General features: G+C 64.9%; 62 protein-coding genes, 2 pseudogenes and 3 riboswitches (1 of these 67 only partly in view). Of the genes and pseudogenes, 20 read left to right on the top strand and 44 right to left on the bottom strand.

Going from position 1 to position 55,855, the window contains the following annotated elements; translation table 11 throughout:
- The 12 genes from A3K89_RS03775 to A3K89_RS03725 form a co-directional block, all read right to left on the bottom strand.
- Positions 1-67, bottom strand: the 5' end (the start) of a protein-coding gene (locus A3K89_RS03775; RefSeq protein WP_068422264.1) for an ABC transporter substrate-binding protein. It extends 1,550 nt beyond the left edge of the window; the window shows 67 of its 1,617 coding nt (coding positions 1-67); the start codon lies at positions 65-67; its stop codon lies off the left edge, out of view.
- Positions 68-162: 95 nt separating this feature from the next.
- Positions 163-243: a putative leader peptide gene (locus A3K89_RS26645; RefSeq protein WP_367946694.1), complete on the bottom strand. Its 81-nt coding sequence runs from the start codon at positions 241-243 to the stop codon at positions 163-165.
- Between the two features lie 4 nt (positions 244-247).
- Positions 248-343: riboswitch (SAM riboswitch) on the bottom strand.
- Between the two features lie 53 nt (positions 344-396).
- The gene (locus tag A3K89_RS03770) at positions 397-1,530 is read right to left on the bottom strand and encodes an LLM class flavin-dependent oxidoreductase (protein WP_254303398.1); all 1,134 of its coding nucleotides are present in this window, start codon (positions 1,528-1,530) and stop codon (positions 397-399) included.
- Positions 1,530-2,951, bottom strand: coding sequence for an MFS transporter (locus tag A3K89_RS03765; RefSeq protein ID WP_068421985.1), 1,422 nt, complete (start codon positions 2,949-2,951; stop codon positions 1,530-1,532). The genes A3K89_RS03770 and A3K89_RS03765 overlap by 1 nt, the downstream gene beginning before the upstream one ends.
- Positions 2,923-4,269, bottom strand: a complete 1,347-nt coding sequence (locus A3K89_RS03760; RefSeq protein ID WP_068421984.1) for an NtaA/DmoA family FMN-dependent monooxygenase — start codon at positions 4,267-4,269, stop codon at positions 2,923-2,925. The genes A3K89_RS03765 and A3K89_RS03760 overlap by 29 nt, the downstream gene beginning before the upstream one ends.
- 2 nt (positions 4,270-4,271) lie before the next feature.
- The gene (locus tag A3K89_RS03755) at positions 4,272-5,300 is read right to left on the bottom strand and encodes an LLM class flavin-dependent oxidoreductase (protein WP_068421982.1); all 1,029 of its coding nucleotides are present in this window, start codon (positions 5,298-5,300) and stop codon (positions 4,272-4,274) included.
- On the bottom strand, positions 5,297-6,367 hold the full coding sequence (locus tag A3K89_RS03750) for an LLM class flavin-dependent oxidoreductase (RefSeq protein ID WP_068421979.1): 1,071 nt from the start codon (positions 6,365-6,367) through the stop codon (positions 5,297-5,299). Before A3K89_RS03750 ends, A3K89_RS03755 begins: the two co-directional genes overlap by 4 nt.
- On the bottom strand, positions 6,364-6,876 hold the full coding sequence (locus A3K89_RS03745) for a GNAT family N-acetyltransferase (protein ID WP_068421976.1): 513 nt from the start codon (positions 6,874-6,876) through the stop codon (positions 6,364-6,366). Before A3K89_RS03745 ends, A3K89_RS03750 begins: the two co-directional genes overlap by 4 nt.
- Before the next feature lie 9 nt (positions 6,877-6,885).
- Positions 6,886-6,981: riboswitch (SAM riboswitch) on the bottom strand.
- Between the two features lie 46 nt (positions 6,982-7,027).
- Complete coding sequence (locus A3K89_RS03740) at positions 7,028-8,110, bottom strand: FAD-dependent oxidoreductase (RefSeq protein WP_068421973.1); 1,083 nt, start codon at positions 8,108-8,110, stop codon at positions 7,028-7,030.
- 8 nt (positions 8,111-8,118) lie between these two features.
- Positions 8,119-9,093 (bottom strand): ABC transporter substrate-binding protein, encoded by a 975-nt coding sequence (locus A3K89_RS03735; protein ID WP_068421970.1) that lies wholly within the window; start codon positions 9,091-9,093, stop codon positions 8,119-8,121.
- A gap of 15 nt (positions 9,094-9,108) precedes the next feature.
- Positions 9,109-9,891 (bottom strand): amino acid ABC transporter ATP-binding protein, encoded by a 783-nt coding sequence (locus A3K89_RS03730; protein ID WP_068421967.1) that lies wholly within the window; start codon positions 9,889-9,891, stop codon positions 9,109-9,111.
- On the bottom strand, positions 9,888-10,841 hold the full coding sequence (locus tag A3K89_RS03725; RefSeq protein WP_068421966.1) for an amino acid ABC transporter permease: 954 nt from the start codon (positions 10,839-10,841) through the stop codon (positions 9,888-9,890). Before A3K89_RS03725 ends, A3K89_RS03730 begins: the two co-directional genes overlap by 4 nt.
- A gap of 139 nt (positions 10,842-10,980) precedes the next feature.
- Positions 10,981-11,077: riboswitch (SAM riboswitch) on the bottom strand.
- Between the two features lie 244 nt (positions 11,078-11,321).
- Between A3K89_RS03725 and A3K89_RS03720 the strand changes: the two genes are divergently transcribed.
- A complete protein-coding gene (locus A3K89_RS03720) occupies positions 11,322-13,451 on the top strand; it encodes an HNH endonuclease signature motif containing protein (RefSeq protein ID WP_068421964.1) in 2,130 nt (709 codons plus the stop codon).
- Here the strand turns inward: A3K89_RS03720 and A3K89_RS03715 are convergent.
- Positions 13,430-14,593, bottom strand: coding sequence for a hypothetical protein (locus tag A3K89_RS03715; RefSeq protein ID WP_157105211.1), 1,164 nt, complete (start codon positions 14,591-14,593; stop codon positions 13,430-13,432). The genes A3K89_RS03720 and A3K89_RS03715 overlap by 22 nt on opposite strands.
- 66 nt (positions 14,594-14,659) lie before the next feature.
- On the opposite strand from A3K89_RS03715, the gene A3K89_RS03710 reads away from it, so the two are divergent.
- From A3K89_RS03710 to A3K89_RS03700, 3 genes are read left to right on the top strand one after another with little or no spacing between them, the layout of a single operon-like run.
- Positions 14,660-14,926, top strand: a complete 267-nt coding sequence (locus A3K89_RS03710; RefSeq protein ID WP_068422261.1) for a WhiB family transcriptional regulator — start codon at positions 14,660-14,662, stop codon at positions 14,924-14,926.
- A gap of 53 nt (positions 14,927-14,979) precedes the next feature.
- On the top strand, positions 14,980-15,738 hold the full coding sequence (locus A3K89_RS03705) for an HAD-IIA family hydrolase (protein WP_206031296.1): 759 nt from the start codon (positions 14,980-14,982) through the stop codon (positions 15,736-15,738).
- The gene (locus tag A3K89_RS03700) at positions 15,738-16,817 is read left to right on the top strand and encodes an isochorismate synthase (protein ID WP_068421955.1); all 1,080 of its coding nucleotides are present in this window, start codon (positions 15,738-15,740) and stop codon (positions 16,815-16,817) included. The genes A3K89_RS03705 and A3K89_RS03700 overlap by 1 nt, the downstream gene beginning before the upstream one ends.
- A 3-nt stretch (positions 16,818-16,820) precedes the next feature.
- Here A3K89_RS03700 and A3K89_RS03695 read toward each other — a convergent pair whose 3' ends face one another.
- The 7 genes from A3K89_RS03695 to A3K89_RS03665 are packed head-to-tail and all read right to left on the bottom strand — an operon-like array spanning position 16,821 to position 22,604.
- Positions 16,821-18,041, bottom strand: a complete 1,221-nt coding sequence (locus A3K89_RS03695; protein ID WP_068421953.1) for an O-succinylhomoserine sulfhydrylase — start codon at positions 18,039-18,041, stop codon at positions 16,821-16,823.
- The gene (locus A3K89_RS03690) at positions 18,038-18,451 is read right to left on the bottom strand and encodes a rhodanese-like domain-containing protein (protein ID WP_068421951.1); all 414 of its coding nucleotides are present in this window, start codon (positions 18,449-18,451) and stop codon (positions 18,038-18,040) included. Before A3K89_RS03690 ends, A3K89_RS03695 begins: the two co-directional genes overlap by 4 nt.
- 20 nt (positions 18,452-18,471) lie before the next feature.
- The gene (locus A3K89_RS03685) at positions 18,472-19,008 is read right to left on the bottom strand and encodes an Rv0361 family membrane protein (RefSeq protein WP_068421948.1); all 537 of its coding nucleotides are present in this window, start codon (positions 19,006-19,008) and stop codon (positions 18,472-18,474) included.
- Positions 19,009-19,039: 31 nt separating this feature from the next.
- Positions 19,040-19,903, bottom strand: coding sequence for a TauD/TfdA dioxygenase family protein (locus A3K89_RS03680; RefSeq protein ID WP_068421946.1), 864 nt, complete (start codon positions 19,901-19,903; stop codon positions 19,040-19,042).
- A 13-nt stretch (positions 19,904-19,916) separates the two neighbouring features.
- Positions 19,917-20,729, bottom strand: coding sequence for an ABC transporter ATP-binding protein (locus A3K89_RS03675; protein WP_157105210.1), 813 nt, complete (start codon positions 20,727-20,729; stop codon positions 19,917-19,919).
- On the bottom strand, positions 20,713-21,741 hold the full coding sequence (locus tag A3K89_RS03670) for a taurine ABC transporter substrate-binding protein (RefSeq protein WP_068421944.1): 1,029 nt from the start codon (positions 21,739-21,741) through the stop codon (positions 20,713-20,715). The genes A3K89_RS03675 and A3K89_RS03670 overlap by 17 nt, the downstream gene beginning before the upstream one ends.
- Positions 21,738-22,604, bottom strand: a complete 867-nt coding sequence (locus A3K89_RS03665; protein WP_068421942.1) for an ABC transporter permease — start codon at positions 22,602-22,604, stop codon at positions 21,738-21,740. Before A3K89_RS03665 ends, A3K89_RS03670 begins: the two co-directional genes overlap by 4 nt.
- A 344-nt stretch (positions 22,605-22,948) precedes the next feature.
- Between A3K89_RS03665 and A3K89_RS26820 the strand changes: the two are divergent.
- Together A3K89_RS26820 and A3K89_RS26815 are read left to right on the top strand one after the other, a co-directional pair.
- Positions 22,949-23,938: pseudogene (locus A3K89_RS26820) on the top strand (FAD-dependent oxidoreductase); the annotation flags it as partial.
- A 150-nt stretch (positions 23,939-24,088) separates the two neighbouring features.
- Positions 24,089-24,610 (top strand): annotated as a pseudogene (locus A3K89_RS26815) (pyridine nucleotide-disulfide oxidoreductase); the annotation flags it as partial.
- A gap of 58 nt (positions 24,611-24,668) precedes the next feature.
- On the opposite strand, the gene A3K89_RS03655 reads toward A3K89_RS26815, so the two are convergent.
- Together A3K89_RS03655 and A3K89_RS03650 are read right to left on the bottom strand one after the other, a co-directional pair.
- Complete coding sequence (locus A3K89_RS03655; protein WP_068421940.1) at positions 24,669-25,277, bottom strand: endonuclease; 609 nt, start codon at positions 25,275-25,277, stop codon at positions 24,669-24,671.
- 30 nt (positions 25,278-25,307) lie between these two features.
- Positions 25,308-26,177 carry an SMP-30/gluconolactonase/LRE family protein gene (locus A3K89_RS03650; RefSeq protein WP_371828783.1) on the bottom strand — a complete coding sequence of 290 codons (870 nt, stop codon included), beginning with the start codon at positions 26,175-26,177 and terminating at the stop codon, positions 25,308-25,310.
- A 66-nt stretch (positions 26,178-26,243) separates the two neighbouring features.
- Between A3K89_RS03650 and A3K89_RS03645 the strand changes: the two genes are divergently transcribed.
- Entirely contained in the window at positions 26,244-26,978 is a 735-nt protein-coding gene (locus A3K89_RS03645; RefSeq protein ID WP_068421935.1) for an amidohydrolase family protein, read from the top strand.
- Between the two features lie 6 nt (positions 26,979-26,984).
- Here the strand turns inward: A3K89_RS03645 and A3K89_RS03640 are convergent, their stop codons facing one another.
- Positions 26,985-27,461 (bottom strand): DUF456 domain-containing protein, encoded by a 477-nt coding sequence (locus A3K89_RS03640; RefSeq protein WP_068421933.1) that lies wholly within the window; start codon positions 27,459-27,461, stop codon positions 26,985-26,987.
- Positions 27,458-28,672 (bottom strand): formate-dependent phosphoribosylglycinamide formyltransferase, encoded by a 1,215-nt coding sequence (gene purT, locus A3K89_RS03635; RefSeq protein ID WP_068421932.1) that lies wholly within the window; start codon positions 28,670-28,672, stop codon positions 27,458-27,460. Before purT ends, A3K89_RS03640 begins: the two co-directional genes overlap by 4 nt.
- Before the next feature lie 74 nt (positions 28,673-28,746).
- Here purT and A3K89_RS03630 point away from each other — a divergent pair, with 74 nt between their 5' ends.
- A complete protein-coding gene (locus A3K89_RS03630) occupies positions 28,747-29,835 on the top strand; it encodes a CaiB/BaiF CoA transferase family protein (protein WP_068421930.1) in 1,089 nt (362 codons plus the stop codon).
- 48 nt (positions 29,836-29,883) lie between these two features.
- Here A3K89_RS03630 and yczR read toward each other — a convergent pair whose 3' ends face one another.
- Positions 29,884-31,362 (bottom strand): MocR-like transcription factor YczR, encoded by a 1,479-nt coding sequence (gene yczR / locus A3K89_RS03625; RefSeq protein WP_068421928.1) that lies wholly within the window; start codon positions 31,360-31,362, stop codon positions 29,884-29,886.
- Between the two features lie 62 nt (positions 31,363-31,424).
- Between yczR and A3K89_RS03620 the strand changes: the two genes are divergently transcribed.
- Positions 31,425-31,943 carry a methylated-DNA--[protein]-cysteine S-methyltransferase gene (locus A3K89_RS03620; RefSeq protein ID WP_068421925.1) on the top strand — a complete coding sequence of 173 codons (519 nt, stop codon included), beginning with the start codon at positions 31,425-31,427 and terminating at the stop codon, positions 31,941-31,943.
- Between the two features lie 127 nt (positions 31,944-32,070).
- Here the strand turns inward: A3K89_RS03620 and A3K89_RS03615 are convergent, their stop codons facing one another.
- The 8 genes from A3K89_RS03615 to A3K89_RS03580 all read right to left on the bottom strand — a co-directional run bounded on the left by A3K89_RS03615 (position 32,071) and on the right by A3K89_RS03580 (position 38,628).
- A complete protein-coding gene (locus A3K89_RS03615) occupies positions 32,071-32,508 on the bottom strand; it encodes an LGFP repeat-containing protein (RefSeq protein WP_084423555.1) in 438 nt (145 codons plus the stop codon).
- 95 nt (positions 32,509-32,603) lie between these two features.
- Positions 32,604-34,118, bottom strand: a complete 1,515-nt coding sequence (locus tag A3K89_RS03610) for a signal peptidase I (protein ID WP_068421922.1) — start codon at positions 34,116-34,118, stop codon at positions 32,604-32,606.
- Positions 34,119-34,718 carry a SipW-dependent-type signal peptide-containing protein gene (locus A3K89_RS03605; protein WP_068421919.1) on the bottom strand — a complete coding sequence of 200 codons (600 nt, stop codon included), beginning with the start codon at positions 34,716-34,718 and terminating at the stop codon, positions 34,119-34,121.
- A complete protein-coding gene (locus A3K89_RS03600; RefSeq protein ID WP_068421916.1) occupies positions 34,718-35,221 on the bottom strand; it encodes a hypothetical protein in 504 nt (167 codons plus the stop codon). Before A3K89_RS03600 ends, A3K89_RS03605 begins: the two co-directional genes overlap by 1 nt.
- Complete coding sequence (locus A3K89_RS03595; RefSeq protein ID WP_068421913.1) at positions 35,218-35,814, bottom strand: signal peptidase I; 597 nt, start codon at positions 35,812-35,814, stop codon at positions 35,218-35,220. The genes A3K89_RS03600 and A3K89_RS03595 overlap by 4 nt, the downstream gene beginning before the upstream one ends.
- The gene (locus A3K89_RS03590) at positions 35,811-36,368 is read right to left on the bottom strand and encodes a hypothetical protein (RefSeq protein WP_068421911.1); all 558 of its coding nucleotides are present in this window, start codon (positions 36,366-36,368) and stop codon (positions 35,811-35,813) included. The genes A3K89_RS03595 and A3K89_RS03590 overlap by 4 nt, the downstream gene beginning before the upstream one ends.
- A gap of 10 nt (positions 36,369-36,378) precedes the next feature.
- Complete coding sequence (locus A3K89_RS03585) at positions 36,379-36,927, bottom strand: alternate-type signal peptide domain-containing protein (RefSeq protein ID WP_068421908.1); 549 nt, start codon at positions 36,925-36,927, stop codon at positions 36,379-36,381.
- A 408-nt stretch (positions 36,928-37,335) separates the two neighbouring features.
- On the bottom strand, positions 37,336-38,628 hold the full coding sequence (locus A3K89_RS03580) for an adenylosuccinate synthase (RefSeq protein ID WP_068421905.1): 1,293 nt from the start codon (positions 38,626-38,628) through the stop codon (positions 37,336-37,338).
- 233 nt (positions 38,629-38,861) lie between these two features.
- Between A3K89_RS03580 and A3K89_RS03575 the strand changes: the two genes are divergently transcribed.
- Both A3K89_RS03575 and A3K89_RS03570 read left to right on the top strand, forming a co-directional pair.
- The gene (locus A3K89_RS03575; protein WP_174551355.1) at positions 38,862-39,524 is read left to right on the top strand and encodes a hypothetical protein; all 663 of its coding nucleotides are present in this window, start codon (positions 38,862-38,864) and stop codon (positions 39,522-39,524) included.
- Complete coding sequence (locus tag A3K89_RS03570; protein ID WP_254303397.1) at positions 39,521-40,294, top strand: site-2 protease family protein; 774 nt, start codon at positions 39,521-39,523, stop codon at positions 40,292-40,294. The genes A3K89_RS03575 and A3K89_RS03570 overlap by 4 nt, the downstream gene beginning before the upstream one ends.
- A gap of 2 nt (positions 40,295-40,296) precedes the next feature.
- Here A3K89_RS03570 and A3K89_RS03565 read toward each other — a convergent pair whose 3' ends face one another.
- Positions 40,297-41,241 carry a helix-turn-helix transcriptional regulator gene (locus A3K89_RS03565; protein WP_068422255.1) on the bottom strand — a complete coding sequence of 315 codons (945 nt, stop codon included), beginning with the start codon at positions 41,239-41,241 and terminating at the stop codon, positions 40,297-40,299.
- A gap of 53 nt (positions 41,242-41,294) precedes the next feature.
- Here A3K89_RS03565 and A3K89_RS03560 point away from each other — a divergent pair, with 53 nt between their 5' ends.
- Positions 41,295-41,759, top strand: a complete 465-nt coding sequence (locus tag A3K89_RS03560) for a pyridoxamine 5'-phosphate oxidase family protein (RefSeq protein WP_068422252.1) — start codon at positions 41,295-41,297, stop codon at positions 41,757-41,759.
- Here A3K89_RS03560 and A3K89_RS03555 read toward each other — a convergent pair.
- The 3 genes from A3K89_RS03555 to A3K89_RS03545 form a co-directional block, all read right to left on the bottom strand.
- On the bottom strand, positions 41,749-42,675 hold the full coding sequence (locus A3K89_RS03555; RefSeq protein WP_068421897.1) for a cation diffusion facilitator family transporter: 927 nt from the start codon (positions 42,673-42,675) through the stop codon (positions 41,749-41,751). The two genes, A3K89_RS03560 and A3K89_RS03555, sit on opposite strands and share 11 nt — an antisense overlap.
- A gap of 71 nt (positions 42,676-42,746) precedes the next feature.
- Positions 42,747-43,817: an FUSC family protein gene (locus A3K89_RS03550; protein ID WP_174551359.1), complete on the bottom strand. Its 1,071-nt coding sequence runs from the start codon at positions 43,815-43,817 to the stop codon at positions 42,747-42,749.
- A 64-nt stretch (positions 43,818-43,881) separates the two neighbouring features.
- Complete coding sequence (locus A3K89_RS03545) at positions 43,882-44,298, bottom strand: DUF3151 domain-containing protein (RefSeq protein ID WP_068421891.1); 417 nt, start codon at positions 44,296-44,298, stop codon at positions 43,882-43,884.
- Between the two features lie 101 nt (positions 44,299-44,399).
- Between A3K89_RS03545 and A3K89_RS03540 the strand changes: the two genes are divergently transcribed.
- On the top strand, positions 44,400-45,011 hold the full coding sequence (locus tag A3K89_RS03540; RefSeq protein ID WP_174551354.1) for an Rv0361 family membrane protein: 612 nt from the start codon (positions 44,400-44,402) through the stop codon (positions 45,009-45,011).
- Positions 45,012-45,066: 55 nt separating this feature from the next.
- Here the strand turns inward: A3K89_RS03540 and fbaA are convergent, their stop codons facing one another.
- Positions 45,067-46,107 (bottom strand): class II fructose-bisphosphate aldolase, encoded by a 1,041-nt coding sequence (gene fbaA, locus A3K89_RS03535; protein WP_068421889.1) that lies wholly within the window; start codon positions 46,105-46,107, stop codon positions 45,067-45,069.
- 184 nt (positions 46,108-46,291) lie between these two features.
- Here fbaA and A3K89_RS03530 point away from each other — a divergent pair, with 184 nt between their 5' ends.
- Together A3K89_RS03530 and A3K89_RS03525 are read left to right on the top strand one after the other, a co-directional pair.
- A complete protein-coding gene (locus A3K89_RS03530; protein WP_068422247.1) occupies positions 46,292-47,023 on the top strand; it encodes a VTT domain-containing protein in 732 nt (243 codons plus the stop codon).
- A 30-nt stretch (positions 47,024-47,053) separates the two neighbouring features.
- On the top strand, positions 47,054-47,704 hold the full coding sequence (locus tag A3K89_RS03525; RefSeq protein ID WP_068422244.1) for a DedA family protein: 651 nt from the start codon (positions 47,054-47,056) through the stop codon (positions 47,702-47,704).
- Between the two features lies 1 nt (position 47,705).
- Here the strand turns inward: A3K89_RS03525 and A3K89_RS03520 are convergent, their stop codons facing one another.
- From A3K89_RS03520 to A3K89_RS03500, 5 genes are all read right to left on the bottom strand, one after another.
- Positions 47,706-48,494 (bottom strand): trans-aconitate 2-methyltransferase, encoded by a 789-nt coding sequence (locus A3K89_RS03520; RefSeq protein WP_068421887.1) that lies wholly within the window; start codon positions 48,492-48,494, stop codon positions 47,706-47,708.
- 11 nt (positions 48,495-48,505) lie between these two features.
- A complete protein-coding gene (locus A3K89_RS03515) occupies positions 48,506-49,618 on the bottom strand; it encodes a glycoside hydrolase family 76 protein (RefSeq protein ID WP_068421884.1) in 1,113 nt (370 codons plus the stop codon).
- Between the two features lie 43 nt (positions 49,619-49,661).
- On the bottom strand, positions 49,662-50,342 hold the full coding sequence (locus A3K89_RS03510; protein WP_068421879.1) for a TrmH family RNA methyltransferase: 681 nt from the start codon (positions 50,340-50,342) through the stop codon (positions 49,662-49,664).
- Complete coding sequence (locus A3K89_RS03505; RefSeq protein WP_068421876.1) at positions 50,339-50,941, bottom strand: DUF6636 domain-containing protein; 603 nt, start codon at positions 50,939-50,941, stop codon at positions 50,339-50,341. Before A3K89_RS03505 ends, A3K89_RS03510 begins: the two co-directional genes overlap by 4 nt.
- 114 nt (positions 50,942-51,055) lie before the next feature.
- Positions 51,056-51,859, bottom strand: a complete 804-nt coding sequence (locus tag A3K89_RS03500) for an SDR family oxidoreductase (RefSeq protein WP_068421874.1) — start codon at positions 51,857-51,859, stop codon at positions 51,056-51,058.
- An 88-nt stretch (positions 51,860-51,947) separates the two neighbouring features.
- Between A3K89_RS03500 and A3K89_RS03495 the strand changes: the two genes are divergently transcribed.
- Positions 51,948-52,397, top strand: a complete 450-nt coding sequence (locus tag A3K89_RS03495; RefSeq protein ID WP_068422241.1) for a hypothetical protein — start codon at positions 51,948-51,950, stop codon at positions 52,395-52,397.
- Here the strand turns inward: A3K89_RS03495 and A3K89_RS03490 are convergent.
- Positions 52,368-53,036 (bottom strand): lysoplasmalogenase, encoded by a 669-nt coding sequence (locus tag A3K89_RS03490; RefSeq protein WP_068421871.1) that lies wholly within the window; start codon positions 53,034-53,036, stop codon positions 52,368-52,370. The two genes, A3K89_RS03495 and A3K89_RS03490, sit on opposite strands and share 30 nt — an antisense overlap.
- A gap of 124 nt (positions 53,037-53,160) precedes the next feature.
- Here A3K89_RS03490 and A3K89_RS03485 point away from each other — a divergent pair, with 124 nt between their 5' ends.
- The 4 genes from A3K89_RS03485 to A3K89_RS03470 form a co-directional block, all read left to right on the top strand.
- A complete protein-coding gene (locus A3K89_RS03485; protein WP_068421868.1) occupies positions 53,161-53,760 on the top strand; it encodes an Rv1733c family protein in 600 nt (199 codons plus the stop codon).
- Between the two features lie 75 nt (positions 53,761-53,835).
- The gene (locus A3K89_RS03480) at positions 53,836-54,279 is read left to right on the top strand and encodes a MarR family winged helix-turn-helix transcriptional regulator (RefSeq protein WP_254303396.1); all 444 of its coding nucleotides are present in this window, start codon (positions 53,836-53,838) and stop codon (positions 54,277-54,279) included.
- A 32-nt stretch (positions 54,280-54,311) separates the two neighbouring features.
- Complete coding sequence (locus A3K89_RS03475; RefSeq protein ID WP_068421865.1) at positions 54,312-55,532, top strand: MFS transporter; 1,221 nt, start codon at positions 54,312-54,314, stop codon at positions 55,530-55,532.
- A gap of 99 nt (positions 55,533-55,631) precedes the next feature.
- Positions 55,632-55,855 (top strand): NAD(P)-binding protein (locus tag A3K89_RS03470; RefSeq protein ID WP_157105215.1); only part of this gene is annotated, 224 nt, incomplete at its 3' end.

Here is a 55,855-nt window from a genome sequence, read left to right as displayed (position 1 = left end):
ATGCGGTGAGGACGACACTGGCAGCAGCGAGGGCGCCGATACCTGCCAGAACGGAACGTGAGGACACGTGGGTACTCCGGATCTCGAGACGCGAGAACACCCACGCACGTGGGGGTCCCGACTTCGGTGAAGGGGTGAGGAGAAGAACTCAGCCGAGAGGGCTCAGCTGCGACAGGTGGAGCCCGCCAGACGGCACAGGTCCACGTGAATTCGGCCCCAGCTGTTGGGGTAACCAGCGTGCATCGTTCCTCCATCGTTCCCGGCGGTAGCACCCGCTCCCGAATGGTTCGGGGGGTTGCTGCGACGTCGTAGAGCCAGGTCTCTCGGTCGCTCTGGATGGTGTTGCGCTGGCAAGTGTACGACTACCCACGACACTTACGCCAATTGAGGCATTCCCTACGGAGTAACAGGGGATTCGAACAGCGGTAGCACTCCCCTTCCGAAGTGCTCGGCTTCTTCGATGTGGGGGTAGCCGGAGAAGATGAACTCGTCGATACCCACCGCCTGATATTCGCGAATTCGGTCGGCCACCTCGGCGTGACTGCCGACCAGCGCGGTACCTGCTCCTCCGCGCACCAGACCGTATCCCGCCCACAGATTCGGCCCGACCAACAGATTGTTCCGATCGCCGCCGTGCAGGTCGAGCATGCGGCGCTGGCCCTCGGACGCGATGCCGCGCAGTGCTTTCTGTCTGCGTGCGATGATCTCGTCGTCGAGCCCGGAGATCAGGTTCTCTGCAACGGACCACGCCTCGTCGGCGGTGTCACGCGCAATGACGTGGATCCGGATGCCGCCGCGGATCTCCCTGCCTTTCGCGCTAGCAGCCTTCTTCACGTGCGCGATCTTGTCGGCGACCTGAGCGGGCGGTTCACCCCAGGTGAGGAAGACGTCGGCCTGCTCCGCGGCGACGTCGATCGCAGCCGGTGACGATCCACCGACGTAGACGTCGGGAAGCGGAACAGGCGGGTAGCCACTGAAACCGGCGCCGCTGGGCCGCTCGACGGTGTAGAACTCCGACGACGTAGAGACAGGCTTGCCGTCGCCCACTCCACGGGCGATTTCGAGGAACTCGAGTGCCCGACGGTAGCGGTCGTCCTTGCCGAGTGTGTCGCCATACGCGCGCTGTTCGACATCGTCACCTCCCACGACGACGTTCAGCAGTGCACGTCCACCCGAAAGTCGTTGGAAAGTACTGACCATCTGCGCCGACAGGACAGGCTCTACGGCGCCGGGTCGGAACGCGACGAGAAATTTGAGACGTGTCGTCGCCGCGATGAGCGCCGACGTGACCAACCACGCGTCCTCGCAGTGAGCACCCGTCGGCGTCAGCACCGCATGGAAACCGAGCCGGTCGACGGTCTGCGCCAGACGGGTGAGGTACTCGAGCGATGCGTCGCGGTGGCCCGAATCGGATTCTGTCGCAGCGTTTCCTCCGATTCGGACGCCGTGCGATGCGCCCCCGAGACGTTCGTCGTCGCCGCCGGTCGGGAGGAACCACGAGAACTTCGGCACTACCGCTGTTGTCGTCACTACTTGCTCCGTCTCTTGCTGTCCACCACTGCACATGCCAACGATCCAACCAACATCAGTCCGGAGACCCCGATCCCCAAACCTGCTGCCCGTCCGAAATTCTCGGCATCGGACGCAAGAACCCCCAAGTAGATTCCCGGCACTGCCGCGAGCGAGATCGTCGCCGACAACCGTTGCGACAGTTGAAGGAATCCCGCCGCAACCCCGTTCGCGCCGGGCGGTGAATATTCCAGCGTCATACCGCGATTCGGGGCGTCGACGAATCCGCTTGCGAGACCGGACAATGCGGCGAGGACGACGAACGCGGGGACGGTGAGCCCGCGCGGCAACGCTGCGATCGTCGTGATGTATCCGGCGACGACGAACAGCTCGAGCACGATGGCGCCGACGACCGCGTTGCGTCCGAAGCGCGCCACCGCTCGCCACCCGAACGCCGAGGTGATCGCCATCAGCAGCGAACTCCCGACCATGATCAGCGCTGCCTGCAATGCCGGGTATCCCAACCCCTCGATGAGATACAGACTGAGCACGGCTTGCAGCGCGAGCACGGCACCGAACCAGAACATCGCCACCGCGGTGCCGAGTGTGTACCCGCGCGCGGCAAGGAGTTCCGGTAGCAGAACCGGAACGCCACCCGACGCCGCGAACCGTCTCTCCCAGAACCAGAAACCGACGAGCGTTCCGACCGACGCGAGAACGAGCACCGTCGACACCGCGGCCCCGAGCGACGACACCATCGGCAGCAACAGCAGCAGCGTTGCGAGACCGAGAGCGAGCAGTCCGACGACGTCGATGCTGGCACCCGACCGGCGCGCCCGGTCCTTGCGCAACACGAACACCGCAGCCGTCAGTGTCACCACCGCGAACGGCACGTTGAGCAACAGCAGCAGACGCCACCCGACGTCTGCGTCGGCGACACCGAGAACGATGCCGCCGAGTATCGGTCCGAACAGACCCGCGAGCCCACCGGCCGTACTGTAGGCGCCCAACGCTTTAGCGCGTTCCCTGCCGCTGTATCGGTCGGTGATGATGCCGAGCACTTGCGAACTGACGGTGCCTGCACCGATCCCCTGACCGAGGCGCGCGGCGACGATCATCCACGGTTCGGCGGCGAACGCACCCACGACGCCCATGACCGAGAACAAGCTCAGGCCGAACAGGAAGAGCCGGCGCCGTCCGACGACGTCCCCGAGACGACCTGCAGGCACGAGCGCGAGGCCGAACGTCAGCGAGTAACTTGCGAGAATCCACTGCACCTCGGAGGTCCCGGCATCGAGCGACGACCGGATCGCCGGGACGCCGATGCTCAGAACGGCGGAGTCGAGAAGCGTCGTGAATCCCGCTGCAGCGCAGACGAAGACATCCTTGCCGGTTGCTACCCGGTCGGCTGTATCAGCCTGCAGCGCTGCTATCGGTCTCACCGGACTTTCTTCGAGTGAGCGGTTCACGCAGCCCGAGGTGCCCGCGCAATGTGGTCGACGTGTACTCGGTGCGGTAGGCACCACGCTCCTGTAGCTCGGGCACGAGCCAGTCGACGATCTCGTCGAGACCACCCGGCACGATGTACGGCGAGATGTTGAATCCATCCGTTGCGCCTTCGCGTACCCACCGCGTGAGCTCGTCGGCGACCTGACCCGGTGTACCTGCGAAGCCGGACCTGGCCGTCGTCTCGATGGCGACCTGACGCAACGACAGGTTCTTCGCCTCGGCCAAAGCGCGCCACTCCCTTGCCAATTCGATCGGATCCTTGCCGTCGCGGAAAGCACCACGCGTCGCCGAGATGGGAGCCGGCACCGGATCGTCCGCGGGGAGCGGACCGTCGGGATCGAGATCGGACAGGTCGCGCCCCCACACGAGCCCGATGAGCGACAACGCCGTCGGCCCGGTGAACTGGCCCTCGCGGACCCACCGTTCCTTCTCTTCTACCTCGTTCGCGTTCTCCGCCAACACTATCTGGGTACCGGGAAGGATCTTGATGTCGTCCTCGGGACGACCTGCCTTGCGGAGGCGAGACCGAATGTCGTTCGCGAACGTCAACGCTTCGTCGAAATGCGTTCCGTGACGGGAGAAGATGACGTCGGCGTTGGCAGCGGCGAAGTCACGGCCCTGCGGCGAGTCGCCGGCCTGGAAGATGACCGGATGTCCTTGCGCGCTCCGCGGGAGCGTGGCGTCGAGCTCGATGTCGAATTGCGACGTGCTCTGCTGCACCCGAGTCGGTTCACCGTTCTCCCAGGAATCCCAGATCGCACGCGCCGCCTGGATGAACTGGCCTGCCCGCTCGTAGCGGAGCTCGTGGTCGAGAAACCCTCCCCGGCGGAAGTTCTCACCGGTCCACGCGTTGTCGGTCGTGACGGCATTCCACCCTGCCCTGCCGTCGGACAGGATGTCGAGACCTGCAAGTCGACGCGCGAGGTCGCCCGGCTCGTTGTACGTCGTGTTCTGGGTCGCAACCAATCCGATGTGTTCGGTGATGCCTGCGAGCGCTGCGAGCTGCGCGATGGCGTCGGGACGCCCGGCGATGTCCAGGTCGAGAATCTTGCCCTGCTGCTCGCGCAGGCGCAGACCCTCACCGAGGAAGAACGCGTCGAACAGGCCCCGCTCGGCCGTCGTGATGATCTTGCGGAACGTCTCGAAATCGATCTGCGAACCACTTTGCGGGTCGGACCAGATGGTGGTGTGGTTGACGCCTTGAAAGAAGACACCGAAGTGCACCTGGGCGTCCGGTCGAAGGACACTCATGTTCAGACCCTCTCGTAACGATTGGCCGGCCGGGCAAGACCGAGGTTGTCGCGGAACGTCGATCCTGGAACCGGGCGATGCGCGACGCCTGTCTGCAACAGCTCGGGCAGGACGTAGCGGCTCAGCACCGGTAGGTCCTCGTCGACGACCGTCGGGAACAGCCGAACCCCGTCTGCTGTGGAAGCCAGATCGGTGAGCAGTTCCGTCAGGCCGGCTGCAGGACCGGAGTAGCTCGTTCGACCCGATGCCGTTGCGGCACCGAGTGATTCGAGTCGCTCGGCCGCAGTTGCGTCCGCGGTGTCGAGCGCGACGTCGATTTCGACGACGGTGAGCGCGTCCGTCCGCGCCGAGGGTGTCTCGCGGACGAGGACGACGTCGACGAGGTCGCGCTCGTCCTCCGTGCCGAACACGACGAGCTGTCCCTGCGGTGGGCGCGGCACGATCGCCGGGCCTTTCACCGAGAACGACTCGCCCTGGAAGTCGACGTAGTGCAGCTTGTCGCGGTCGAGGAAACGCCCGCTCGCGACGTGGCGGATGACAGCGTCGTCCTCCCACGAATCCCACAGTTGTCGAGCGACGGTGATCGAGTCTCGTTGCTCGCGAGTGCGATCCGCATCGGACGTCACTTCGGGTCGGCCCCACGCGCGGGCCGCCGCCGGGTCGGTCACACGAATCGGGATCCATCCGGCACGTCCGCGCGACGAGTAGTCGAGCGTCGCAAGCTGCGAAGACGTGTGGAACGGCTCGGCGTACGTCGTGCCGACGACCGGGACGAGTCCGATCGTGGACGTGGTCGCCGCGACGAACGAGGCGCGGGCGACGGCGTCGACCCTCGCGCGTACGTCGCCGGACGGCGGGAGGATCGAGTCGTCGAACGTGGCGAACGTGAAACCCGCATTCTCGGCGGCCGCGACGCGAAGCGACAGCGTCTTTCCGCTGATCGACCCGCTCGACGGCTGGTTCGCACGCCGCGCCGCGCGTGGATGAGCACCCTCCCCGTCCAACTCGATTCCGACGGCGAAAATACTCATACGAGAACCTCTTTCAGGGCCTTGGCTGCGGCGAGTGGTCGGCTCGGAATCCACTCGCGTATCACGGGTGCGACGTCGGACTGGAACAACTCCAGGCTACGACGCTGCTGACGCGCGGGGATACCGTCGGCATCCGCGCTGAGATGGATGACCTCGTGACCGAACTGTTCGTGATACCGACCGATCTTGTCGATCACCTGCTCGGGGCTGCCGATCAGCGCGGAACTGCGCTCGACGAGGTCTTCGAGGGAGTCGAAGACGACCGGGATTCCAGCGCTGCGTTGCGCCGCCAGCCGTGCCTCGAACGTGAAACGGTATGCGGCAACGGCCTCCTGCGACGTCGCGGCGACATGGAAGCCGGCAGTGCCAGCGCCCACGAGGGCGTCCTCGGGACGACGACCGTAGTGCGCCCAGCGCTCACGGTAATGGCGAATCAGTTCGGCGTACGGCTCGGGCGGATTGGTGACGTTGGCGGAGAAGATCGGATCCCCATGCCGTGCAGCCAGATCCACGGATTCCCTACTTGTCGCACTGCCGTGCCAGATGCGAATTCGAGACTGCAACGGACGAGGTAGAGCTTTCGCGTCGACGAGCGGAGGCCGGAAACGACCGGACCACGTGACGCTGTCGCTGTCCCACAACGCGCGAAACAGTTCGTAGCCTTCACGATTACGATCCCACTGATCCTCGGGTGTCACGTGAAACAATGCGGCCTGGGCACTTCCGTTGCCCTTGCCGATGATCAATTCGAGTCGGCCATCGGACAGGTTGTCGAGCGTCGAATAGTCCTCGAAGGCGCGCACCGGATCGAGGAGGCTCAACGTGGTTACGGCCGTGAACAATCCGATGGTCGACGTGCGAGCAGCGATGTTGCTCAACACCACCGGCGGCGACGCCGAGATGAACGGATCTTCGTGACGCTCCCCCACGGCGAAACCGTCGTACCCCAGCTCTTCGGCGAGTACCGCGGTGTCGATGACTTCCCGAAATCGCTCTGCCGGGCTCTTCTTCTCACCGGATACGGGGTCCGGCCGATGCGACACAAGGCTCATCAGCAGAAACTTCATGCGGCACCCTCGCAGACGAGAAGCTTTTCGAACGGGTGAGGACCGACGTCCTCGGCCGGGATCGACCGGTCGTACAGCGGCGTGTATCCGGCGGACAGATACAACGCGACAGCTTCCGGCTGCCGCCACCCCGTCGTCAGGTAGATGCGGGAGTATCCACGCTGTGTGGCGATGCGCTCTAGTTCTGCGACGACGAGTTTGCCGAGACCCCGTTTGCGGTGTGTCGATGCGGTCCAGATCCGCTTCAGCTCGGCGGTCGTGGCGTCGTACTGCCGGAACGCACCTCCTGCGACGGGGTGGCCGCCCGAGATGGCGACGACGAGAGAGCCGCCCGGTGGGGCGAATTCCTCCGCCGGATAAGAACGAAGTTCGCTGTACTGCTCACCGGGAGTGCGGCCGTAGCGCGTCGCATATTCGAGCGCGAGTTCCTCGATCAGCGGTGCGGCGAGCGGGTCGTTCTGGTGCACGGCCACGAAGTGCAAGGCGAGCTGATCTTCTGACGTCGTCAAGTGCGGTTCCTTCCATCGATCCTGGCAGGAGCACCCCCACGCGCACGGCGTGATGGTTGCTGCGACGTCGTCGAGCCAAGGTCTCTCGGTCGCTCTGGATGGTTGTGTTCAGTTGTATGAACCGGGCCCGACTGTATTTCATTCCCGACCGCTAGGAAACATCGCCGCCGGAACGCACGCCCAGACGAAACAGCTCCGGAGCCGATCCGCCGTCGACCAGATCGGCAACCAACTCACCGATTGCGGGCGCGAATTTGAACCCGTGGCCGGAGAAGCCGGCGGCAACCGTGAGGTGCCCGACGCGATCGACGATGAAGTTCGAATCGGGGGTGGTCGTGTACAGGCATGTCAGAGCGTCGGCAGAGTCGACGTCGACGCCCGGCAGCCACGTTCCTGCGTACGCCTTCAGCCGTTCGATACCGTCCGGGCGCGGTGCGGCGTCCCGGTCGTCGGGGTCCACCACCGGACCGGTTCCGTGTTCGCCGATCTTGATTCCTTCGGCACTCTGCAGCCCGTAGATACCCTCGGTGTGCAGTTCCGCACCCGGGTGGTGGATGAAGCTCGGCCAGTCGGCGTCGATGACAGGCAGGAAGTGCGCGGGTTGTTCTTGCGTGGTGACGAGCGCGGGAAGATCCACTCGCGTGCCGAGAACTTTCGACGACCAAGCGCCTGCTGCCACGACGACGTGGTCGGCTTTGTAGGTCCGAGAGTTCGTGGACACGTCCGACGCGGTGATCTCCCGCACCGGGCTTCCGTAATGCACAGCGGCACCGGCATTCCGGGCCGCGACGACGAAGGCGTCGACACTTCTGTCCGCATCCAACCGTCCGGCATCGGGATGATGCAGGACTGTCGTGTCGAACGCCAACCCGGGCCAACGCCGCCGCGCCTCGTGCGGGTGCAGAACTTCGGCAGTAAGCCCAGCGCGCGCCAAGGCATCTGCCCGGGGCGTCACGGTAGCGGGCAAGCCATGGTCCACGGCACCCGTCAGTGTGAGAAGTTCGGTGCCGGTACTGTTCTCGAGTTCACGCCACAGTGTGTGAGCGCGTGACGCGAGCGATACGTAGAAGTCGTCGGCGTAGGCGTGCCGAAAGATACGCGAACTGCCGTGTGACGCACCGTTCTTGTGGCCGGGCTCGAACTGCTCGAGCAGGGTGACCTGGTGGCCTCGGCGCGCGAGAATCCACGCCGATGCTGTTCCGATCACGCCGCCGCCGACGACTACCACTTTCATGCCTGGGTCTAACCAACCTTACGGGGCAGGCCCTGCGGGTTGATCACGGACTCGGTGACAACCTCGTCCTTCAGCCCCCAGCGGTCGATGACCTTCTGGTAATCGCCGTCCTCGATGGCGTGGTTGATCGCCTCCTGGATCGCGACGATCAGGCCGTTGTCCTTCTTGGTGGTCACGGCGATTTCGCCTTGCAGGGCGTCGCCCGCACCGGACACCGTGCCGATGATCTTGCTGTCACCGCTGGTGGCCGCGTGGTAGACGGCGGACGGGTTGGGTCCGACGTAGCCGTCGATGCGCTTGGACGACAGCGCAAGGTAGTAGTCGGAGGTGTTCTGGTAGTACGCGATCTCGGCCGGCGCGAGACCCTCGGCGATGTTGGCTTCGTTCCACTCGACCAGAAGTTGTTCCTGGTTGGTACCGGATCCGACACCGATTTTCTTGCCTGCGATGTCCTGACGGCCGTTCACGACCCAGTCCGTGTCCTTCTGAGTCTCGAAGGCGAGGTTGTCGAGACGGTACGTCGCGAAGTCGTACTTGTCTTTGCGCTCCTCGGTGACGGTGACGTTGGAGATGAAGACGTCGTTCTCTCCGGAATCGATCTTGACGAAGTTCTGCGCCCAGTCGGCGACGGTGATCTCCGGCTTCAGACCCAGAATGTCGGCGATGAGGATGCCGAAATCTACTTCGGAGCCGACGACGGTCTTGTCGTCGGTCGCGTAGAAGCGCAGCGGCGGGGCAGTACCGGCAGTTCCAGCAATCGTCAGGACGCCTGAATCACGAATGGACTGGGGAACTTTCGCCGCGATCTCGTCGACCTTGTCGGCGTGAACGCGGGTGGACTGCTCCGGTGAGAGGTCGAAGGTCTGACCGTCCTCGGTCACTACCTCCGATTCGGCGGTGGGTTCACTGCACGCGGTGAGCGTCAGCGCAGCAGCGGACAGGGCAGACGCGAGGACGAGGAGTCCCCGGTTGAATCTGGGCATGGCTCTTCCTCGAGTTCAAAGAACGTGGGCGAGGAACGCTTTGGTGCGCTCCTCTCGGGTGTTGTCGAAAAGTTCCGTGGGCGTGCCGCTCTCGACGATCTGTCCGCCGTCCATGAAGACGACCGTGTCGGCGATCTCCTTGGCGAAACCGACCTCGTGCGTGACGATGACGAGTGTCGCGCCTTCACGAGCGAGCCCCCGAATGACTTCGAGAACCTCGCCGACGAGTTCGGGGTCGAGCGCCGATGTGGGCTCGTCGAACAGAATCACTTTGGGGCGCAACGCGAGTGCCCGGGCGATGGCGACGCGCTGCTGTTGGCCGCCGGACAATCTGCGCGGGTAGTCGTGCGCCTTCTCTTTCAAGCCAACGCGTTCGAGCAGAGCCAGAGCTTCGGGCTCGACGTCGGCGCGCCTCCGCTTCTGCGCCGCGATCGGTGCTTCGATCACGTTCTCGAGCACGGTGAGGTGCGGGAACAGGTTGAAGTTCTGGAAGACGAAGCCGATTTGCGAACGCTGCTTCAGGATGTCCTTGTTGCTGAGCTCGTGCAGTTTGTTGCCCTTGCGGCGGTAGCCGACGAGATTGCCGTCGACCCTGACCGTGCCCTGATCCACCTTTTCGAGGTGGTTGAGGGTGCGCAGCAGCGTGGACTTACCGGATCCGGACGGGCCGATGATGACGGTGACCTCGCCCGGGCGAACGACGAGGTCGACACCCCTCAGCACTTCGAGCGGTCCGAACGACTTGTGTATGCCGCGGACTTCGACGGCGTACTTCGAGTTCTCCGGTGCGGCGGTCATCGGGTTGCTCCCCGAGGCGCGAGGGTGATCTCGGCGAGCCGCTTGCGTATCTTCTGGACCGGTGTCAGAGGGATGGTGCGCACCGCACCCTTGGCGTAGTGCCGTTCTACGTAGAACTGGACGACCGACAGGATCGACGTGAGGATGATGTACCAGATGGTCGCGACCATGAGCAGCGGAACGACCCGCCCGTTGCGGCCGTAGATGACCTGAACCTGGTAGAACAGCTCGGCGATGGCCATGACGGACACGATCGAGGTGCCCTTGAACAGGCTGATGACCTCGTTGGCGGCGTTCGGGAGGATCCCTCGCATCGCTTGTGGCAGGACGATCTTGAAGAATTCGCGACGCTTCGGAATGCCCAGTGCAGCAGCCGCTTCCAACTGGCCTTGGTCGACGGAGATGATGCCCGCCCTGACGATCTCGGCCGAGTACGCAGCCTGGTGCAGCGCGAGACCGATGATGGCGGCCGTCGAACCGCTGATCACGTTGTTCACGTCGAACTCGAAGAACGCGGGACCGAACGGGATTCCGAGCGTGAGAGTTTGGTAGAGGTAGGCGATGTTGAACCAGAACAACAACTGCACGATGAGGGGAATCGACCTGAACGCCCAGATGTAGAACCAGGAGATGACCTGCAGCACAGGGTTGTTCGACAGGCGAGCCACGGCGAGCGCGATGCCGATCGCGAACCCGATGAGCGTGCCCCAGAACGTCAGCTGAATGGTCAGCCACAGCGCGGACATGACGGACGCCGCCGTGAAGTACTGAGCGAACGTTCCCCAATCCCATCCCGGGTTGGTCGCGAGGCCGTGCAGGAACTGCGCGACCAGCACGAGGACCGCGATGCTGACGACCCAGCGCCACGGGTGCCACTTCTTGGCGACGACGAGGTTCTCGTCGTCGATCTGCGGTTCGGCCGACGCGGGCCGCGCTTGCAATTGAGTCACCGAAACAAGCTTTCTGGTGGAGGTGTGGTGTGTGGCGGGACTATCTGCAGGTACAGCTACAGGCGCCCACGCGGCACAGGTCGACGTGCAGGCGTCGCCGCATTGCCCGTCGCTGACACAGTGCGCAGCTCATGTGCTTCCTCCATCGGTCCTGGCGGTAGCACCCACACCTTCCGTGAGGAAGGGGGTTGCTGCGACGTCGACGAGCCAGGTCTCTTGGTCGCTCTGGATGGTGACAGGAATGTATTCGGTACCTAGTACAGCCGTCAAGTCTCCGGTTTTCGATTGCATTGCGGCGCTTGAGCTTCGACTTCGAATCACGGTGATTCGAACTCTTGCGGGTTTCGACCGTTCGCGTCCGGCCGCGCACCTTCCAGCAAGCGCGCGGGTTGCAACGTGCGCGTGCGCTGCAACCTGCGCGGTCGACGTAGTGGGCGGCCTCCCTTGCATTCGAACGCATGTTCGACTATTGTAGTGGGCATGGGAATGCCGGGGGGCGTTGACAATTCAGGCGAGGCGGACGCGATCCGTCGTGCCGCCGACGCGGAGGCGTCGGAACTGTTGGTGACGCTCGCCGGCAATCGCCGCGCCGAGAACATCGCCGCCGCAACGGCGGTCCACAACCTGCACGCCCTGTTCGAGCTCCGCTTCTGCGCCGAAGCCGACATCCACGAATCCGGCGACGGCGAACCCGACATCGCACTCGCCAAACGCACCGTCCAGTGCGAAGCCGCCGTCGCACTATCGTTGTCACGCACCGTCACTCGCGACATGATGACCATCGGCGAACAACTCGCCTGGCGACTCCCCGCAGTCGACGCCGCCTTCACCGCAGGCGATATCGACTACCCTAGGGTCCGCACCATCGCCCTGGTGCTCGAGAAGGCATCCGACGATACCGTCCACGCGATCGAGGACAACGTCCTCGCCACCGCACTGCACACCACCGTCGGCCCCCTCCGCGACCGCATCTGGAGCCTGTGGATCGAACACGACCCCGACGAGGCCGCAGCAGCGCGTAAGAAAGTCGAATCCGAAGAACGACGCGCCGACGTCATTCGAGGCGACGACGGCATGGCCACCCTCCGCGCCAGAATGAGCAGTCTCGAGGGCGCCGAAATCAACGCCGTGCTCGACGAACTGGCAGGCACCGTTTGCTCCCGCGACCCGCGAACGAAGAAGCAACTCCGTGGCTACGCCGTCATGGCTCTCGTCTACCGCCAGGACTTCATCGCCTGCATGTGCGAAACCGACGTATGCCCGGTCAGCGGACAGCAGGAGCATCACTCCAAGCGACGTCCACACCTGTTGCAAGTCACCGTAGACATCGAGACCCTCCTCGGACTCACCGACCGACCCGCAACCCTCAGCGACGGCACCATCCTCGACCCCGACACAGCTCGACGGCTCGCTGGCGATTCCCGACTGCAGATGATTCTTACCGAACTCATCGAAGACATCCGCGCGGAAGAAGGACACGGCGTCGAGGCGGAGGAGTCTGCAGACGACACGGCCGAGGATGTCGACTCCGCGGTGGCGCAGGAAGAACATTCGGGCAGCGAGCGTGCGGGAAGTGAGTATGCGGGCGGTACAGACGAACCCGATGACACCGCGGCCGCCGACCACGAAAATCCGAGCGCAGCTGAAGATGTCGCCGACCAGACAGCTCACCACCCGACCGACCACCGACCCACTGCCTATCGCCCGATCAAACGCGGCCGAATCCATCCGGTCGGGCCTCTGAGCGCAGCGCTGATCCCCTGCACCACCTCCATTTCCCGCTCACTCCCGCGTGCGGTACGCCGGCGCCTACGCCCGGGCCGCGATGTCGCTCTCTCCGATACGATTTCGCGGTTTCTCGATGCCGCAGCTGCAGACCCCGCACTCGCAAAGGGCATTCACCCCGACGGCCACGGCGGACACACCGAACCGCCACCGGGAGCACTGACCTACCGACCCACAGCAGAACTCGTCGCACTCACACGCGCGACGTTCTCCACCTGCACATTCCCTGGGTGCAGTGTGCCCGCAGCAGCCTGCGAGATCGACCACATCGTCCCCTTCGACCACACCAATCCCCGAGCGGGCGGCTGGACCATCCGCGCCAACCTCCAGCCGCTCTGCCACTTCCATCACCAAGCCAAGACCCTGAAGCTTTGGGCCGCAGCACGACTCGCCGGCGACGCCATCATCTGGACTTCGACCTCAGGATTGCAACGCATCACCCCGTCGAACTACGGCACCGTCCTGGTCCCGGACACCTTCGTACACAATCGGAAACCACGTCCACTGCCGACCACTATCGAAGACGAGCGCTCTGCGGCAGTTCTTGTCGTCGATGAGGCGAGACCGACGGAACCACCACCGGACGACGAACCCTCCGACGAACTTTACGAACCCACCTGGTGGGAACAGAACATCACCGACACCGACACCGACTGGGGTCGGCTGTTGAACCCCGAGACGGTGACGAACGTGCCGACACTCGGCGACATCGCACGCGCCCGCACTCCACAGGAACGCGACGACGCCGTCTACCTCCGCGAGCGATTCCTCGAACACCGCGCCATCGTCACCGCCCGCGAGAATTACCGACCACCACCGTTCTGATTCGCGTGCCGGGTCAACGTCCACGCGACTACGCCGCACAGCAGGATCGTCACGACCGCTGCGAGAGCCTGCTCGTCGTAAGCGGGGGCGTCGCCCACGAACGAACTCACCGTCCGGTTGTCGATAGCCGTGATCGCCGTCCACCCGTAGTGCTCGGCGAACGGCACGAACAACAGAAGCGGCCCGAGCACTCCCACGGCAGTGAGCGCCCCGTTCGACGGCAGGCACGACGCGAACAGGTATACGGCCACAGGCAGCAGGACGACCGGATCCACCCATATGTCGAACACCGTCGGCACGGTCACGAGAGCGAGCATCCCGAACCCGACTACAGGAGCGGGCCACCTCCGGCCGACGACCGATCCCACGACGGCCGCCGCGACGGGAAAGACCAGAAACCACCGGCTTTCGACGACGAAAGCCCCACGGTCGACGACGGACACAGCCAGCCCGGCCAGCAACACCACACCCGTCGTCTCCCTCGACACGAACGCCGCGGCGACGACAGCAGCCACGAGCGCTCCCCCGGCGACCCACTCCGCGTACGACGGCGGCGGGCCGAGCTGCTGGGCGAACCACCAACGCGTCAGCAACGCTACGAGCGGTATTCCCACGCCGATCACCACGATTCCGACCCGCGACGACCGATCGGGATCTCGGATCTGCCCGAAACCCGAGGTCGTCAGGGTCCAGAGAACAGCCACGACCGTCGCCACCAGCAGTACCCATGCAAGCCCGTCGGACGCGTCGGACCCGTCCGACAGGTAGTCGGCGTACCGACGCGGGATCATTTCGACGGGCCTCCGCGCCCCGACGACAACGCCCGTCGCCAACGCACTCTGCAACCAGGCACGATCGTCGGTATCCGCCAGGGCCAAGAGTCCGCCGAGTATCAGCCCGGCGCCGACACCATCCAACAACGAACCCGACCACATCGACGCCACCAGCACAGCGGCACCCACGCATACCGTCGTCGACCCGGCTTTCGCACTTCGAACCTGCAGCACGACGCACGCCGCGACGATCGCGGCCACGACGACCGACAGCGTCGGCCCGAATTCGCCCATATCGCGCTCAGCCAGCGTCGAGCCGACCAGTACGCCACCCAACATCATGGCAATTCGACCGCTCCAAGAGTTCACGAAACAATTAGACGCTGGATGATTGCAAACCTTCTCGCCGGTCTTCTCACGCGACATCATCGCTACATGGCACCCACAACAGAAGCGTGGCAGTGGCAGCTCGACGCGGTCTGCCGCGGCGCCGATTCGGAAATCTTCTTCTCACCGTCGGGTGAGGGCCGCACGGCTCGTCGGCAACGAGAGGATGCCGCGAAGGTCGTGTGCAGGACATGCCCGGTCATCGCGCAGTGCCGCCAGTTCGCTCTGGCCGCGGGCGAACCGTTCGGAGTGTGGGGCGGCATGACCGCCCGTGAGCGCTCACTGCAGCGCGCGCAGTCGAAGAAAGCCGGATAGCGCACAATGGTGAGGTGAGCTCACCGGACGAACCGCAGCGTTGGACCTACCTGATGGACATGGACGGCGTTCTCGTCCACGAAGATCACCTCATCCCCGGCGCCGACGCGTTCGTCGCCGAGCTGGAGGCGAACGACATCCCGTTCATCGTGCTGACGAACAACTCGATCCGAACTCCGCGCGACCTGCAGGCCAGGCTCGAACGAACCGGCCTGAAGATCCCGGAGTCTGCGATCTGGACGTCCGCTCTGGCCACGGCGAATTTCCTCGGCAACCAGCGTCCCCGCGGCAGCGCCTATGTCGTCGGCGAATCCGGTCTGACGACGGCCCTGCACGACATCGGCTACGTACTCACCGATTCCAACCCCGACTACGTCGTGCTCGGCGAGACGCGAACGTACTCCTTCGAAGCCATCACGACGGCCATTCGACTCGTCGAGAAGGGCGCACGCTTCATCGCGACCAACCCTGACGCCACCGGTCCGTCCCGTGACGGATCGCTGCCCGCGACCGGATCCGTCGCCGCACTGATCACCAAGGCCACCGGCCGCGAGCCCTACTACGTCGGCAAGCCGAACGCACTGATGATGCGTTCTGCGCTGCGCGCGATCGGCGGTCACTCCGAGAGCACACTGATGATCGGCGACCGGATGGACACCGACGTCGTCTCCGGTCTCGAAGCCGGCCTGCAAACCATCCTCGTGCTGACCGGCATCTCGACCACCGCATCGGTCGAGCACTACCCGTACCGGCCGACGAAAGTCATCAACTCGGTCGCAGACCTCGTCGGACGCACCCAGTCGCCGTTCTGATGTCGGCTCTACCGCACTTCGTGCTGTCCCGACGCGACTGCACCGTCGAGGCCACCGGCGTCGAGCACCGGTTCTCGACGCTGCCGGAGGCCGTGCAGTCCGGTCGTGCCGTCGTCGGCGCGATCCCGTTCGACATCGGTGATCCTGTCGCGCTCGTCCAACCGGTCGACCTGACCAGGACCGACGGGCCGTGGGCTTCCCGTGTCTCATTGCCACCGCTACCCCACGTGCATGTCGGACGCCAACAGCCCGCGTCGGACGTGCATGTCGAACGCGTGCGGAAGGTCGTGAACTCGCTCCGGCAGGGCGCAGCGCAGAAAGTGGTGCTCGCGCGTGCTCTCGAGCTCCTCGCCGATTCGCCGATCGATCCGCTGTCGCTGCTCGCCTCACTCGTTGCGGCCGATCCACTGGGCAACGGCTACAGCGTCGATCTCTCCTCTGCCGGAACCGATTACGAGGGAAAACACCTCGTCGGCTCGAGTCCGGAACTTCTGGTGCGACGACGCGGCACCACGGTCAGCTGCCATCCGTTCGCCGGGACAGCGGCGCGCAGCGACGACCCCGACACCGATGCAGCGATCGCCGAACGTCTGGCCGCGAGCGCGAAAGATCAAGCGGAACACCGATTCGTCGTCGACGAAATTCGCGCAGCACTCGAACCTCTGTGCGCAACAATCGAAGTCCCCGAAACACCACACTTGAGTTCGACGCCTCAGCTGTGGCATCTGAGCTCGCCCATCACCGGCACTCTGCGCGACTCGTCCACGACGGCACTGGATCTCGCGCTCGCACTGCATCCGACCGCTGCCGTCGCGGGCGTTCCGCGCGCCGCAGCCATGCAGACGATCGCGGACATCGAGGGCCCGCGCGGCTTCTACGCGGGCGCTGTCGGATGGACGGACTCCGCGGGCGACGGCGAGTGGATGGTGGCCATCCGATGCCTCGAACTCGCGGCCGACGGCCTGTCAGCGGTCGCGACGGCGGGCGGAGGCATCGTCGAAGCCTCCGACCCCGATGCCGAACTCGCCGAGACGACAGCGAAATTCAGGACTGTTCTGGAGGCGCTCCGCGCCTCGTGAGCGCTAGCGAAGCGCCTGCTGCAGATCCGCGATGAGATCCTCGACGTCCTCGAGGCCGACGGAGATGCGCACGACACCGTCCGAAAGCCCCACTGCCGCACGACCTTCCGGGCCCATCGCGCGGTGCGTCGTCGTCGCGGGGTGGGTGATGAGCGTCTTCGCGTCGCCCAGGTTGTTCGAGATATCGATGACGCGCAACGCGTCGAGCAGTTCGAACGCACGCTTCTTGCCTTCACCCTCCTGCGCGTCCAATTCGAACGTGACGACGGTGCCGCCGCCCTTCATCTGCTTCTTCGCGAGCTCGTGCTGCGGGTGCGATTCGAGGTAGGGGTACTTGACCCACGACACCCCTGGATGCCCTTCGAGGAACCGCGCGATCTCGAGTGCGCTCTGCGTCGAATGTCGAACGCGCACAGGCATCGTCTCGAGACCCTTCAGCAGAGTCCACGCATTGAACGGACTCAACGCCGGACCGGTGTGGCGCATGAGCGTCTGCACCGGACCGTCGATGTACTCTTTGCTCCCGAGAATCGCGCCGCCGAGGACACGGCCCTGGCCGTCGATGTGCTTGGTACCCGAGTAGACGACGACGTCCGCTCCCAGCGCCAGACTGTTCTGCAGCAGCGGAGTCGCAAAGACGTTGTCCAACACCACGGTTGCGCCGGCCGCGTGCGCCAGCTCGGAGACCCGCTCGACGTCGACGAGCGACTGCATCGGGTTCGACGGCGTCTCGAAGAACACCGCCGTCGTCGGAACCGACAGCGCCTCTTCCCACTGCGCGTTGTCCTCACCGTCGACGAAGACGGTCTCGACACCCCAGCGCGGCAGGATCTCGTTGCAGACGACGAAGCACGAACCGAACAGGCTGCGTGCCGCGACCAACCGGTCGCCTGCCTTCAGCAAAGCACCGAGCGCGACGAACACCGCGGACATTCCGCTCGACGTGCCGAAGCACGCCTCGGCGCCCTCGATCAGCCGCAGACGTTCCTCGAACATGCGAACCGTCGGGTTGCCGTAGCGCGAGTACACGAAGTGGTCGATCTCGCCGGTGAACGCCTGTTCGGCCGCACCCGCGCTCTCGTAGACGAATCCGGACGACAGGTAGAGCGCCTCGGCGTTCTCGTCGAATCCAGACCGCATCAAGCCGCCGCGGACACCCAGCGTCCCCTGACCCACGTCCTCTGGCAACGGCTTCGAGAAGCCTCCGCCCTTGGGAATACTCATGACTGCCTCCACGGCAAACCGACCGCACGCCAACCCACAGCACCGCGGTGGCCCTCTGCGTCCGTCGCACCTTCGAACCCGTCGAGAACGTTGTACGACGGCCCGATGCCCGCCGCCGTCGCGGCTTCGGCAGCACCGATCGACCGCTGGCCGGACCGGCACAGGAACACCACGGGACGTTCGCCGTCGACTCCGGCTTCCTTCAGCTGGTCGACGAAGTTCACGTTGCGCGCACCGTTCGGGTAGCTGACCCACTCGATGAGGTGAGTCGGGCGCTCGATCGACGACGTGTCGGGGACGCCGACGTACTGCCACTCGGCGTGCGTTCGAACGTCCACGAGGACCGCGTCCGGGTTCTCGCGAAGCAGCTCCCACGCTGCCTGCGGGGTTATGTCACCTGCATAAGTCACGGATTCAGCCTTTCATGAATTCAACCCGAGTACACATTGCAGACCAGCCACTTGTCGTCCACGCGCACGAACTTCCACTCGTCGTTCGTCGTCGTTCCTGATTTCTCGAGCTTCGTCGGAACTGTAGCGACACCTCGGTCACCGTTCACCTCGTAATCGGTGGGGGCACCATCGACGACGAGCTTGCCGTTCTGCTCGACATCTGCAGCTCTGGCAGCGCTGTAGTCGGCGTCGGAACCGGTGATCAGGGCGTCGACCTGCTGTGAACACGTCGTCTCGCGCAGGGCGGCCGCGTCACCGGTGTTCTGCGCGTCGACGAACTCGGTGATCGCGTCGGTCATCAGCTGCGCCTGCGTGACGTTGTTCTCGGCGGGGGCGAACCGTGCAGCGATGAAGATGCCGGCGAGAATCACGACGACGATGCCGACCGCGATCAGAAACGGCCAGGCCGTGGGTGCGCGTCGTTCACCCGCGTCGGCAGCTGCTGCCGACGCGTTGTTCTGCGCTTCCTCACGGCTGTCGACCCACTGTTGCCTACGTTCACGCCACGACGCCATGTGCCAATCTTCCCCGCCCGGCGAACTCCGGCTACTGCTGGGGTCCGACAGGTATGTCGCCGCGCAGCGTGATGCGATGCATCTTGCGGTGCTCGGTGCCGTAGTCACGGTTCGCGTAGTGCGACGTGCTGCGGTTGTCCCACAGCACCAGGTCGCCGAGGCGCCAGCGGTGACGCACCACGTGCTCGGGTTTCGTCAGATGCGCGTACAGGAAGTCGAGGATGCCGCGGCTCTCGGCTTCGGACACTCCGACGATGTGCGACGTGAATCCCGGGTTGACGAAGATGCCCTTGCGTCCCGTCTCCGGGTGCACCCGAACGACCGGATGTTCGACGGGTACCAGCGACGTCACCTCGGCGCCGTCCCACACGTTGCCTTTACCGCCACGCTTCTGTGCGAGGTAGTAGCCGAACTCGCGGTTGCCGTCGTGCACCGCGGTGAGTTGATCGATCATCTGCCGCACCGGCGCGGCCAGCGACTCGTACGCGAGCTGACTGTCGGCCCAGTTCGTGTCGCCGCCGTGCGGAGGGAGTACGACGGGCCGGAGAATCGACCCCATCGGCGGACGCTGCATGAACGTCACGTCGGTGTGCCACACGTCGGCGAACCCGTTGTCCTGCGAATCGAGCGCGTAGACCTCGGCGGCGACGTCACCGCTGTGATGCACCGGATGCCCGGCCGTCAACTCGCCGAGGCGTCGACCGAATTCGATCTGCCCTGCATCGTCGAGCGACTGTCCGCGCAGCACGAGAACCTTGTGCTCGACGAGGGCAGTGCGGATCGCGAGTATTTCGGCATCGGACGCAGACGCCACGTCGAGACCGATCACCTCGGCACCGAAACTCGGGCCGAACTTGTCGACGGTCAGTACTACCGGGGTTTCGAGAGTGGTCATCTTTCCTCCATTTCTACGCTGCTGCAGCGGCTTTCACGGCATGGCCGACTTCGGCACGCAATGCTGCGAATTCGGGCGAGCCTCGGAGCTCGTCCGCGTCGACCCCGCTGCGAGGCAGGTCGACGGGAATATCGAGGGCCACGCGGCCCGGACGCTGAGTGAGTACGACGATCCTCGATCCGAGGAACGCCGCCTCGTCAGCACTGTGCGTGACGAACACCGACGTGCGTCCCGATTCGGCGCTGACCTGGCGCAGATCCTCCTGCAGCCGCTCGCGTGTCAGGGCGTCGAGCGCGGCGAACGGCTCGTCGAGCAACAACAGCGACGTTTCGGCAGCCAGCGCCCGCGCGATCGCGACGCGCTGCTGCTGACCACCCGAGATTTCCCAGATCTTGCGATCAGCAGTGCCGTCGAGCCCGACGCGAGCCAACAGCTCGTCCCGTCGGACAACGCGCTGGCTCTTGCTCACACCCGCGTACTTCAACGCCAGTTCGACGTTGCCTCCCACGCTCTTCCACGGGAACAGACGCGGCTGCTGGAACACGACGCCCGACGTCAAGCCGGGGGTCGGATCGGTCCCGGAGACGAGAACGCTTCCGGCCGTCGCCGATTCGAAGCCTGCGATCAACCTGAGCAGTGTGCTCTTGCCGCATCCCGACGCGCCGACGAGAACGAGAAACTCGCCCGGCGGCACCGTCAGGTCGACGGGCCCGAGGGCGGTGACCGCGTGGCTGCCGCTGCCGTAGGTGTGCGAAACGTTGTCGATACGAATCGAGCCCGCGGTTTCGAGTTCGGTCTCGAAGGCTCTGTCAATCTTGAAGGACACCGGGCAGTCCCTTCGTGTAGATCGCGTCCTGGAAGGTCTGGAGCGGCGCCGCCTCGGGAATCTGGTTCTGCGACGCCAGGAATTCGGACGCACTCTGCAGGTTGACCGCAATATTTCCGACAGCCCCGTCGGTGCCGAGCCACTCCGAGGACGTCAGTTCCTCGGGCGTGAGGAACACACCCTGGCTCAGTTGGTTGGCCGCCTCGTCCTGGGTGATGCCGATCTCGGCGGCGATGGCCTTGGCCGCCGCGTCGGGATCGTCGGCGATCGTGTTCAACGCGCGGGCCTCGGTCTTGCGCCACGTGTCGACGGCGTCGGGATGCTGTTCGGCAAACGCAGTCGACACGACGCCGAGGTCCAGCGTCGGCTTGCCCGCCGTAGCCAGTTCTCGACTGGCGATGAGCGTCGTCCCCGTCTTGCGCAGCTCATCGAGCGTCGGCAGCCACGTGTAGACGGCGTCGACGTCGCCTCGTTCCCATGCGGCCAGCGACGCTTGCGGCTGCAGGTCCACCAGGTTCACATCCGACGCGCTGAGCCCGGCCTGCTCGAGCGCGGCGAGGAGGCTGTAGTGCGCGGTCGACGCGAATGCGGTGCCGATGCGTTTACCGCGCAGGTCGGCGACATTGGTGATGCCCGTCTCGTTACGTGCGACGAGAGCTTCGTTGTCGCCTGCGACGTCGAGAACGAACGCGACCTGATACGGAATGTTCAGTGGCGCAGACAATCCGCGCGCCACCGGGCTGGAGCCGATCGCACCGAAGTCGAGCTCGCCCGCGATGAACGCGGTGTTGATGTCGGCGCCGGAGTCGAATTTGGTCCACTTGATGTTGTAGTCCGGCAACGCCTCTTCGAGCCAGCCGCTGTTCTTCACGACGAGGTCGCCACTCGGAAACGATTGGTACGCAATCCGAATGGTGGGCTTGCTGTCGTCCGAACTCGAGTTGTCGACGGCGCAACCCGAGAGCGCGAGCGCTCCCACGGCCAGAGCGATGACAGCCTTGGTGATTCTCATATCTTTCCCCTCCAGGGAACTACGCGGCGCTCCAGCGCTCGCAACAAGCCGTCGATGATCAGCCCCGAGATGCCGATGGCGAAGATGCCGACGAGCACGACCGGGGTGTTGTTGTAATTGCTGGCATCCTTGACTGCGCCGCCGATGCCGGGAAGACCGTTGAACAGTTCGGCCGCAACGACCGAGGAGTATGCGATACCGACGGAAAGCCTTATGCCGGTGAATGTTTCGGGAAGCGCAGACGGGATTACGACGTCGCGAATCACGTCTTTTCTACTGGCACCGAGAGCGCGCGCCGCCTCGACGAGGCCGACGGGGGCAGCGAGCACTGCTGCCGTCGTCGCCACCGCCGCCGGAGGCAACGCTGCCAACGCGAGCAACGTGACCTTCGGCGCCTCATCGATACCCAGCCAGATGACGAGAAGGAAGAAGTAGGCCAGGGGCGGCAACGCGCGCAGAAACGTCAGCCAGGGCTCGAGAACTGCGCGCACCCACTTGACGGTGCCCATGGCCAGACCCAGGGCGACACCGAGCGCGATACCGATCAGGACGCCGGCGAACACGCGTCGCAACGTCATGTACAGGTGTTCCCACAGGAGATATCCCTGATAGCCCCGAACGCCGTCGTGCGTCGTCGAAAAATCGACGAACGCTTTCCAGACGGTGCTCGGGTACGGGACGAACGTCTCGTTCCACACGCCGCTCGACGCGGCAATCTGCCACACGCCGATGAATACGACGAGTGAGACGAGCGGGAGGCCGATGGTGGTGAGGTAGCCGCGTCCCGCACGCGTCTTGGCGCGGGACGGCGGGAGCGAGGATCGGACGGGATCGTCGGGGACGACCTCGACGGAAGTGGACATGGCGTCACTTTCGGGGGCAAGGAATGCAGCCCGGCGCACGGCGCGGCGGAGCTGTACAGATGCAGAGACGGGCCTGAGTCAGGCCAAGAGCGCGTGGGGTTCGGTCACCGACAGCACGCGTTGGTGCAGGTACGGCAGAAGTCGACGGCGAGTCGCCGGACCAGGAATGTCGTATGCACGATGCAATTCCTACCCGAATAAGGGGAATACCTCAACCCCCGAGGTTGTGGAGACTGCGGATCGCGCGACGTAGCCTGGAACCAGGACCAGCAGCCCAGATCAGGTAATGCTTAATTTATGCTGGGCTGTCCGTACGTTTCGTCGACGAAGGTAGTTCGCTGCACATGACTGATCAGACTCGTCCACTCCGCGTCGCCATCGTCGGCGCTGGACCAGCCGGCATCTATGCCGCCGACGCTCTCATGAAGTCCGACACCGATGTCAGTATCGACCTGTTCGAACGCATGCCCGCGCCCTTCGGCCTGATCCGCTACGGCGTCGCACCCGACCACCCACGCATCAAAGGCATCATCACCGCCCTGCACAAAGTCCTCGACAAACCACAGGTNCTCATGAAGTCCGACACCGATGTCAGTATCGACCTGTTCGAACGCATGCCCGCGCCCTTCGGCCTGATCCGCTACGGCGTCGCACCCGACCACCCACGCATCAAAGGCATCATCACCGCCCTGCACAAAGTCCTCGACAAACCACAGGTCCGCCTCCTCGGCAACATCGACTACGGCACCGACATCACCCTCGCCGACCTACGCCGCTTCTACGACGCCGTCATCTTCTCCACCGGCGCCAACGCCGACCGCGCCCTGAACATCCCCGGCATCGACCTCGACGGCAGCTACGGCGCCGCCGACTTCGTCTCCTGGTACGACGGCCACCCCGACGTCCCCCGCACCTGGCCCCTCGACGCCGAAAAAGTCGCCGTCCTCGGCGTCGGCAACGTCGCCCTCGACGTCGCCCGCGTCCTCGCCAAAACCGGCGACGAACTCCTCCCCACCGAAATCCCCGCCAACGTCTACGAAGGCCTCAAAGCCAACAAAGCCGTCGAAGTCCACGTCTTCGGCCGCCGCGGCCCCGCACAAGCCAAATTCACCCCGCTCGAACTACGCGAACTCGACCACTCCCCCAACATCGAAGTCATCGTCGCCCCCGAAGACATCGACTACGACGAAGGCTCSGAAGCCGCACGCCGCGGCTCCAAACAGGTCGACATGGTCGCCAACACCCTGCAGGACTGGGCCATCCGCGACGTCGGCGACCGCCCCCACAAACTGTTCCTGCACTTCTTCGAATCCCCCACCGAAATCCTCGGCGACAACGGCAAAGTCGTCGGCCTACGCCGCGGCTCCAAACAGGTCGACATGGTCGCCAACACCCTGCAGGACTGGGCCATCCGCGACGTCGGCGACCGCCCCCACAAACTGTTCCTGCACTTCTTCGAATCCCCCACCGAAATCCTCGGCGACAACGGCAAAGTCGTCGGCCTGCGCACCGAACGCACCGAACTCGACGGCACCGGCAACGTCCGCGGCACCGGAAAATACAACCAATGGGACGTCCAAGCGGTCTACCGTGCCGTCGGCTACCTCTCCCAGAACATCAAGGCCCTGCCCTTCGACGAACAAGCCGGCACCATCCCCAACGAAGCCGGTCGCGTCCAGGACAACGGCGCACACGTGCCCGCCACCTACGTCACCGGCTGGATCAAACGCGGACCCGTCGGCCTCATCGGCCACACCAAAGGCGACGCCAACGAAACCGTCGCCTGCCTACTCGAAGACGCACCGAACTTCGACGGCGCCACCGAGCCCACCGAGCAGGCCGTCATCGACTTCCTCGAAAGCAAGCAGGTCCCCTTCACCACCTGGGACGGCTGGTACCGCCTCGACGCCCACGAACGCTCCCTCGGCGAACCCGAAGGCCGCGAACGCGTCAAAGTCGTCGAGCGTCACGACATGCTGAAAGCCTCCGAACCCGACAAGGCGTGACCGCACGTGCACGAAAATACATAGCCCGCTACGTATTTTCGTGCACATGCGCTGAGCGCTAGCGAAGCGCCTCCCGGATCAAAGCCGCGGCGAAAGCCGCGGCTTCTCCTTTCGGTACGAGGCCTGCCAGTTCGTCCCGATCCGTCGGGAGGCCGAGCTTCTTCGCCTCGTCGAGAGTCTTCTCGTCGAAATACGGCCCGACCCACGGCCACACGTCCTGTACCTCGCGCAGGAAGATGTCCGACCCGGTCGGGCCGATGCCCTCGAATTCCTGGATCAGTTTCTTCGCGGTTCCGACGTCGCCGTCGGCCTTCTCGGCCAGACCCCTGAGGTCACCGCCGTACTCGTCGCCGACGCGCGCGCCGAGCTTCTGCAATCGCGTCGCCGTGCTTTCGTCGTACCGCTTGTAGTGCCCGCGGCCCAACGCGTCGACGAGATCCTGCCAGCCGGCGTCGGCCATCTTCTTCGGTGTTCGGTATCCCGATGCCCACAGCTCACGCGCCGCCGCCACCGCGATGCTCGCCGAGATGCGGGTACTGAGCAGCAGCGACAACACGAGCAGCTCGAACAGCGGTGACGGCTTGTCGTGCAGCGTGATGTCCGCTTCCTCGGCGTAGGTGGTGCTGTCGGCCATGAGCTGGTCGACGGTGTCTCGATGGGAAGTCATACGAGACGACTACCCGCGGCCCCCGACGCTCTACACGCGCACCGCGAGGAGTTTCCCTTCCGTCTCGACCTTGCGCTGATGCTCGTTGAAATCGGGTGCCGCACAGACGAACAGCGTGCGTCCATCGTCGCCGCCGAACCCGCACGCGAAGACGCCGGTGTCGAATTCGAGCTGGTCGACGATGCCCTTCCCTGGTTCGATGTGCACGATCCGCTGACCGAGCGCATCAGCGGCCCACAACGATCCGTCGGTGTCGATGGCACATCCGTCCGCGGCGACGACCAGCTGGCCGAGCGCCGTCGTCATGTCCGTCATGTCGGGAAGTTCGGCGAACTTCGCCCAGTCCCGACGCTCCCCGAGCGAACCGTCCGGGTGGACCGAGAACACACTCACCCGGTTGCCGACGGTCTCGTCGACCAGCAGTTCGCCGTCGGGCGTCAGTGCCATCCCGTTCGGGAAATACAGATCCTTCGCGACGACGTGTGCCGACCCGTCCGGATCGACGCGGATCAAATCGGCGGTCGACGGCTGGGCCAGATTCATCAGGTCGAACCCGAAATTGCCGACGTAGGCACGGCCGCGGTCGTCGACCAGCATGTCGTTGAGGTTCGCATCCACGTACGACGACAGATCGGCATGCACGACGAGAGACCCGTCGTCCTCCCGTCGGAGAATGGTGTGGTCCTTCATGGACACGACCAGTAGACGGCCGTCGGGAAGCCACCCGAGTCCCGACGGCTGCTGCGGAACCTCGGCTTCGACGGTCGCGTCGGAACCGTCCGCATTCGCCGAAAGCACGCGGCCGCTGTAGAAGTCGGAGACCCAGATGCGGCCGTCGTGCCAGCGTGGACACTCGAAGTAGGTGTAGCCCTCGAGAACTACGGAGAAGTCGGGTTTCATGACTCGCATTCAAACACCGCTGCAGGCCCCGGGAAGTCGGAATTACCGAGCTGGCATGCTATTGGTGTGTTCGACGCCCACCGTTACATCCTCGATCCGCAGTTTCCGCTGTTCGAGAATCAGGGCGCACGGGCAGAGCCGTACACGATCACCGACTACGAACGCGACACCGACGGGCTCGGCATCACCGGAGGTGCCGTCATCAGTGCGTCGTTCCACGGCACCGATCAGAGCTTCCTCGTCTCGTCTCTCGAGACGCTCGGATACGGCTGGGTCGGCGTCGCGAGTCTTCCTCCCGACGCCACCGACGAGGACATCCTCGACCTCGACAAGGCTGGCGTGCGAGCCCTTCGCCTCAACCTCAAGCGCGGCGCCACCGACGTCCAGACGCTGACGTCGCAGGCCCGACGGGCTCACGATCTCGTCGGCTGGCACGCCGAGTTGTACGTCGAAGCGTCGATGCTGATGTCGCTCGAACCGATCCTGTCGAAACTGCCCGCCGTCAGCGTCGACCACCTCGGCATGTCGAGACAGGGTCTGCCGTACCTTCTCGATCTCGTCGACCGCGGCGTGCGCGTCAAGGCATCGGGATTCGGCCGCGTCGACATGGACGTCGTCGACACGATGAAGCAGATCCACCGGGTGAACCCAGCGGCATTGATGTTCGGAACCGACCTCCCGGGCGCCCGCGCTCCCCGGCGGTTCCGCGAATCGGACCTCGACCTCGTCGCCGAAGCCGTCGGCGGCGACCTGCCCGCCGTCCTCGGCGGCAATGCGCGAGCCTGGTACCGGGTCAAGTAGTTCCGGTCAGGTGAACAGCACTGCCGCGAGCCACACTCCGCTCGCGACGAGCGCGCCGAACAGTTCGACGAGAATCGACAGGCCTGCCGCCTTCGTGGCGTGAACGGTGGATTGCCAAGCGCCGCTGCGAATTCGGATCAGTTCCGCGACGTAGGTTCCCGCGACGAAGCCGACGAACAGACCGACGACCGGGATGACGAAGAACCCGACGATACCGACCAGCCCGCCGACGATAAGAGACCGCGTCGGGATACCGGCGTCGCGCATCCGGCGACCCGGCCACGTGTATTTCACGACACCACTCGCCACGAGCAACAGCGTCGCGACCGCGAACGTCGTCCACGCCACCGAACCACCGGTCACGAACGCCCACACCGCGATCGCGGCGAAGATCAATATCGTCCCCGGAAGGATCGGCACGACGATCCCGGCCAGCCCGACGACAATCGCCAGACCGACGACAACTTCACCGAGGGCGCTCACCTGACAGGTCGAACCTTGCCCGCGGCCTCGGTGGCGCGGGAACGGGCGGTGTCGACGTCACCTGCAGTCGACACCGCGACGCCCATGCGTCGACGCACGAAGCTCTCGGGCTTGCCGAACAGCCGAAGATCGGTCTCGGGCACGGCCAACGCGTCGGCGACGCCCTCGAAGGCGATGCCTTCCGCGTCGACACCTCCGTAGATCACCGCGGACGCACCCGGAGAAATCAGCGAAACATCGACGGGCAGGCCGAGAATCGCCCGAGCGTGCAGCTCGAATTCGGAGAACCGTTGCGTACGGAGTGTGACCAGGCCGGTGTCGTGCGGGCGAGGGCTGACCTCGGAGAAGAAGACGTCGTCACCCTTGACGAACAGTTCGACACCGAACAGGCCGCGGCCGCCGAGGGCCGTCGTGATCTTTTCCGCGACCTCGCGCGCTGCGGAGATGGCGGCGTCGCTCATCGGCTGCGGCTGCCACGACTCGACGTAGTCTCCCGACTCCTGCAGGTGCCCGATCGGCTCACAGAAGTCGGTTCCCGACGCCGAACGAACCGTGAGAAGCGTTATCTCGTAATCGAAATCGACGAATCCTTCGACGATCACCCGACCGAGGTCGACGCGGCCCCCTGCCAACGCGTAGTCCCACGCCTTTTCGACGTCCTCGGGGCCGCGGACGACGGACTGCCCCTTGCCCGACGACGACATGACCGGCTTGACGACGGCTGGGAACCCGATCGTCGCGAGTGCGCTCTCGACCTCGGCGAGCGAATCCGCGAACGCATACGGCGACGTCGGCAAGTTCAATTCCTCGGCCGCCAGACGGCGGATGCCCTCACGGTTCATCGTCAACTGCGTCGCACGAGCCGTCGGAATGACGGTGCTGCGGCCGCGTCGCTCGACCTCGGCGAGGGCGTCGGTAGCGATCGCCTCGATCTCCGGCACGACGAAATCGGGCTGTTGCGCGTCGATCAGCTTCTCGAGCTCTTCTCCGTCGCTCATGTCGATCGTGAACGCGTGATGCGCGACCTGGTGGCCCGGCGCGTTGTCGTAGCGGTCGACGGCAATCACCTCGACGCCCAAGCGCTGGAACGCGATGATCACTTCCTTGCCGAGTTCACCCGATCCCAGCAGCATCACCCGGGTAGCGCCGGGGGTAAGGGGGGTTCCGATACGGGCAGGCACGTCGCGTTCGCTCACCCGCTCATTATCCATGCCGCTATCGCTTTGACGTCCAATCATAAGTTAACCTCGATTCACCCTGCTCCCCTGCTCTGGAACGAGGATGCGTGTCGAACAAGGATTCATCCAAGAACGGCCCCCTGACGGGGCTTCGTGTCGTCGAACTCGCCGGCATCGGCCCTGGCCCCCACGCTGCGCTTCTGCTCGCAGACCTGGGCGCCGACGTCGTGCGCGTGCAGCGCGGCGGACAGATCGCCGAGCACGACCAGCAGTTGCGTAGTCGCACTCTCGTCGAGGCGAACCTCAAGGACCCCGCCGACATCGAGAAGGTTCTCGGGCTCATCGAACGCGCGGACGTGCTCATCGAAGGTTTCCGCCCCGGGGTGACGGAACGGTTGGGCCTCGGCCCGGACGTCGCTCTGGAACGTAATCCGCGCCTGGTCTACGGACGTATGACCGGATGGGGCCAGGACGGCCCGTGGGCGTCGTCCGCCGGCCACGACATCAACTACATCTCCGTCACCGGCGTCCTGCACGCCATCGGCCGTCAGGGTGAACGCCCCGTGCCGCCGCTGAACATGGTCGGCGACTTCGGCGGCGGATCGATGTTCCTCGTCTTCGGCATTCTCGCTGCACTGTTCGAACGTCAGACGTCCGGCGAAGGCCAGGTCGTCGACGCCGCGATGGTCGACGGCACTGCCGCACTCTCGCACATGATCTGGGGCATGCGAGGCGTGGGCGCCTGGTCCGACGAGCGCGGCGTCAACATGCTCGACACCGGCTGGCCCTACTACGACACCTACGAGACCGCCGACGGCAAGCACATGGCCGTCGGCGCGCTCGAGCCACAGTTCTTCGCCGAACTGCTACGAATTCTCCAACTCGATCCGGCCACGACACCCGGCCAGGGCGACCGTGCACGCTGGCCCGAGATGCGTGAAATCTTCACCGCCACGTTCAAGTCCAAGACTCGCGACGAGTGGGCGGCGATCTTCGACGGCACGGACGCGTGCGTCTCCCCGATCCTGACCTTCGGCGAGGCGTCCGAGCAGCCGCACCTTAAGGCACGGGAAACGCTCATCGAGGTCGACGGCGTCACCCAGCACCGGCCTGCACCGCGATTCTCCCGCACTCCCAATGGGATTCCGACGCCGCCGCCATCGGTGGCAACGGATGCGGACAGCGTCTGGCGCTGACGCACACGTGCGCGCGAATGTACAGCGGGCTATACATTCGCGCGCACGTCAGAAGACGAGAGCCGGTTCGCGCGCGTCCGTGTTCGGGGCGAGCGCACGGTAGGCGCCGGCGGTCGCGCTCACCGCGGCCGCCAGCTCCACCGGTTCGCGGGTGTACGGCAAGCGGATGAACCGCTCGAACGCGCCCTCGACACCGAAACGCGGGCCCGCGGCCAGCACCGCACCGAACGACGGCGCCGTCGCCGCCAGTGCACTGGACACCGGCGTCGGCAGTTCGAGCCACAGCGACATCCCACCGGTGGACCGACGGTAGCGCCAGTCCGGAAGATGTTCGGCCAGAGCAATTTCCAGCGCTTCCCGACGCTCACGCAACTGGTCGCGTCGTACCTCGAGGATGCTGTCCGCGTCGTCGAGCAGAATCCCGGCGGCGAGTTGATCCATGATGGACGTGCCGAGGTCGTGCGCGGCACGTGAGCCGGCAAGACGGCTGATCAACGACGGGTGCGCCCGGATCCATCCGATCCGCAGTCCACCCCAGTACGACTTCGACGCCGACCCGATCGTCACGATGTCCGTGCCGGACACCCGGCCGAACGACGCGACCGGAGGCGGCGGCGGTGCGTCGAGCCACAGGTCGACCATCGTCTCGTCGACGATGAGCGTCATCGACACCTCACGCGCGATCCGGGCGAGTTCCGCGCGACTCTCCGAACTCATGACCCGACCTGTCGGATTGTGGAAGTCGGGAATCATGTACGCGACTTTCGACGCGGTTTGCCGTGCGGCGCTGCGTACTCCATCGAGGTCCCAGCCGTCACCGTCGGGTCCGATCGGCACCGGGACCGCCCGGGCGCCGACGCGTCGCACCGCCTCCACCGCATTGGGATACGTCGGATGATCGATCAGCACGCGGTCACCGGGAGCGGTCAGCGTTCCGAGCAACAGCCGAACTGCTTGCTGCGCACCGGAAGTCACCATGATCTGGTCCGCCGTCGTCGGCAATCCTCGTTCGACGAACCGACGCGCGATCGATTCGCGCAGAACCGCGAGCCCGATCGGCTCCATGCCGTGCGTCGACAGGTACGTCGGAAGCGCTTGCAGCGCAGAGGCGTACGCGTCGGTCATCGCCTCCGTCGGCGCCGACATCGCTGCATGACTCATGTCCACGACCGGCCCGGCCACTTCCCTGGTCTGCAGCAGAAGTCCGTTCGGCCGCGCCATGTCAGGCAGCGTGACCGTGCTGCGCGCGCCCTGCTTGCTGACGAGATAGCCCTCTTCACGCAGGACCGCGTACGACGACGTGATGGTCGTGCGACTGAGGTCGAGTGCCGCCGACAGATCCCGCTCACTCGGAAGGCCGACTCCGAGTGGGATACGGCCGTCGTGCACAAGCAGTCGAATGCCGTCGGCGAGGGCACGGTAGGTGGGACGCGAGGTGCGTCGCCGTCCGGGCGCCCCGTCCGTGTCCGTGCGCCATCGACCTAGATCGCGCGCCAATGACGTTGCGTTGAGTACCCGGGTGGCCATGCCTGCCAGTATTCGCTCGACCGGCCTCGTGAATCAAGTCCAATTTCCGATACAGTGGACTGGTGCCGTTCGCGTTGTTCGATACCGCCCTTGGCCGCTGCGGCCTCGCCTGGTCCGACCACGGGATCACCGCCGTCGCGCTCCCCGAACCCGACGAGCGACTGGTCGACTACCTGCGGCCGTTCGGTGGGTCCGTAGGCGAGCTCGACGGCACGGCCGAACGGGCCGCCACTCAGATCGTCCTCCTGCTCGACGGGTCGCCCGCGGACTTCGCCGCGATACCCGTCGTGCTGGGTGTGTCCGAATTCGATCGTGCCGTGTACGACGTGACCAGTGGCATCCCCCGGGGCGCGACGCTCACCTACGGTGCAGTGGCTGCGCGGCTGGGCCGGCCTCGGGCCGCTCAGGCCGTCGGCCGAGCACTGGGCCGCAACCCGGTGCCGATCATCGTCCCGTGCCACCGTGTCCTCGGCGGCGGACGCGAGGTCGGCGGCTTTTCCGCGCCGGGTGGACCGTCGACGAAAGAGAAGATCTTGGCGATCGAGCGCGTCGCAGGTTTCGGTGAACCGACGCTGTTCTGAGATTCGTTGCAGACGGATCGGCGTCGGACCGCACTTGCACTTCGGTTTCGATTATCTGCGGTCGGATATTCGACCGATAACAAACCGCGATTCTTTTCCGAAGCTCTCTTTACGCACGTGCGGTATTTCAAGCCGAAATCGACACGGCGGAAGCCGAAAGAGCAATCGACTCCGTTTCGTCCGTCCCGGATTTGGAATTCAACGAATCGTCCTCGGGCGTACCGATCGCGAACGCACCGGTTTCCGGCAACCACCCGATCGATCCACGCTCGAACAAGCTGTATCTGCCATAGCCCGTCGGAGTCGGCTTCTCGTTGCTGATGGGGTAGCCGAGAGGCCCGTACGGTCCCCCGTGTGCCATGTACCAGTCGAGAATCTCGCCGTGGACCTCGTGCGCACCGCCGTCGGGAAGAGCGAAGACCGTAGCCTTGGCGAACTCCATCATTCCGCCACCGTTCGGTCCGAGCATGAATTCGCCGGTCGGTTCACCGATCCACGAGTGCTCGTAACCGAATCGATCGAATTGAAACTCGAACACGTCCAGACCGTTGTAAGAATTCGACATCGCCCGCCCCTCCCTAGCATCGCCTGGCGACCATTGTCCGCCCAATTCTGCAACAAAGCCCGCGAATTACCCAGATTGTCTGGTGGACTTCAAGATCAATTCAGTCGCGAAGCAATTTCCGCGGGTATGTCCGGTGAGGTCGGTTCCACGATGGTCCTCGTCCACCCCGACGCCCCGCCGTCGAGCCGGACCAACTGGCTCGGTCCGAGGAGCCACAACTGGTCGCCCGACGCCCAGGCCACCCCGTAGCCGTATTCCGCGGACGACGTGATCGGTCCGCTGTACTGAACCTCGCCGGACGAGTCGGTGATCTGCAGCGTCGGCGAACCGTCGACGCTCACCACCTTCGCCACCGCCGAGCCCGACGGGGAGGTCTGGGGTGCAATCAGGTCCGCGGGGACCGGTGGCGGGGTGGTCGTGGTTGTCGTCGTGACGGGTGGCGTTGTCGTCGTGGGCGGGGGCGTCGTCGTAGGCGGGGTTGTCGGCGCAGGCGTAGGCGTCGTCGTAGTGGGGTCTTGCGTTGTGGACGAAGGCGACGGGGTCGTCGTCGTCGATTGGGCGGCTTGCGGTGCCAGGCGGGCGGCAGCTCCGGCAGGGCCTGCGGGCTGACACGACGTGATCAAAGCGGTCGTGTAGCTGATTGCCCTGGTACCCGTCGCTGCAGAGCGAACGCCGTTGAAGGTCGCTCGCAGCGTGAATGTCCTGGTGCCGACCATCAACAGCGACGCGAGCTGAACCGAGTTGTACGTTCGGGTCGCGCCCGTCGCGGGAGGCAATACGACGGGGTTGGTGACGCCTTCTACCACGGGGGTGAAGCTCAGTTCGTACCCCAGCGCCGGATTGTTCGTCCAGCTGAGCTGTGCTCCGGCGAGCAGTACGTTGTCACACCTGAATCCGCTCGGTACTGGAATGACGGTCTGGATGGCCCCGCTCGGCACGGTCGAGGTGTCGGTCAGAGGTGCGGCCAATGCAACTGGAGGGTTGGAGGACGACAAGCCGACCGCACCGATCGTGGCCAGCACCGCGAACACCGACATCGGCATCTTGCTGTGACGACCGAAGGTTTCCGGTTCGTCGTCGGTCGGCGTCCGTTCCCCGTCCCGCGGCCTGAACGCGATCATCAGCAGAACCCCGACGAACACCCCACCCGCGAACACTGCAACAGGCCCACTCAACCAGGTCACTACGTAGCCCAGCTTCGGCACGCTGAACAGGACCCTGCCTGCTTCCGAGACGACATACGGTTCGGCATCGGGATCCGCGTTCGCATCACCCTTCAGGAACAGTTCGACGCTGTCGCTTCCGACCGCCCCGATCTCGACGACGCGGTGAGTGATGCCGTTTCCCGCGGCATCGGTGACGTTCACGATGTCGCCCACACGCACGTCGACGGCAGGCGTCTTCTTGCTCAATGCCAGCGCGCCCGTCTCGATGGCCGGTGACATCGACCCAGACCTGAACACCAGAGGGGTCACACCGAACACGAACGCGGACAACGCCACCAGAACGCACAGCAGGCCTGTCAGAGCTCCGATGGTGAGCGCGGTCTCGCGTAACCATCGTCGCGGCCTTCGGTCGTGCGCATCGACTCGCACTGCGTCGGTACTCATCTACGACGACGTCGCCACGAGCGAGTAGGTCAATGTTCCGGACGCAGGCGTTGCCGGCGCTGTAGCAGTCGACGGCATCGTCACGCTGATACACAGCGGATCGGTGTCGTTCCGCGCGAGAGGCCTGCTCAAATTACCCGCTGGGGATGTCTGTTGAAAGAACTTCGACGGAGACAGACCCGACACCGTGCTCAATGCCGTTCCCGTACAGGCTGATCCGGCGTACACCGAGGTGTTCAGCAAGGCACCCAGCGTCGCATTGCTCGCGACGACCGAGATCGTGTACGTGAACGGCACGGAATTGTTGTTGCGGACCGTCAACGGAGCAGACACCGTATTGCCCGGAGCGATGCCCGTGCTCGATAGCGACGTCAGCGTGACGTTGTCCGCACCCGGCGCCGTGTCACCGATCGTGATGTCGATCGTTCCTGTCGTGAACGTACCCGACGTCGCCGTCGACGTATCCGACCACGCCGCAAGGGTTCCCACCGCACCCAGGCCGAGAACGATGCCGATCGACATAATGGCTCGGGCACGGGCGCTGATTACTGCCGCCCCCACCCGGGACACCACACTGCGCTTCTCCGTATGACGCGCCATCACGAGTACGCACCTTCCCGTTCACCCGAGGCCGTCGCGCACTCGACGTCGTCCTCGTTGTCCCAGCGCACCATCAATTCCACGACCGACTGCGCATTCTGCGTTGCATTTCCTGCATTCACAGCCATATCGACCGTGGCCCCGATACGACGCTTCTCGTGCGCGCCCACCAACACAGCTCCACACCCCGACGAGTACGGCGTTCCGTCGATCGACACCGTCAAGGATTCGCCGAATTTTCGGTTGTCGGTCCGAACCTGCACCTGAATACGTCCATCGTTGTCCGTGTCGTTGAAGACATGGAAGGCCACGTCGCGCCGATCACCGGGAACCCATCGAATCTGCTTGTCCAACAGAGGAGTAGGAAGTACATGCTCCCACGTCACGCCGTCGTAGCTGTACCCGACCGCTTGCACCGGCCGAGCCGAGCCGGTCCCGAGCAAGACCACGATCGCCAATGCCGTGACCACAATTGCGCAGGGCACGGCAACGTCCTTGTTCACGACGCCGCCCTCCGCTTCTTCCGGTGATCCAGTCCAGCTCCGACGAACATGAACAACGCGTACCCGGCGAGGCCGATCACTATGACTGTCACCGTGATTCGGCGCTGTTCGCCGTTCAGCCAGTTGTTGACGTAACCCATGTACGGCACCGAATACCAGACCTTGCCGCGAACCTGACCGATCTGCACTGGGTTCTCGTCGTCGGATCCATTGTTGTCGCCGCGTGTGACGTACGTCGTGACGCCGCCGCCGGACTGTTGCGTCGCGACGATTCGGTGCGTCACCACATCGGGCTTGCCCGACTCGATCTGGTACGTGATCGGGGTGCCTACGGTCAGCTCCGAGCGATCGGCGGGCTTGACGACGACGAGAGTTCCGGGTGGGTAGGTGGGCTTCATGGAAGACGTCAGGATCGTGTACGGCGTCGAACCCGACACGCGCGGAACGACGACCGTCACAGCAAGCACGAAAAGCATTGCGGCAAGCAAGGTATACGAGACGACGCGACTGACCCACCACCACACACCCGTGCGATCGTCGACTGGCTTCTCAGCCCGAACCACGGGGATGACGTCGGTGTCTTCGGTACTCATGTCTGGTCCGCCCGGAACGAGAACTTCACGGTCGACGACTGGTTCTTCGGCGGATCGACCCCGACCGCGAGACGAAAGCACCAGACCTCACCGGCTCCGGGTGCAAGCACCCTGGACCCCGGTGCAAGCGGAGCCTGCGCGCCGGCTGCATTGCCGGTGTACAACTGCGTCGCCCCGGTCGGGTCGACCGTCGACGGGCAGTTCGCGGTCGCGGCAACGATACTCGCGGTCAGCGTCAATGGAACCGTCCCCGTCACCGTTGTCGTCTGCAAGCGATAGCCGAACGGGACCGTGCCCGCGTTCTTCACGGACAGCGGCGCCTGAGAGAACCCGTTGGGTCCGAGGTTCGTCGAGCCCAACGCAGCAAGCACGTAGTCGTTCACCTCGGCTCCCGTGGGTCCGACCTTGATGTCCAAGGTGCCGGAGTTGATGGTGCCCCCACTTACCGCGGCATCGTCACGCCACAACGCGCCCGTCGTCTGTGCTGATCCGAGGACCACCACCACGACGACGGACGCGGCTGCGAGGGCCCAGTATCGGCCGTGCTTGATCACAGGTCAGCGATCAGGGACGTACCTGATCGAGCGTCAGGGTGAAATCGTTCAGGTTCACCGACTGATTCTGAGCGATCAGATCCGGAGTCGTCTCGTCGAAGGTGATGGTGACCGTTACCTCGATCGTCTGGGTGGGAGATGTCAACGGGAGCGGTACAGCCGACCCGCTGGCCAGTGCAGGACCGCCGTCGACGGAAACCTGCGGGTTCAACCTGGCGGCGAGTTCGTTTCCACCACCGATGCCCGTGAAGTCCGCGGTGATCGTCGCCGCGATGTTCTCACCGGCCGAATTGACCGTGTACGTCGTGTCGTACGTGAGAACATCGCCCGGCACGATGAGGTATCCCGACGGATCGGCACCGATGACGACGTTCGGCGTGACGGAGATGTCCGTCCAGACGCCCGGCGCCCCGCTCGGCTCGAAATTCAGCTCACCCGAGTTGATTTCGCCGCCACCGACGGTTTCGGTGTCCTGCCACAGAGCGAAGGACCCGAGACCACCGAGCAGCAGTACGGCCGAAACACCCGCTGCTACGGCGCCTTTTGTTGCCTTGTTCATACGATTCTCTCTTCGTGTGGGCCCGAGCTTTCTCAGGCCGATGAGGAGACCCAGCTTCTTCGGGTCGGGTGGCCGATGCCGGCCCGCGCACCTGGTGCGTCGTCCATTGTTTCGCAGGTACCGAGGGGTCTGTTAGCGACGCAAAGGAAAAAGGTAAAAGGTATTTTTGACTGCTTTTTACCAACCGGACGTTACATGCTGCGACGGTGTGTAAAGCTGACCGTTCGTTCGAATGCAGTAACGCGAAAACCTCACGATGCCCGACGCTCCGCCCGCAGGCGCACACCTACCCGACCCGATCGGCTGAAACCGACCACGAGGTTTATCCAATTCGTTACCTGCCGATCCGCGGTTCAGAACGAGAAAGGCCCCGCAGCATGAATGCTGCGGGGCCAAGGGCGCGGCGGATCAGGAACCGAGAATGTCCCGACGCACGATGGTTTGGTCGCGGCCAGGACCCACACCGATGCACGAAATGTGGGCACCTGAAAGCTCTTCCAGACGCAGCACGTAGTTCTGCGCGTTCTGGGGCAGGTCTTCGAACGTGCGCGCACCGGAGATGTCCTCCCACCAACCGGGCATCTCTTCGTAGATCGGCTTTGCGTGATGGAAACCGGTCTGCGTCATCGGCATCTCGTCGTGGCGAACCCCGTCGACGTCGTAGGCCACGCAGATCGGAATGGTGTCGAGGCTGGACAGGACGTCGAGCTTCGTCAAGAAGTAGTCGGTGATGCCGTTGACACGCGTTGCGTAACGAGCGATGACGGCGTCGAACCATCCGGTGCGTCGCGCGCGACCGGTCGTCACGCCGACCTCTCCACCCTGTTTCGCGAGGTACTCGCCGTGATTGTCGAACAGTTCGGTCGGGAACGGGCCGGACCCGACGCGCGTCGTGTAGGCCTTCAGGATGCCCAGGACGGTCGAGATCTTGTTCGGGCCGATACCGGAACCGACCGCGGCACCACCGGACGTCGGGTTGGACGACGTGACGTAGGGATAGGTGCCGTGATCGACGTCGAGCAACGTGCCCTGCGATCCTTCGAGCAGAACCGTCTCACCACGCTCGAGTGCCAGGTTGAGTTCGAGGCGAGTGTCCGAGATGCGGTGCTTGAAGCTCTCCGCCTGCTCGAGCACCTCGTCGACGACCTGCTGAGGATCGAGAGCCTTGCGGTTGTAGATCTTGGACAGCACCTGGTTCTTGAACTCCAGCGCCGCCTCGACCTTCTGCGTCAGGATCTTCTCGTCGAGAACGTCCGCGGCACGCACCCCGACACGGGCGAGTTTGTCCTGGTAGCAGGGGCCGATGCCGCGTCCCGTCGTACCGATCTTCTTCGCGCCGAGGAAGCGCTCGGTCACTTTGTCGATGGCCACGTGGTACGGCATGATCAGGTGCGCGTCGGCGCTGAGCAGCAGGCCGGAGGTGTCGACGTCGCGCGATTCGAGGCCGGCGAGCTCGTCGAGCAACACACCCGGGTCGACGACGACGCCGTTGCCGATGATGTTCTTGACGCCAGGAGTCAGGATGCCGGACGGAATCAGGTGCAACGCGAACTTGTCACCGTTGGGGAGAACAACCGTGTGGCCGGCGTTGTTGCCGCCCTGGTAGCGGACGACCCACTGCAGCCGCTCGCCGAACAGATCTGTCGCTTTGCCTTTGCCCTCGTCGCCCCACTGGGCGCCGATCAGGACTATCGCCGGCATGTGCTCTCCTGGTGTGTTTCGCGTGCTGTGTCTCGGGCGATGGTTGCTGCCAGACGCATGGGCAGGCCGGGGGGTCAGTCTAGCCGAGTCCGTGTGTCGTTCCGGCTCCGCACCGGCCCGGACACCACTTGACGCTACGGTGGACGTCGAACAACGGCCTCTAGGAGCACAGTGAGAAACATGCGCGCACGTTCTCGTCCGATCTGGCGGGCACCGTCGGTAGGGCAAGCACTGTGACGCCGTTCGTCTTCCAGTGCGGCACTCCGCCTGTGCCCATTTCACTGACCGACGTGCCCCTCACCTCCGCATCTCCGATCCCGACCGTCGAGGAGTGCGATGCATTGTTCTCGGCCATCGGGACGGTCGTCGATGCTCGGGTCATCGTCCTCGGCGACGACGCGGCACTGGCGGCCGTGTTGACGAGGCTGATGCGGACCGAGCGTCTGCACGTCGAACTCGCCTACGTTCCCGACTCGGCCACCGCGGCATGCCACATCTACCGCCTCGGGACGGGCGCACGCGCGGCCAAAGTGGCGATGACCGGAACCGCGACGCCCACGCCGCTCATTCGCGACGACGCAGGCAAGGCCGTCGTGGGCCGGGCCGTCGTCCACGGTTCCGGTGAGCGGCTCGAAGGTGAGGCGTACGTCGACGACACGCAACTCTTCTCCGGTACCGCACCCGGAGTCGAGGTGGTACCCACACCGGAGATGCCGGGACTGAAGGCACGTGTGACGGGTCGACGCCGACTCTTCCGGTATCGCTGGGTGGCCGGACGCGCGATGCAGTTGGGCGCGATGGCAGCTCAGCTCGTTCGCGACGGCGTCCCGGGCGACCGCGTAGTCAAGCGGTCGACGTTCTACCGCCACGACCAGGAGTGGTTGCTGGTCCGTTGAGCATCTCGCCGATTCGACGCTCGGTCCGACCGAGCCCGGTCTTCCTCGCGGTGGTCGTCGCCGCTGTCGCGGGTGGTGTCGTCGCGTGGACCGCATCGTCGCCGACGGCCGTCTCGGCGCGCGTCGGTGTGTTCGTGCTCGTTTTCGCCGGCTGGATCGTGACGGTCTGCCTGCACGAGTTCGGCCACGCGTACACCGCGTATCGCGCGGGTGACCGTGAAGTCGAGCTGCGCGGGTATCTGACGCTGAATCCCGTCAAATACAGCCACCCGCTGCTGTCGATCGTGCTGCCCGTGGTGTTCATCGCGATCGGTGGAATCGGACTTCCCGGCGGGGCGGTGTACCTGCGTCAGGGGATGTTCGCGCCCAAAGCGCAGCGCCGCATTTCGCTGGCCGGTCCCGCCACCAATGCGATCGTTGCCGTCGTTCTCCTGGTCGTCATCCGCCTGTTCGGAACGGACGGCGACCACCTCGCTTTCTGGTGGGGCCTGAGCTTCCTCGCGTTCCTGCAGATCATGGCGACCGTGCTGAACCTGCTGCCGGTCCCCGGTCTCGACGGGTATGCCGCACTCGAACCGTCGCTGTCCTACGAGACGCGACGCGCTCTGGCGAATTTCAAGGCCTACGGCATCCTGATCCTCGTCGCGTTCCTGCTCGTCCCGCAGATCAACGCGGTCTTCTTCGGCGCGATCTACTGGCTGTTCGGGCTCTCGGGGGTTCCGGAAATCTACGCGCAGTACGGCAACTATCTGATGCGGTTCTGGCTGTGACGTCAGGCGTTCCGGTCTGCCATTTCGAGCGCGACCGCACGCAGAGCCCGACGTAGCCGGGCAGGGGCGAGCACTTCCACACCCACGCCGAGAGCGGTCACCTGACTCAGCGCGACGTCGAACGTCTCGAGCCGCAGATCCGTCGTCGTCCAGCCGTCGGCGCCGGGAGCAGGCATCGGATCAGGCGTCGCCTCTCGCCCGATCACACCCCGCAGCATGTGGACCGCAGCAGGAGACAGCCTGACGCGGCAGTCGAATCTCAGCAACGCGCGGTCGAATCTCGCCGTGGACTCGGCCCACCACGTCGCAAGATGGAAGCCGTCGGGACGCTCGACCTCGCCGTCCTGAAGTTCGACGCTCGAGGTGCGGTCCACTCGGTACGACAGAACCGTCGACTCGCGACGTGCGACGAGGTACCAGACTCCGGCCTTCGCCACGAGGCCCAACGGGTCGACCCGCCTGGTCGATCCGCGGTAACCGAGCTCGATCGGTCGTCCGGTGAGTACGGCCGTGCTGATCGTCGGCAGGTGCTCGTTGGCCGCCGGCTCGGTGAACCAGCCTGGAGCGTCGACATACAGACGCTCGCGCCACACCTGCGCGCCTGCCCGAAGAGGCATCGGCAACGCGCCGAGGAGCTTGTTCTCGGCCGCCGCGGTGGCGTCGGAAAGCCCGAGGTCTGCCGCGATCGACGGGACCCCGAGCAACATCGGCGCCGACGTCTCGACGCCGGTCATGCCGGTCAATTTCGACTGCCAACCGTCGAGAAGTCGAACGCCGCCGCCCGGTCCGGACTCCGTCCACAGCGGCACTCCGGCCGCGCCGAGTGCTGCGATGTCGCGGTAGATCGTGCGCACGGACACTCCTGCCTCGTCGGCGAGAGCCTGTGCGGTCGTCGCGCGGCCGTGCTGCAGCGTCAGCATGAGCTGCAGAAGTCTGGACGAACGCACCACGCGAATATTACTGACACACGATGTCAGTGACCAGGCTGCACAATTTCGTCATGGCTTCCTGGAGACAATTCGAGACCGATGCACCCGACCTGGCCAACGCGGTAGCCGCACGCCTCACCGCTCACAAACATCACGTCCTCGCGACACTTCGTAAGGACGGATCGCCACGAGTGAGCGGCACCGAGGTGGAGATCGGCGAGAAGACCCTACGACTCGGTTCCATGCTGAACGCGCTGAAAGTACAAGATCTGCGCAGAGATTCGCGGTATGCGATTCACAGCAACCCCGGTCATCATTCGATGGACGGGGGCGACGCGAAGATTTCCGGCACCGCCGTCGAGTTGACGGACCCGGTCGAACTTCAGAAGATCTTCGACGCCGCACCGCCGGAATTGACTCCGTACAACGTGTTCGACCTGGACATCACCGAAGTGGTGCTGACGTCACTCGTCGACGATCACATGCAGATCGACCTGTGGCGACCGGGGCTCGGGGTGAAAACGTTCACCAAGTGAGTTCGTCCTTGCACGTCGACCCGTGCGCAGTGGGTTCGACCTGAACGGTCGCGTGGTCGAGACCGTACGTCGCGAGTACGGTCTTCGCGCGCTGGAGCAGCACCGAACCGGATCCGTCGCACTCGAGATGTACGGTCGCGACGTCCATGCCCGTGGTGAGCGTCCAGACGTGCAGGTCGTGCACCCCGACCACTCCGGGCAGCGCTGCGAGATCCGCTTCGACGGCTTCGACGTCGACGTGTCCCGGGCTCGCCTGCGTGAGGATGCGCAGCGCCGCGCCTGCGAGTTTCACCGCGCGCGGGATGACCCACAGCGAGATCAGAACACCGACGACGATGTCCGCCCATGTCCACCCGAACACGAGCAGCAGGAAGCCGGCGACGAGCACTCCGACACTGCCGACGGCGTCGGCGAGCACTTCCATGTAGGCGCCGCGCACTGCGATGCTGTCTTTCGCATCGCCTCGAATGAGCAGCATGACGACGAGGTTCGCCGCCAGACCCGCCGCTGCGGTGAGGATCATCGCGAGGCCGGGAATGTCCGGCGCGTCGCCGATCCGGTCGATTGCCTCGTACATGATGAACGCGGCGACGCCGAGCAACAGCACTGCGTTCGCGACGGCCGTCAGCACCTCGGCGCGATGCCACCCGAACGTGCGAGCCGCGACGGCGCTGCCCTTCCTGGCGAGTAGGAGCGCGACGAGACCCATCGACATTCCGAGGACGTCGGTCAGCATGTGTCCGGCGTCGGCGAGCAGACCGAGGGAGTCGATGACCAGCGCGACGGTGGCTTCGAGGATCAGAAAGGCCACGAGGATCGCCAGTGCGATCACCATGTTGCGTATCCGCTTGGTCGACGGCGCCGCCGACTCGCCTGCGCCCGTGATGCCATGACCGTGCCCGTGTCCGGCGCCCATGTCTCCCCTTGGTCGAAGTAGTTGCCGGGCTCACCATATGCGTACATGCGCATGTGTGCAATGGGCTCAGGTCACCAGGGGTCGGGCTTCACCTCCGGGTTCTCGACGGTCGGCGGCAACGTCGCCAGTGCAGAAATTCGCTTCAGGCCGGCGACCTGCAACAGGTCGACGATGATCGACCGCAGCTGCGCGAGCACGACCGTCGCCGACAATCCTGCGTTCCTGATCAGTTCCGGCTTCGCTCCGGCCGCAACGGTCCGCAGCACCCGAGCAGCCTCGGCCGCGTCGGGCTGCTGGCCGGGATCGGCGAGGATCATCTTGCGGAGGACATCGACGGCATGAGCCAACTTCTCGACCTCGTCGACGAGACGCGGGTCGAGGATCTCGTCGTCACGCACGAGCGTCAGCGACCGACGCGCGAGCACGCGGATGTTGCGGATGGCGTTGTCGATGGGGTCGGCCGTTCTCGCGAGCTCGCCCAACCGATTTCGGTGACCCCAGTACAACGGCGAGAGTCGCGCGATCTCGCGACCGCCCTTGATGTTCGTCCGCAGCGCGTCGATGTCGGACTGCGTCGCGCGCGCCTTCTTCAGCGCTTCCTCGATCGGCTTCGGATCGTTGGCGACGAGACCGTCGGCGACCTTCTGCAGCACGTCACCTGCGGTGCCGAGGACCTTGGCCGCATCCTTGCGCGCACGCCACACCGGATGCGTCGGAATGAGGGCGACGATCGCGATGCCGACGAGACCACCGGTCAACGCGTCGACCATGCGGTCGATTCCGCCGGAATTTCCCGGCGGAATGAGCGTCGCGACGAGTACCGCGGACGAGCCGGCCTGCATTGCGATGATGGGACCGCCGTCGAGAAATACGGCCGTCGACATCGCCAACGCGACGACGAGGGCGATCTGCCACGGGCCACTGCCGATGGCCGAGATGATCAGATCGCCGACGCCGATTCCGACGGTGACTCCGGCGACGAGCTCGGCCGACCGGCGCATGCGAGCGCCGAGCGAGATTCCGAGAGAGACGACGGCCGCGATAGGCGCGAAGAACGGATGCGTGTGCCCCACGATGTCCGTTGCCACGAACCACGCCACGCCTGCCGCGAGCGCGCACTGAACGATCGGAAGCAACGACAGCTGCAACCGGGTGCGCCCGGCCCTGATGCGCGCCCGACCTCGCCTGGCGTTCGGGCGCAGCCGATCAGCCGAGACCGAGAGCTTCGGCTGCCTTCGGGTCGCTGTCTTCGAGGAGGTCGAGGCACCGCGCGTACTCGTCGTTCTCTTCGATGTCGCGGGCGGCTTTGGCGAGGACGGCGACGCAGCGGAGGAATCCTCGGTTGGGTTCATGGCTGTACGGGACCGGCCCGAATCCCTTCCATCCGTTGCGACGCAGCTGATCCAGGCCGCGGTGATAGCCGGTCCGCGCATACGCGTACGCGGTGATGGTCTGGCCGGACTCCAGCGCGGCTTCCGCGAGGTACGCCCATGCGATCGACGCCGTCGGGTGGGTCGCCGCGACCGAAGCCGGGTCCTCGTGATTCAGGAGCGCGGACTCAGCCTCGTCGTCCCCTGGGAGCAGCGTCGGCTGCGGTCCGAGCAAGTCACCGAATGAAGTCATGGGGTCCATTGTGCCCCTTCACCCCGCGCGGCTTCCGGGCCACCACCGGCTTGCTCGTTAAGATCTGGCGATGCAGATGTGGCGGTCGATCGGGAGCAGGCGTGTCGGACGATGAAAACGGAGCGGAGGCGCGGGCGGACGAGCCCGTGACCAAGGCGATTCCGAAATCGAGGAAACCGTCACCGAAGGTGCCGCCGCGCAAGATACCGCCACGGCTCGACACGCTGCCGCCACAGGCGAGGCCGCAGAGGATCGAACCGAGTCAGCCGGAACGCGTGAAACGCAGCTCGTCCGGGCGCCGTTGGGTAATGGCGTTCGTCGGTGCACTCGTCGTGATCGTGGCTGCGGGCGCCGTCGCGTTCGCGTACATGTCCCGAGACCGGGGATCCTCGGAGGAGGCGCAGATCCGGTCGTCGATCGAGACGTTCACACAGGCCCTGACGACGGGCGATCTGGCAACGCTGCGGTCGTCGACGTGCGGAGATCTGGCGACGTTCTATCGAGACATTCCCGACGCGGAATTCGCTGACGTGCACCGCGTGGCCGTCGAGCAGGGCAGCATCCCGGTGGTCCAGAGCATCGACGCGGTCCAGATCACGGACGACACCGCGATTGCCCAGGTCACCGCGTACACGGCCGCGAACGCCGCCGATCGTTCTCCACGGACCTTCGATCTACGCCTCGAGGGCGAGAGTTGGAAGATGTGCGGCTGACGCCGCATGTGAGTGGGAATGTGCAGCGGGCTACACATTCCCACTCACGAGCCGGCTAGCCGGCCGAAACGCTGCGACCTGCGGACTTGAGGTCGTTGCACGCCTCGACGACGCGGGCAGTCATACCGGCCTCGGCCTTCTTGAGGTAGCTGCGCGGGTCGTAGGCCTTCTTGTTGCCCACCTCGCCGTCGACCTTCAACACACCGTCGTAGTTGGTGAAGAAGTGGCCGGCGATGGGACGGCTGAACGCGTACTGGGTGTCGGTGTCGACATTCATCTTCACGACGCCGTACTCCAGGGCCTCGTCGATCTCGCTCTTCAGCGATCCCGATCCGCCGTGGAACACGAAGTCGAACGGCTTCGAACCGGCGGCCAGGCCGAGCTTCTCGGAGGCGACCTTCTGGCCGTCGGCGAGCACGGACGGCTTCAACTTGACGTTGCCCGGCTTGTAGACGCCGTGGACGTTGCCGAACGTCGCAGCGAGCAGGTAGCGCGAGCCCGCATCTCCTGCACCGAGAGCCTCGACGGTCTTCAGGAAGTCCTCGTTCGACGTGTACAGCTTGTCGTTGATCTCGGCCTCGACGCCGTCCTCTTCACCACCGACGACACCGATCTCGATCTCGAGGATGATGCGCGCAGCTGCCGCCTTGGCGAGCAGGTCCTTGGCGATCTCGAGGTTCTCGTCGATCGGCACCGCGGAACCGTCCCACATATGCGACTGGAACAGCGGGTTCTTGCCTGCGTCGACGCGCTCTTGCGAGATGGCGAGCAGCGGGCGGACGTAGGTGTCCAGCTTGTCCTTCGGGCAGTGGTCGGTGTGCAGCGCGATGGTGACGTCGTACTTGGCGGCGACGACGTGCGCGAACTCGGCGAGCGCTACCGCGCCGGTGACCATGTCCTTGACGCCGAGGCCGGAGCCGAACTCGGCACCACCGGTCGAGAACTGAATGATGCCGTCACTTCCCGCGTCGGCAAAGCCCTTGATTGCGGCGTTGATGGACTCGGATCCCACGCAGTTGATCGCCGGGAATGCGAACTGGTGTTCCTTCGCCCGGCCAAGCATCTCTGCGTAGACCTCGGGAGTTGCGATCGGCACGGCGTCATTCCTCCAATGTGAAGCAGATGATTGTCTCCTGCAGTATGGCAAGCCCTGGCCCGGGCTGTCGCGCTACCCACCCGGAGGCGTCCAGTCCCGATCAGGACGAAACGGACAGACGTCGCGAAGGAAATCGACACCTGTCGTTCAGGTTCTCCCAGGTTCGGCCGGTAAGGTGGGCGCGGTGAGTCTTCTTGCTGCCTCGGAATCCGTGACGACGAACCTGGCTTTGTTGCCCGGCTTTCTCGATCCAGTCAACCTGCTGAACTCGTTCGGCACCTGGGTGCTCGTCGGACTGCTCCTCGTGGTCTTCATCGAGTCGGGTTTGCTGTTCCCTCTCCTTCCCGGTGACTCTCTGCTGTTCACGGCAGGCCTGATCGCCGCGTCGAAGTCCACCGAGGTCGAACCGTTCGCCTCCATCTGGACGCTGATCATCCTGATCCCCATCGCCGCTATCGCCGGTGACCAGGTGGGTTACTTCATCGGCCGCAAGGGCGGAACGGCGCTCTTCAAGTCGGACGACGCCAAGTTCTTCAAGAAGAAGTACATCGACGAGTCGCACGCGTTCTTCGAGAAGCACGGTCCGATCACGATCATCCTGGCCCGTTTCGTGCCGATCGTGCGCACCTTCGCCCCCGTCGTCGCAGGCGCGTCGAAGATGAAGTACTCGATCTTCGTCACCTACAACATCGTCGGTGGTGTCGTGTGGGGTGCAGGCGTCACCCTGCTCGGTTACTTCCTCGGCCAGATCGCGTTCATCCGCGACAACGTCGACATCATCTTCATCATCATCGTTCTCGTCTCGGTGCTGCCCATCGCGATCGAGGTCGGCAAGCGATTCGTCAAGGCTCGCAAGACGCCGCTGTCGGAGGCCACGGACGCCATCGACGCGCAGCAGGACAACCCCAACTCCTAGATCGCGAATGCAAGAACAGTGATTCAGTCGATGGGCCAGTTCGGTCCTCTTGAAACCGCAGGGCCACTCGTGGTCTGGATCGTGGTGGTCACGTTCGTCTTTCTCGAGTGCGCGGTCATCATCGGCTTGTTCCTGCCCGGCGATTCCATGCTCATCACCGCAGGCATCGTCATGGCTACGCACGCGTCGGGCACCGGGCACATCTGGGCGCTGTCGGCGGGCGCGATGATCGCCGCCATCGCAGGAAACCAGGTCGGCTACGTCATCGGCCGCAGAACGGGATCCAAACTCGTCGCGCGCAAGAACGGCAAGTACCTCAACACCAAGAACCTGCACAAGGTGAACGTGTTGCTCGAGAAGCACGGCTTCTGGGCCGTCCTGGTCGCGCGGTGGATCCCGTGGGTGCGCACGTTGTGCCCGATGGTCGCGGGCGCGGCCAACATGAATCACCGTCGCTACACGATCGCGAGCACGTTGGGCGCCATCATCTGGGCACCGGTTCTTCTGCTCGTCGGATTCTATTTCGGCAGTTTCCTGGAGAAGGTGCCGTGGCTGCTGCCTGCCGTCCTCATCGCGATGATCGTGCTTCTCGTCGTCGGCACGTGCGTCGGAATCTGGCAGTACCGAAAAGAAATGGCACGACCGGAAGAAGTCGTCGAGGTCGAGGAAGTCCTCGAGTAGTTCAGTTCTTCTCGGCGACGACGAACACCCGCCGGAACGGGAAGAGCGTCCCCGTCGGAGTCGACGGGTAGGCCTCCCGCAGCAACTCCGCGTACTGCGCCTCGAAACGCGGCTGCTGTTCGTCGTCGAGCGCGTCCAGCACCGGCCGCAACCCGGTGCCGCGCACCCAGTTCAGTACCGGATCGGCCCCGGGCAGCACATGCACGTACGACGTCTCCCACGCATCGACGGCCAGGCCCGCACCCATCAGCGCCGACGCGTACTGCTCGGCGCGGTCGACGCTGTCGGTCCCGCGAAGTACTCCCGAGAGCACCGGCGCCCACTCGTCCGACTCGGCGAGGCGACGCATCAACACGTGTGACGGCGCGTCGAAGTTGGCAGGAACCTGAAAGGCCACGGTGCCGCCTGAATTCAGCTGCTCGGCCCAACGGGTGATCAGTTCGCGATGCTCGGGCACCCACTGCAGTGCCGCGTTGGACACCACGACGTCGATGTTCGACGCGTCGAAATCGGAGATGTCTCCTTCGATCACCGTCACGTTCGACGGCAGATCAGCAGGCTGCCCGGCAACCATGTCCGGGGACGAATCGATCCCGGTGATGCGGGCGTCGGGCCACCGCTGCGTCAACGTCGCGGTCAGCACGCCGGTACCGCACCCCAGGTCGACGACCTCGACGGGCGATGCGTGCTGCACCCGCTGCACCAGATCGTAGAAGGGCCTCGAGCGTTCGTCGGCGTACCGGTGGTACACCGTCGGGTTCCAGGACGTCCGCGGCCCGGTTCCTGTCATGACGAAAGCTCCTATCGGTATCCCGCAGCGGACACCGTGTACGCCGCTTCCATGAGCATCCAACCGCTGAGCTGGACCGACAGGTCGCGCTCCGGCACGGCCGACGAACGCACGGTCCCACCCGAAAACGTGGCCACCGTGTGCCCGGGACCGGGTAGCCGCGCTTCGGTCTCCCACGACGCACCGAACAGCGGGTGATCCTCGACTTCCAGCCGGTTCTCCCACGCAGCCTCGGCCGACCGCAGCACGATCGACGCGGCCAGCATGCGGGCCCTTTCGTCCTCGTCGGTATCACCCGGCAGGGACGTCGCGACGAGAGCGAGATAGCGGGCGAGGATGCCGTCGAACAGGCCGCCGTCTCCCCCGCCACCACCGACGATCACGCACTCGCGACACAGATGAGTGTCGACCGAGTTCACCAACGCATGGACACGCTCGCGGTGCCGAGACGCCCCGACCCGGACGGCGAGTTCCGTCTCGACGCCGAGCACGACGCCCTGGCAATAGCTGTACACAGCTCGGTCCAGATCACCGCTTCCCCTGATGCCGTCGAGAATCAGGCCCGTCGCGGGGTCACGCAGAGTGGCGTCCATCCAATCCGCCATGGCCTGCGCGCGCCACAACCGGCCTCCGCGCGCAAGCAGGATCGACGCAGGCCCGTTCGCGGGTGCGTTGAAGAACGTGTCACCCTTCCGCCACGGAATTCCGCCACCGGATTCCGGTGACCACGCGTCGAACAGCTCCATCTCGAGAGCTTGGATACCGCCGCGATTGTCGACGGCGTGCAACCGCTGCGCCCGTTCGAGCGCGAGACCGAGCCACGCCATGTCGTCGTAGTAGTTGTTGGTCCATCCGCTGATGTTCCGAATGCGGTGTGCGCGTGCGATTTTGGCGAGTCGGCGACGCCGCTTTGCGGTGGGTTCACGACTGGCCGCGTCGACGGCGCAATCCAACAGATGCGCCTGCCACCAGTAGTGCCAGCGGAAGAACATGCGTTCGCGTCGAACCGGCGGCCAGGCGACGACCGCGAGCGCAGTGCCGGGCAATGCCCACAGCCGACGCACATGCCGCGCAACGACGGCCCCCTCCGCAGCGTCTGCCCGCTGCGACCACTGCTCCTGCATGTCTCGATCCTGCCATCACCGCACGGGAAGGGTCACGAAGGTGTCACGTCCAGGCATCGGACAGGTCCGCATGCTGCCGAATCCAGGCATGCATCGCGATCCCGGCCGCCACTCCTGCGTTGATGCTGCGCGTCGATCCGTACTGCGCGATCGACACCGTCATCGACGCCCCACCGCGCGCCTCGTCGGTGACGCCCGGGCCCTCCTGCCCGAACAGCAGGAGGCATTCCCGCGGCAGTTCGGCGGTTTCGATGGGCACCGAGCCGGGCGTGTTGTCCACGGCGACGACGGTCAGCCCGCGCTCGGCGGCGAACTCGAGCAAGTCGGCGACGGTCGCGTGATGATGGAGATGCTGGTACCGATCGGTCACCATCGCGCCGCGACGATTCCACCGGCGTCGGCCCACGATGTGAACCGCTTGTGCCGCAAAGGCATTCGCGGTCCGGACGACGGTGCCGATGTTGGCGTCGTTGGCGAAGTTCTCGATCGCGACATGCAACGGGTGACGACGACGGTCGATGTCGGCGACGATCGCCTCACGCGTCCAGTAGCGATACGCGTCGACGACGTTGCGGCGGTCTCCCGACTCCAGCAGTTCGGGGTCGTAGCGAGGGTCGGTCGGGCGCGGTTCGTCGTGTTCGGTCTCCCACGGCCCGACTCCGTTCGGGTTGTCACCCCACTCCGTCGGACCGATCGCTACCTCGTCGAAACCGTTGCTGCTCAATAGACTTCGTTGCTGTCGGGAGCGATACGGAAGCCGTGTCCGGTCTCGTCGTTGGTGCAGGAGATGCCGTCGGCTGCAGAGGTGCATGTGTAACCGTCGGCGGCGATGGTCTGCCCGACGCCCAGCGGCGGATCGATGGCCTCCCCGCCCGAGGTGTACACCGCGCCGCCCGCGCACATGAACGACGCCGCGCCCTCGTTGGTGACACGAATTCCGTTGCCCCAGCTGATCATACAGTCCTCCGGACGCGGGGGAACCGGATCGGTCGTGCCCTGACATCCCGCCTCGGTGCGCGAGGACAGCGTGACGATGCCGCACTGGAACTGCCCGTCCGGCGAGCTGAAGTAGTACGCCCCGTCGAGCGCCGCGTACGTGGTCTGCGGCGTCGGCGCGGGGGCGGGCTCGGTCGTCGTGGGGAGCGGTGCTTCGGTCGTCGGGACGGGGGCTTCCGTCGTCGTGGTGGGGGCCGCTGTCGTGGTGGTCGTCGTCGGCGCGGCCGACGACGGAGCGGCGACGTCGGCGCCCGATTCGCTGCCACACCCGGCCAGTACGGCCGCTGCCGCACAGAGACCGGCCACTGCCAGACGCTTGTTCACCATGTTCGACCCCGACCCCACTTTCGCTTCACGCTTTCTCGCTCAGCGACCATACCGGCGAAGGCCGGCGGTCGCCGTCGGGGTGCGGGTTGTTCAGCTCCGGTCGACCATGCCGGTCTAGGTGTGGCTCAGGCGACGGTTCACCTCGCGCGTCAGCCAGGCAGGCGAGAAGCGCGAACCGAGCGACAGCGCCTTCGACTGCAGACCGACCGGGAAGTGCACTTTGTGCAACAACGGCCTCTGTCGCAACCCTTTCGCCGGTCTCGTGGCGTCGAAAATGGCCTGTGAGACGTCGTCGGCGGTGAGCTTGATTCCGAGCGTGCTCGTCGTTCCCGTGCTGACATCCTTGGTCATCGCGGTCTGGACGAACAGCGGCCACATGGCCTTGACCGAGATGTCGTACTTCTTCCATTCGAGGTCGAGCGCCTCGGTGACACCGCGTACCGCGAACTTCGTCGCACCGTAGGTCACGAGCTCGGGCTGGCCGTAGATCGCCGACGCCGAACACAGGTTGACGACCTGAGCACCTCGCGTCACCTTCAGATACGGGAACGCCGCGAGCGTTCCGTAGACGACACCGTTGAAGTTGATGTCGATCTGCTTCTTGTGCACCTCGAGCGGCATCTCTTCGAACGGTCCGGCGACGAGAATGCCCGCGTTGTTGATCAACACGTCGAGACGTCCGTCCGCCTCGGCGTCGAACTCCTTCAGACGCTTCTCCCACTGCTGCGGGTCGGTCACGTCGAGGACGCCGGTGACGATGCGTCCGCCCCTCGAGGTCACCTCTTTGCTCAGCGAAGCAAGGCCGGTCTCGTCGATGTCGTACGCGCCGACGAGGTAACCCGAGCGAGCGAACTTGAGCGCAGTGGATCGTCCGATCCCGGCTGCGGCACCGGTGATGAAGACGGAAGGCGTAGGCATTCCGACAGAATAGGCGTTACGACGGTTATCGGTAAGTCCCTCGGGGATATTTCAGGACTACGCTGAAGTTCTCGTCGAGGAGATGTGGGTGAATCACGAACGGATTTTGCGCGCCGTCGCGGCTGTGGCGGTGGTCTATGTGATCGTGCTGGTGATCTGGGCTGGGTGGCTCAGGCCACGAGCAGAGCCCGGCACCCTTCCCTACCAGCTCATGTTCCTGGTGGCGGGGTTCGCCGTCGCGCTCGGGATCGCCATGCTCGTCGCGAACCGTCGCACCGCGGAGCAGCGACGCCTCGCCAAGAACGGCGTCGAAGGCTGGGCCACGGTGGAGGCGTCGCGCAGGATCGACGACGATTCCACCGAACTCGACCTCGCGTTCACCGTTCCCGGTTCCGCCCCGTTCGCCGGTCGCATCGTCTATTCCATTCCGCCGGACGAAGCATCGAGGTTCGAACCAGGCCGCACCCTGCCGGTCATGGTCGATCCGTCGGACCACCACAAAGTGCTTCTACTCCCCGGAAAGACCCCGGACGAGTAGGTATTGAGCTACCGCATAGGTGGACAGGACGGCCCCCTCAGCGATCCGCCTCACGCGCTCGCTCGACGGCACGAGCCGACGGAACGCGATGAGGGCGTCGGAGATCGTGAACAGGACACCGCCCGCGGCGAGCCACGACCTGGTGTCGCCGGTCGGCACGACGACTCCGGCGCGCACCGTCGCACCCGGCGCGAGCGTCGGGTCGGCAGACAACGTCGACATCGTCGCCAGCAGGACGCCGTAGCCGGCGAGACCCGGTGCCACGTCCGGTGAGCGTTTCCTCAACGCCACCGCAGCGACGCCCCAGCCCGCCAGCCGCGGAAGCGCGGCCGCCGTCGTGATCCGGGCACCTCGCGACGCCAGCAGCACCGAGTAGCAGGTCTGCATGACGGCGAACGCTCCGGCACCGCCCAGAATGCGCGCATCGTCGTCGGGATCGAGCATCAGGACGTCCCCGAGCGTCGCGGCCGCGAGTGCGGATCCGAGAACAGCAGACGGACGTTCCACGCTCGCTGCGAGAGCCGGCATCATCATCGGCTTCGCGACGCGATGTACACGCTCGCGTCCCGTGGCCGCCCCGATCACCGTCGCAGCCGCCGATCCGGCGAAGAAGATCCTGGCCACGGACGTTCGTTTCATCGAGCACCCCTCATGCTTCGCAAAACTAATTAGTTGTGTGATGCTGGCCCCTATCGCTTGATCGGAACCGTGCAGCTTGTCATCGTTGAAAGGTAAACACGCGACACGACACGTAGGGACTACTATGCGCCGGAAACACACTGACCACGCTCGTAACTCCGGTGTCGGCTACCCCGCGTTGCACAACCCCCTGTTCCGACGCTCCGACCGCATCCAAGCCCGCGTCAAGAACGTCGTGGTCACGCTCGTCATCCTGATGGTGCCGATCGCTGCATGGCTCGGAATGTCCACCCTCGAAACGCAGCAGGCGCGAATGGCCGCGCAGGAGACGTCGCTCCACCAGGTAACGGCGACCACCACCGCGGAAGCGCAAGCAATGCCCCTGGCTACAGGCGATGGCGGGTCGTCCACCACCGCATCCGTCGACGCGACCTGGACGTTCGACGGCGCCCAGCACAACGGGTCCGTGTCGGTCGCCTCCGGTTCGCCCGCGGGCACCGAGTCCGAAATCTGGGTCGACGCCGCGGGCGAGCGTTCCGCTCAGCCGACGACCGGCGCCGACGCCGTCGCAGCCGCCCTGTTCGTCGGCATCGGAAGCTTGTTCGCTGTTGCGATGATCCTGTCCGGCGTCTACACCGTCGTGCGTTACCGCCTCGACCAGCAGCGCGACTCGGAATGGGAACTTGCGATCGAAAATTTCCTGAACGAGAACAGCCCGAGCTGAGCCCCCCTCCCGACGAAGTTCGGGAGGCGTCCGGCTCACTTGATATACATAATTAGCTTATGTAACATAATTGAAGTGACACAGCCCGACTCCTCGACGCGCGACCTACTCGTCGAACTGGTGACCACGTCGTCCAGGTTCGCCCGTCTTGCTGCGCAACTCGGCAGTGACGACCACCCACGCGCGTGGATGCGCGCCCTGTCACTGCTCGAGGAGTACCAACCACTCCGCATCAGCGAGTTCGCTCGTCTGGATCGATGCTCCCAGCCGTCGGCGACAGCCTTGCTCGGCAAACTCGCCGACCGAGGACTCGTCGCACGCACGGCGGACCCGTCGGATTCACGAGCCGTTCTCGTCGAGATGACCGACGACGGTGTTGCCTGGCTGAACGACGGCCGCACACACATCGGCGACGGGTTGATCCCCTACCTTTCCGACTTCGAGCCGGATCAATTGAAGAAACTGACCGCCGGCTTGAGCGAACTGCGCACGATGCTCAAGACGTCGATCTCCGAGTAGAACGCGACATATTCGCAAGGAGAGAAGAAGAAGTGAGTACATCCTCGGAAAGCTTGTTGAAGCAACCGAAAGCTGTATGGGCCGTTGCGTTCGCGAGCGTCATCGCGTTCATGGGCATCGGGCTCGTCGATCCGATTCTGAAGCCGATCGGTGAACAACTGCACGCGTCCCCGTCGCAGGTGTCGTTGCTGTTCACCAGCTACATGCTCGTCACAGGCGTCGCGATGCTCATCACGGGTGTGGTGTCCAGTAGGTTCGGGCCGAAGAAGACTCTACTGGCCGGTCTGGCGATCATCGTCGTGTTCGCCGCTCTCGCAGGACTTTCCGGAACCGTCGGCGAGATCATCGGTTTCCGTGCAGGCTGGGGACTCGGGAACGCATTGTTCATCGCGACCGCCCTGTCGACGATCGTCGGCGCCGCGTCGGGCGGTGTCGCTCGCGCGATCATCCTGTACGAGGCCGCGCTCGGAATCGGTATCGCCACCGGCCCGCTCGTCGGCGGAGTGCTCGGCGGAATCTCTTGGCGCGGACCATTCTTCGGCGTTGCGACGCTCATGGCCGTGGCGTTCATCCTGCTGATCGTCATGCTCCCGGAGACCCCGAAGCCGGCGCACACGACGTCGATCCTCGACCCGTTCCGCGCTCTGCGTCACCGCGGCCTGCTGACCGTCGGCATCACTGCGTTGCTGTACAACTACGGCTTCTTCACGCTGCTCGCCTACACGCCGTTCCCACTCGACATGGGTACGCACAGCATCGGTTTCATCTTCTTCGGCTGGGGACTGTGCCTCGCGATCGCGTCGGTGTTTCTCGCTCCTCGACTGCAGCGCGCATACGGCACGCTGAACATGATGATGGCGTCGCTGCTGTTGTTCGCGATCGACCTCGGCGTCATGGCTCTGTTCACCGAAGACAAGATCGTTCTGATCGTCGGAACGGTGCTCGCCGGGTTGTTCCTCGGCGTCAACAACACTCTGATCACCGAGACCGTGATGATCTCGGCGCCCGTCGAGCGTTCGACGGCGTCCGCCGCCTACAGCTTCGTCCGCTTCGTCGGAGGTGCCGCGGCGCCGTACCTCGCGGGCAAGCTCGGCGAGAGCAACGCTCATGTTCCGTTCTGGGTCGGCGCGGTGTGCACGCTGCTGGCGATCGTCGTATTGTCCACCGGCCGTAAGGTTCTGGCGCACGTCGACGAACACGACCCGGCCCCGCACAGCGTGGACGAGGCTCAGGCCGTCACCGTCGGGGACTGATCAACTGCCTCGTGCGCGCGAATGTACAGCGGGCTGTACATTCGCGCGCACGGGGCGCAATCCGTTCCATTCTATGCGCATGATAGTTACGATTAACGGATGGATACTTCTCGAACTCTCCGCGTCGCCATCGTCGGCGCTGGACCAGCCGGCATCTATGCCGCCGACGCACTCATGAAGTCCGACACCGATGTCAGTATCGACCTGTTCGAACGCATGCCCGCGCCCTTCGGCCTGATCCGCTACGGCGTCGCACCCGACCACCCACGCATCAAAGGCATCATCACCGCCCTGCACAAAGTCCTCGACAAACCACAGGTCCG

The organism is Rhodococcoides kyotonense (assembly GCF_001645385.1).
Classification (GTDB): Bacteria; Actinomycetota; Actinomycetes; order Mycobacteriales; family Mycobacteriaceae; genus Rhodococcoides; species Rhodococcoides kyotonensis_B.
The sequence above is the reverse complement of the archived record's forward strand: the minus strand, read 5'-3'. Positions and strand labels throughout refer to the sequence as shown.

Excerpts from the sequence above, each read along its gene's own strand:
- A3K89_RS03585 (WP_068421908.1), bottom strand. The coding sequence starts at position 36,927 with ATGAACAAGGCAACAAAAGGCGCCGTAGCAGCGGGTGTTTCGGCCGTA.
- A3K89_RS03580 (WP_068421905.1), bottom strand. The coding sequence starts at position 38,628 with ATGCCGGCGATAGTCCTGATCGGCGCCCAGTGGGGCGACGAGGGCAAA.
- A3K89_RS03720 (WP_068421964.1), top strand. The coding sequence starts at position 11,322 with ATGGGAATGCCGGGGGGCGTTGACAATTCAGGCGAGGCGGACGCGATC.
- A3K89_RS03695 (WP_068421953.1), bottom strand. The coding sequence starts at position 18,041 with ATGAGTATTCCCAAGGGCGGAGGCTTCTCGAAGCCGTTGCCAGAGGAC.
- A3K89_RS03740 (WP_068421973.1), bottom strand. The coding sequence starts at position 8,110 with ATGAAAGTGGTAGTCGTCGGCGGCGGCGTGATCGGAACAGCATCGGCG.
- A3K89_RS03490 (WP_068421871.1), bottom strand. The coding sequence starts at position 53,036 with ATGAAACGAACGTCCGTGGCCAGGATCTTCTTCGCCGGATCGGCGGCT.
- purT (WP_068421932.1), bottom strand. The coding sequence starts at position 28,672 with ATGGATAATGAGCGGGTGAGCGAACGCGACGTGCCTGCCCGTATCGGA.
- A3K89_RS03680 (WP_068421946.1), bottom strand. The coding sequence starts at position 19,903 with ATGACCACTCTCGAAACCCCGGTAGTACTGACCGTCGACAAGTTCGGC.
- A3K89_RS03705 (WP_206031296.1), top strand. The coding sequence starts at position 14,980 with ATGGACATGGACGGCGTTCTCGTCCACGAAGATCACCTCATCCCCGGC.
- A3K89_RS03520 (WP_068421887.1), bottom strand. The coding sequence starts at position 48,494 with ATGACAGGAACCGGGCCGCGGACGTCCTGGAACCCGACGGTGTACCAC.
- A3K89_RS03755 (WP_068421982.1), bottom strand. The coding sequence starts at position 5,300 with ATGAGTATTTTCGCCGTCGGAATCGAGTTGGACGGGGAGGGTGCTCAT.
- A3K89_RS03505 (WP_068421876.1), bottom strand. The coding sequence starts at position 50,941 with ATGGTGAACAAGCGTCTGGCAGTGGCCGGTCTCTGTGCGGCAGCGGCC.
- A3K89_RS03655 (WP_068421940.1), bottom strand. The coding sequence starts at position 25,277 with ATGACTTCCCATCGAGACACCGTCGACCAGCTCATGGCCGACAGCACC.
- A3K89_RS03700 (WP_068421955.1), top strand. The coding sequence starts at position 15,738 with ATGTCGGCTCTACCGCACTTCGTGCTGTCCCGACGCGACTGCACCGTC.
- A3K89_RS03610 (WP_068421922.1), bottom strand. The coding sequence starts at position 34,118 with ATGAGTACCGACGCAGTGCGAGTCGATGCGCACGACCGAAGGCCGCGA.
- A3K89_RS03545 (WP_068421891.1), bottom strand. The coding sequence starts at position 44,298 with ATGACTTCATTCGGTGACTTGCTCGGACCGCAGCCGACGCTGCTCCCA.
- A3K89_RS03735 (WP_068421970.1), bottom strand. The coding sequence starts at position 9,093 with ATGCCCAGATTCAACCGGGGACTCCTCGTCCTCGCGTCTGCCCTGTCC.
- A3K89_RS26645 (WP_367946694.1), bottom strand. The coding sequence starts at position 243 with ATGCACGCTGGTTACCCCAACAGCTGGGGCCGAATTCACGTGGACCTG.
- A3K89_RS03605 (WP_068421919.1), bottom strand. The coding sequence starts at position 34,718 with ATGGCGCGTCATACGGAGAAGCGCAGTGTGGTGTCCCGGGTGGGGGCG.
- A3K89_RS03750 (WP_068421979.1), bottom strand. The coding sequence starts at position 6,367 with ATGAAGTTTCTGCTGATGAGCCTTGTGTCGCATCGGCCGGACCCCGTA.
- A3K89_RS03595 (WP_068421913.1), bottom strand. The coding sequence starts at position 35,814 with ATGAGTACCGAAGACACCGACGTCATCCCCGTGGTTCGGGCTGAGAAG.
- A3K89_RS03555 (WP_068421897.1), bottom strand. The coding sequence starts at position 42,675 with ATGGGCGCCGGACACGGGCACGGTCATGGCATCACGGGCGCAGGCGAG.
- A3K89_RS03500 (WP_068421874.1), bottom strand. The coding sequence starts at position 51,859 with ATGCCTACGCCTTCCGTCTTCATCACCGGTGCCGCAGCCGGGATCGGA.
- A3K89_RS03560 (WP_068422252.1), top strand. The coding sequence starts at position 41,295 with ATGGCTTCCTGGAGACAATTCGAGACCGATGCACCCGACCTGGCCAAC.
- A3K89_RS03760 (WP_068421984.1), bottom strand. The coding sequence starts at position 4,269 with ATGAGTGTCCTTCGACCGGACGCCCAGGTGCACTTCGGTGTCTTCTTT.
- yczR (WP_068421928.1), bottom strand. The coding sequence starts at position 31,362 with ATGGCCACCCGGGTACTCAACGCAACGTCATTGGCGCGCGATCTAGGT.
- A3K89_RS03730 (WP_068421967.1), bottom strand. The coding sequence starts at position 9,891 with ATGACCGCCGCACCGGAGAACTCGAAGTACGCCGTCGAAGTCCGCGGC.
- A3K89_RS03685 (WP_068421948.1), bottom strand. The coding sequence starts at position 19,008 with ATGGCGTCGTGGCGTGAACGTAGGCAACAGTGGGTCGACAGCCGTGAG.
- A3K89_RS03525 (WP_068422244.1), top strand. The coding sequence starts at position 47,054 with ATGGGCCAGTTCGGTCCTCTTGAAACCGCAGGGCCACTCGTGGTCTGG.
- A3K89_RS03710 (WP_068422261.1), top strand. The coding sequence starts at position 14,660 with ATGGCACCCACAACAGAAGCGTGGCAGTGGCAGCTCGACGCGGTCTGC.
- A3K89_RS03485 (WP_068421868.1), top strand. The coding sequence starts at position 53,161 with ATGCGCCGGAAACACACTGACCACGCTCGTAACTCCGGTGTCGGCTAC.
- A3K89_RS03670 (WP_068421944.1), bottom strand. The coding sequence starts at position 21,741 with ATGAGAATCACCAAGGCTGTCATCGCTCTGGCCGTGGGAGCGCTCGCG.
- A3K89_RS03665 (WP_068421942.1), bottom strand. The coding sequence starts at position 22,604 with ATGTCCACTTCCGTCGAGGTCGTCCCCGACGATCCCGTCCGATCCTCG.
- A3K89_RS03650 (WP_371828783.1), bottom strand. The coding sequence starts at position 26,177 with ATGAAACCCGACTTCTCCGTAGTTCTCGAGGGCTACACCTACTTCGAG.
- A3K89_RS03515 (WP_068421884.1), bottom strand. The coding sequence starts at position 49,618 with ATGCAGGAGCAGTGGTCGCAGCGGGCAGACGCTGCGGAGGGGGCCGTC.
- A3K89_RS03615 (WP_084423555.1), bottom strand. The coding sequence starts at position 32,508 with ATGTCGAATTCTTACAACGGTCTGGACGTGTTCGAGTTTCAATTCGAT.